Source organism: Chryseobacterium sp. RU33C (genome assembly GCF_900156015.1).
Classification (GTDB): Bacteria; Bacteroidota; Bacteroidia; order Flavobacteriales; family Weeksellaceae; genus Chryseobacterium; species Chryseobacterium candidae.
On record NZ_FTMT01000015.1, the window covers coordinates 1 to 57,671 of the forward strand.

At 36.3% G+C, this 57,671-nt stretch carries 53 protein-coding genes and 14 tRNA genes; 58 read left to right on the forward strand and 9 right to left on the reverse strand.

The features are described from left to right. Positions 1-232: 232 nt before the first annotated feature. Entirely contained in the window at positions 233-529 is a 297-nt protein-coding gene (locus tag BW946_RS21905) for a lantibiotic dehydratase C-terminal domain-containing protein (RefSeq protein WP_369073661.1), read from the reverse strand. A gap of 98 nt (positions 530-627) precedes the next feature. Continuing rightward, positions 628-765, reverse strand: coding sequence for a lantibiotic dehydratase C-terminal domain-containing protein (locus BW946_RS21910; RefSeq protein ID WP_369073662.1), 138 nt, complete (start codon positions 763-765; stop codon positions 628-630). Positions 766-1,704: 939 nt separating this feature from the next. Between BW946_RS21910 and BW946_RS13085 the strand changes: the two genes are divergently transcribed. From BW946_RS13085 to BW946_RS13105, 5 genes are all read left to right on the forward strand, one after another. Continuing rightward, positions 1,705-3,456 (forward strand): alkaline phosphatase D family protein, encoded by a 1,752-nt coding sequence (locus BW946_RS13085; RefSeq protein ID WP_083688870.1) that lies wholly within the window; start codon positions 1,705-1,707, stop codon positions 3,454-3,456. 349 nt (positions 3,457-3,805) lie between these two features. Then, positions 3,806-4,855 carry an MBL fold metallo-hydrolase gene (locus tag BW946_RS13090; RefSeq protein ID WP_076596621.1) on the forward strand — a complete coding sequence of 350 codons (1,050 nt, stop codon included), beginning with the start codon at positions 3,806-3,808 and terminating at the stop codon, positions 4,853-4,855. 125 nt (positions 4,856-4,980) lie between these two features. Next, positions 4,981-5,694: a DUF434 domain-containing protein gene (locus BW946_RS13095; protein ID WP_076596622.1), complete on the forward strand. Its 714-nt coding sequence runs from the start codon at positions 4,981-4,983 to the stop codon at positions 5,692-5,694. A gap of 2 nt (positions 5,695-5,696) precedes the next feature. Beyond that, on the forward strand, positions 5,697-6,347 hold the full coding sequence (locus BW946_RS13100; RefSeq protein WP_076596623.1) for a hypothetical protein: 651 nt from the start codon (positions 5,697-5,699) through the stop codon (positions 6,345-6,347). A 218-nt stretch (positions 6,348-6,565) separates the two neighbouring features. After that, positions 6,566-7,351 (forward strand): TatD family hydrolase, encoded by a 786-nt coding sequence (locus tag BW946_RS13105; protein ID WP_076596624.1) that lies wholly within the window; start codon positions 6,566-6,568, stop codon positions 7,349-7,351. Between the two features lie 60 nt (positions 7,352-7,411). On the opposite strand, the gene deoD is transcribed toward BW946_RS13105, so the two are convergent. Then, complete coding sequence (deoD, locus tag BW946_RS13110; protein WP_076596625.1) at positions 7,412-8,122, reverse strand: purine-nucleoside phosphorylase; 711 nt, start codon at positions 8,120-8,122, stop codon at positions 7,412-7,414. A gap of 283 nt (positions 8,123-8,405) precedes the next feature. On the opposite strand from deoD, the gene BW946_RS13115 reads away from it, so the two are divergent. The 31 genes from BW946_RS13115 (at position 8,406) to BW946_RS13260 (ending at position 29,117) form a co-directional block, all read left to right on the forward strand. Further along, the gene (locus BW946_RS13115; RefSeq protein ID WP_076596626.1) at positions 8,406-9,062 is read left to right on the forward strand and encodes a hypothetical protein; all 657 of its coding nucleotides are present in this window, start codon (positions 8,406-8,408) and stop codon (positions 9,060-9,062) included. After that, positions 9,049-9,618 carry a DUF4919 domain-containing protein gene (locus BW946_RS13120; protein ID WP_076596627.1) on the forward strand — a complete coding sequence of 190 codons (570 nt, stop codon included), beginning with the start codon at positions 9,049-9,051 and terminating at the stop codon, positions 9,616-9,618. The genes BW946_RS13115 and BW946_RS13120 overlap by 14 nt, the downstream gene beginning before the upstream one ends. A gap of 12 nt (positions 9,619-9,630) precedes the next feature. Next, on the forward strand, positions 9,631-10,764 hold the full coding sequence (locus tag BW946_RS13125; RefSeq protein ID WP_076596628.1) for an AAA family ATPase: 1,134 nt from the start codon (positions 9,631-9,633) through the stop codon (positions 10,762-10,764). Next, positions 10,737-11,480 carry a hypothetical protein gene (locus BW946_RS13130; protein ID WP_076596629.1) on the forward strand — a complete coding sequence of 248 codons (744 nt, stop codon included), beginning with the start codon at positions 10,737-10,739 and terminating at the stop codon, positions 11,478-11,480. The genes BW946_RS13125 and BW946_RS13130 overlap by 28 nt, the downstream gene beginning before the upstream one ends. Further along, a complete protein-coding gene (locus BW946_RS13135) occupies positions 11,471-13,849 on the forward strand; it encodes a hypothetical protein (RefSeq protein ID WP_076596630.1) in 2,379 nt (792 codons plus the stop codon). The genes BW946_RS13130 and BW946_RS13135 overlap by 10 nt, the downstream gene beginning before the upstream one ends. Then, complete coding sequence (locus BW946_RS13140) at positions 13,839-15,536, forward strand: hypothetical protein (protein WP_076596631.1); 1,698 nt, start codon at positions 13,839-13,841, stop codon at positions 15,534-15,536. Before BW946_RS13135 ends, BW946_RS13140 begins: the two co-directional genes overlap by 11 nt. Further along, a complete protein-coding gene (locus BW946_RS13145; protein WP_076596721.1) occupies positions 15,529-16,551 on the forward strand; it encodes a soluble NSF attachment family protein in 1,023 nt (340 codons plus the stop codon). Before BW946_RS13140 ends, BW946_RS13145 begins: the two co-directional genes overlap by 8 nt. A gap of 196 nt (positions 16,552-16,747) precedes the next feature. Next, positions 16,748-16,876 (forward strand): penicillin-binding protein, encoded by a 129-nt coding sequence (locus BW946_RS13150; RefSeq protein ID WP_076596632.1) that lies wholly within the window; start codon positions 16,748-16,750, stop codon positions 16,874-16,876. A 575-nt stretch (positions 16,877-17,451) separates the two neighbouring features. Further along, a tRNA-His gene (locus BW946_RS13160) sits at positions 17,452-17,519 on the forward strand. A gap of 8 nt (positions 17,520-17,527) precedes the next feature. After that, positions 17,528-17,601: transfer RNA gene (locus BW946_RS13165), tRNA-Arg, on the forward strand. A gap of 66 nt (positions 17,602-17,667) precedes the next feature. Next, positions 17,668-17,741: transfer RNA gene (locus BW946_RS13170), tRNA-Lys, on the forward strand. Positions 17,742-17,749: 8 nt separating this feature from the next. After that, a tRNA-Arg gene (locus BW946_RS13175) sits at positions 17,750-17,823 on the forward strand. A gap of 68 nt (positions 17,824-17,891) precedes the next feature. Continuing rightward, a tRNA-Pro gene (locus BW946_RS21435) sits at positions 17,892-17,963 on the forward strand. 6 nt (positions 17,964-17,969) lie between these two features. Continuing rightward, a tRNA-Glu gene (locus tag BW946_RS13180) sits at positions 17,970-18,044 on the forward strand. Between the two features lie 2 nt (positions 18,045-18,046). After that, positions 18,047-18,120 (forward strand) — tRNA-Ile (locus tag BW946_RS13185). A 4-nt stretch (positions 18,121-18,124) separates the two neighbouring features. Continuing rightward, a tRNA-Asn gene (locus tag BW946_RS13190) sits at positions 18,125-18,196 on the forward strand. Between the two features lie 497 nt (positions 18,197-18,693). After that, positions 18,694-18,780, forward strand: a tRNA-Tyr gene (locus BW946_RS13195). Positions 18,781-18,857: 77 nt separating this feature from the next. Continuing rightward, positions 18,858-18,929, forward strand: a tRNA-Glu gene (locus tag BW946_RS13200). A 353-nt stretch (positions 18,930-19,282) separates the two neighbouring features. Then, positions 19,283-19,356, forward strand: a tRNA-Leu gene (locus BW946_RS13205). A gap of 78 nt (positions 19,357-19,434) precedes the next feature. After that, positions 19,435-19,507, forward strand: a tRNA-Leu gene (locus tag BW946_RS13210). 85 nt (positions 19,508-19,592) lie between these two features. Further along, a tRNA-Gln gene (locus BW946_RS13215) sits at positions 19,593-19,664 on the forward strand. Between the two features lie 8 nt (positions 19,665-19,672). Further along, positions 19,673-19,743: transfer RNA gene (locus BW946_RS21440), tRNA-Trp, on the forward strand. A 101-nt stretch (positions 19,744-19,844) separates the two neighbouring features. Beyond that, positions 19,845-20,330, forward strand: a complete 486-nt coding sequence (locus BW946_RS13220) for a ribonuclease H-like YkuK family protein (protein WP_076596634.1) — start codon at positions 19,845-19,847, stop codon at positions 20,328-20,330. Between the two features lie 36 nt (positions 20,331-20,366). After that, entirely contained in the window at positions 20,367-20,738 is a 372-nt protein-coding gene (locus tag BW946_RS13225) for a cyclic-phosphate processing receiver domain-containing protein (RefSeq protein WP_076596635.1), read from the forward strand. 13 nt (positions 20,739-20,751) lie between these two features. Next, the gene (locus BW946_RS13230) at positions 20,752-21,768 is read left to right on the forward strand and encodes an RNA ligase, Rnl2 family (protein ID WP_076596636.1); all 1,017 of its coding nucleotides are present in this window, start codon (positions 20,752-20,754) and stop codon (positions 21,766-21,768) included. 193 nt (positions 21,769-21,961) lie between these two features. Next, positions 21,962-22,525 (forward strand): metallophosphoesterase family protein, encoded by a 564-nt coding sequence (locus BW946_RS13235; protein WP_076596637.1) that lies wholly within the window; start codon positions 21,962-21,964, stop codon positions 22,523-22,525. An 87-nt stretch (positions 22,526-22,612) separates the two neighbouring features. Beyond that, positions 22,613-23,155: a 3'-5' exonuclease gene (locus tag BW946_RS13240; RefSeq protein ID WP_076596638.1), complete on the forward strand. Its 543-nt coding sequence runs from the start codon at positions 22,613-22,615 to the stop codon at positions 23,153-23,155. A gap of 111 nt (positions 23,156-23,266) precedes the next feature. Further along, entirely contained in the window at positions 23,267-23,818 is a 552-nt protein-coding gene (locus BW946_RS13245) for a 3'-5' exonuclease (protein ID WP_076596639.1), read from the forward strand. A 689-nt stretch (positions 23,819-24,507) separates the two neighbouring features. Further along, a complete protein-coding gene (locus BW946_RS13250; RefSeq protein ID WP_076596640.1) occupies positions 24,508-25,068 on the forward strand; it encodes a hypothetical protein in 561 nt (186 codons plus the stop codon). A 5-nt stretch (positions 25,069-25,073) separates the two neighbouring features. Then, positions 25,074-27,770 (forward strand): DUF6493 family protein, encoded by a 2,697-nt coding sequence (locus BW946_RS13255; protein WP_076596641.1) that lies wholly within the window; start codon positions 25,074-25,076, stop codon positions 27,768-27,770. Positions 27,771-27,773: 3 nt separating this feature from the next. Beyond that, positions 27,774-29,117 (forward strand): SWIM zinc finger family protein, encoded by a 1,344-nt coding sequence (locus BW946_RS13260; protein ID WP_076596642.1) that lies wholly within the window; start codon positions 27,774-27,776, stop codon positions 29,115-29,117. Positions 29,118-29,200: 83 nt separating this feature from the next. On the opposite strand, the gene BW946_RS13265 is transcribed toward BW946_RS13260, so the two are convergent. Beyond that, positions 29,201-29,653 (reverse strand): VOC family protein, encoded by a 453-nt coding sequence (locus tag BW946_RS13265; RefSeq protein WP_076596643.1) that lies wholly within the window; start codon positions 29,651-29,653, stop codon positions 29,201-29,203. 368 nt (positions 29,654-30,021) lie between these two features. Here BW946_RS13265 and BW946_RS13270 point away from each other — a divergent pair, with 368 nt between their 5' ends. From BW946_RS13270 to BW946_RS13280, 3 genes are all read left to right on the forward strand, one after another. Continuing rightward, positions 30,022-31,539: a TROVE domain-containing protein gene (locus BW946_RS13270; RefSeq protein WP_076596644.1), complete on the forward strand. Its 1,518-nt coding sequence runs from the start codon at positions 30,022-30,024 to the stop codon at positions 31,537-31,539. A 511-nt stretch (positions 31,540-32,050) separates the two neighbouring features. Continuing rightward, positions 32,051-32,578, forward strand: a complete 528-nt coding sequence (locus BW946_RS13275; RefSeq protein WP_076596645.1) for a DUF6584 family protein — start codon at positions 32,051-32,053, stop codon at positions 32,576-32,578. Positions 32,579-32,922: 344 nt separating this feature from the next. Then, complete coding sequence (locus tag BW946_RS13280) at positions 32,923-33,144, forward strand: phosphate ABC transporter substrate-binding protein (RefSeq protein WP_076596646.1); 222 nt, start codon at positions 32,923-32,925, stop codon at positions 33,142-33,144. A 1,298-nt stretch (positions 33,145-34,442) separates the two neighbouring features. On the opposite strand, the gene BW946_RS13285 is transcribed toward BW946_RS13280, so the two are convergent. After that, positions 34,443-34,781: a helix-turn-helix domain-containing protein gene (locus BW946_RS13285; RefSeq protein ID WP_076596647.1), complete on the reverse strand. Its 339-nt coding sequence runs from the start codon at positions 34,779-34,781 to the stop codon at positions 34,443-34,445. A gap of 11 nt (positions 34,782-34,792) precedes the next feature. Further along, positions 34,793-35,221, reverse strand: coding sequence for a transposase (locus BW946_RS13290; RefSeq protein ID WP_076596648.1), 429 nt, complete (start codon positions 35,219-35,221; stop codon positions 34,793-34,795). A 622-nt stretch (positions 35,222-35,843) separates the two neighbouring features. On the opposite strand from BW946_RS13290, the gene BW946_RS13295 reads away from it, so the two are divergent. Next, entirely contained in the window at positions 35,844-37,382 is a 1,539-nt protein-coding gene (locus BW946_RS13295; protein ID WP_076596649.1) for a SulP family inorganic anion transporter, read from the forward strand. Positions 37,383-37,543: 161 nt separating this feature from the next. Here the strand turns inward: BW946_RS13295 and fusA are convergent, their stop codons facing one another. Further along, on the reverse strand, positions 37,544-39,610 hold the full coding sequence (gene fusA / locus BW946_RS13300; RefSeq protein WP_076596650.1) for an elongation factor G: 2,067 nt from the start codon (positions 39,608-39,610) through the stop codon (positions 37,544-37,546). A gap of 625 nt (positions 39,611-40,235) precedes the next feature. Here fusA and BW946_RS13305 point away from each other — a divergent pair. From BW946_RS13305 to BW946_RS13345, 9 genes are all read left to right on the forward strand, one after another. Beyond that, positions 40,236-40,904: an HAD family hydrolase gene (locus BW946_RS13305; protein ID WP_076596651.1), complete on the forward strand. Its 669-nt coding sequence runs from the start codon at positions 40,236-40,238 to the stop codon at positions 40,902-40,904. 8 nt (positions 40,905-40,912) lie between these two features. Continuing rightward, on the forward strand, positions 40,913-41,737 hold the full coding sequence (locus BW946_RS13310; RefSeq protein WP_076596652.1) for a phosphoribosyltransferase family protein: 825 nt from the start codon (positions 40,913-40,915) through the stop codon (positions 41,735-41,737). Beyond that, positions 41,727-42,284: a TerD family protein gene (locus BW946_RS13315; protein ID WP_047428250.1), complete on the forward strand. Its 558-nt coding sequence runs from the start codon at positions 41,727-41,729 to the stop codon at positions 42,282-42,284. Before BW946_RS13310 ends, BW946_RS13315 begins: the two co-directional genes overlap by 11 nt. 2 nt (positions 42,285-42,286) lie before the next feature. Next, complete coding sequence (locus BW946_RS13320; protein ID WP_170872086.1) at positions 42,287-43,462, forward strand: toxic anion resistance protein; 1,176 nt, start codon at positions 42,287-42,289, stop codon at positions 43,460-43,462. A 16-nt stretch (positions 43,463-43,478) separates the two neighbouring features. Next, positions 43,479-44,426, forward strand: a complete 948-nt coding sequence (locus BW946_RS13325; protein WP_083688872.1) for a hypothetical protein — start codon at positions 43,479-43,481, stop codon at positions 44,424-44,426. 68 nt (positions 44,427-44,494) lie between these two features. Beyond that, a complete protein-coding gene (locus BW946_RS13330; protein WP_076596653.1) occupies positions 44,495-45,103 on the forward strand; it encodes a TerD family protein in 609 nt (202 codons plus the stop codon). An 86-nt stretch (positions 45,104-45,189) separates the two neighbouring features. Continuing rightward, a complete protein-coding gene (locus tag BW946_RS13335) occupies positions 45,190-46,230 on the forward strand; it encodes a TerC/Alx family metal homeostasis membrane protein (RefSeq protein ID WP_076596654.1) in 1,041 nt (346 codons plus the stop codon). Positions 46,231-46,394: 164 nt separating this feature from the next. Beyond that, positions 46,395-46,922 carry a TetR/AcrR family transcriptional regulator gene (locus BW946_RS13340; protein WP_076596655.1) on the forward strand — a complete coding sequence of 176 codons (528 nt, stop codon included), beginning with the start codon at positions 46,395-46,397 and terminating at the stop codon, positions 46,920-46,922. 3 nt (positions 46,923-46,925) lie between these two features. After that, entirely contained in the window at positions 46,926-47,336 is a 411-nt protein-coding gene (locus BW946_RS13345) for a nuclear transport factor 2 family protein (RefSeq protein ID WP_076596656.1), read from the forward strand. A 48-nt stretch (positions 47,337-47,384) separates the two neighbouring features. Here the strand turns inward: BW946_RS13345 and BW946_RS13350 are convergent, their stop codons facing one another. After that, positions 47,385-48,386: a catalase family protein gene (locus BW946_RS13350; RefSeq protein ID WP_076596657.1), complete on the reverse strand. Its 1,002-nt coding sequence runs from the start codon at positions 48,384-48,386 to the stop codon at positions 47,385-47,387. Between the two features lie 297 nt (positions 48,387-48,683). Here BW946_RS13350 and BW946_RS13355 point away from each other — a divergent pair, with 297 nt between their 5' ends. From BW946_RS13355 to BW946_RS13375, 5 genes are all read left to right on the forward strand, one after another. Next, positions 48,684-49,118: an FKBP-type peptidyl-prolyl cis-trans isomerase gene (locus BW946_RS13355; protein WP_076596658.1), complete on the forward strand. Its 435-nt coding sequence runs from the start codon at positions 48,684-48,686 to the stop codon at positions 49,116-49,118. Positions 49,119-49,257: 139 nt separating this feature from the next. Next, positions 49,258-50,208 (forward strand): hypothetical protein, encoded by a 951-nt coding sequence (locus tag BW946_RS13360; RefSeq protein ID WP_076596659.1) that lies wholly within the window; start codon positions 49,258-49,260, stop codon positions 50,206-50,208. A gap of 65 nt (positions 50,209-50,273) precedes the next feature. After that, the gene (locus tag BW946_RS13365; RefSeq protein WP_076596660.1) at positions 50,274-50,684 is read left to right on the forward strand and encodes an Rrf2 family transcriptional regulator; all 411 of its coding nucleotides are present in this window, start codon (positions 50,274-50,276) and stop codon (positions 50,682-50,684) included. Positions 50,685-50,746: 62 nt separating this feature from the next. After that, entirely contained in the window at positions 50,747-51,400 is a 654-nt protein-coding gene (locus BW946_RS13370; RefSeq protein WP_076596661.1) for an NAD(P)-dependent oxidoreductase, read from the forward strand. Positions 51,401-51,415: 15 nt separating this feature from the next. After that, positions 51,416-52,588 carry an MBL fold metallo-hydrolase gene (locus BW946_RS13375; protein WP_076596662.1) on the forward strand — a complete coding sequence of 391 codons (1,173 nt, stop codon included), beginning with the start codon at positions 51,416-51,418 and terminating at the stop codon, positions 52,586-52,588. Between the two features lie 305 nt (positions 52,589-52,893). On the opposite strand, the gene BW946_RS13380 is transcribed toward BW946_RS13375, so the two are convergent. After that, positions 52,894-53,925: a M23 family metallopeptidase gene (locus tag BW946_RS13380; RefSeq protein ID WP_083688873.1), complete on the reverse strand. Its 1,032-nt coding sequence runs from the start codon at positions 53,923-53,925 to the stop codon at positions 52,894-52,896. A gap of 224 nt (positions 53,926-54,149) precedes the next feature. On the opposite strand from BW946_RS13380, the gene BW946_RS13385 reads away from it, so the two are divergent. From BW946_RS13385 to BW946_RS21915, 4 genes are all read left to right on the forward strand, one after another. Continuing rightward, positions 54,150-55,190, forward strand: coding sequence for an NAD(P)H-dependent glycerol-3-phosphate dehydrogenase (locus BW946_RS13385; protein ID WP_076596663.1), 1,041 nt, complete (start codon positions 54,150-54,152; stop codon positions 55,188-55,190). A gap of 267 nt (positions 55,191-55,457) precedes the next feature. Then, complete coding sequence (mqo, locus tag BW946_RS13390; RefSeq protein ID WP_076596664.1) at positions 55,458-56,963, forward strand: malate dehydrogenase (quinone); 1,506 nt, start codon at positions 55,458-55,460, stop codon at positions 56,961-56,963. A 68-nt stretch (positions 56,964-57,031) separates the two neighbouring features. After that, positions 57,032-57,433: a hypothetical protein gene (locus BW946_RS13395; RefSeq protein ID WP_034693615.1), complete on the forward strand. Its 402-nt coding sequence runs from the start codon at positions 57,032-57,034 to the stop codon at positions 57,431-57,433. Between the two features lie 62 nt (positions 57,434-57,495). Then, positions 57,496-57,582 carry a hypothetical protein gene (locus BW946_RS21915; protein WP_410493461.1) on the forward strand — a complete coding sequence of 29 codons (87 nt, stop codon included), beginning with the start codon at positions 57,496-57,498 and terminating at the stop codon, positions 57,580-57,582. Positions 57,583-57,671: the final 89 nt, after the last annotated feature.

Consider the following 57,671-nt stretch of genomic DNA (forward strand, 5'->3'; position numbering starts at 1 on the left):
AATAAAAAGTTATTTCCGTAAAATTTTTTGAGCTATGAGGGCTCAAAATTTTCCAGAATAACTTTTTAACTTACACAGTTAGTGAGACACTACCCACAGAAAATCACCGCTTATATAATGTGAGCGGTTTTTTATTGTCTTTATTTGTTTATTGTGAATCTGTGTGATAATTTTTGTTTGCCTTATAAAAATGAAGTAAGTGGTCATATACTACTATTTCAAATAATCGCTGTTAAGAAACAAATAATCTGTTAATATGCATATAAAAAATACTTTGAAAGAAATCTTTTATAGGGACTTTTAACATATCGTCTTTTCGAAATTTTAGAATTTCGCCAAGCTTTACATTACTTTCAGAAATATTATTGATTATTAAATCCCTTATTTCTTCATATTCACTGGAAGTAACGAATTCAAAAAACTCATTATATTTTCTCTTCAATTGATTATTTAAGTGCTTATCCGCCTTGAATTCTATTTTAAAAGCATTTTCATAACTTTTTATATACTGCGTTTTTCTTCTGTAGATAGTTTCAGTACTGTATAAATTTGATCAATATAAAACAGAGATACAATTATTTTTTCTTCATCATTATATTCTGAGAAATTTAAAATCAATTCGCTGCTTTAAAAAAATAGCTCTTCTGCACATTCTATAGTATTATCACCATAGCACTCAAGTTCTCTGGAGTACGTTTCCATGATGAAGGCAGACAATTCTCCCGATTTCAGATAATCTTTAGATATTGAATTGAGGATTTCCAGAACATAGCTCTAGTAACTAAGGTTTTTAAGAGCTAATCTAGTCCGTAAATGCGGTTTAGGATCATTATACCGTATAAAACAACTCTTATACTTATTTAATTATTAATCGCTAAGCTGTCCATTACTACAAAATTCTCCGAGTCAAGCTCTTTTATCTTTTCAATATCGTATTCATTAAATTGTTTAATGATTATTTTTTGAAAAAAAATGATAGTAATCGATAAAAGAAAAGGTACGTATTACCCGAGAAGGTATACAGAGAAGAAAACCTTATTCGGTTTCCTTTTAATTTTCAGTTTTTTTATGTGGGTAATATACAAATGTCTCTGATAAAAAACACTGAAAATTGAAGCCAGACATCCATTTGCAGATTCAATTATCATAGAAAATAATCAGACGTCCTCTTCTTCATATAAAATAACTCAATTAAAGACAAATGTAATAACACCCTTATTAACAGTGTGTTGAAATATTATTTTATCGAAATTTATCAATTTCGGCACATATATTTTCTTTATCTGCAAGATTAGAACTTTATTTGCATATCAATTTTAAAGGCTTAAGAAAATAGAAAGAAAAATTATCGTTAAACAAACTTAAAATGTCCAAGATAACATGCATACTAATTCCATCAGAGGTATTTTGGCTGTAAAGGATCCAACTTTTTAATAGATAATAAAGCTAATGATATAGTTGTAAACAAAACACCAGACACTATCAATATCCAACCAGGAACAAAACTAAAAAACTAATAACCATTTTATCAGTAATTTTTTTTCAAAATTACTGATTTTTTCATTTTATGAAACACATATTAATCCTACCATTATTACTTTTCCTATGTATAACATTAAACATTTGTTTAAAAAATAATAAAATATATTTAAAATACAGTTAACAGCCTTCTTCTCCGGATACCGTTGCTTTGCAAAAAAAGTAATGATGGAAAACAACAACCCATTCAACAGAAGAAGATTTCTTAAAAATTCACTATTGGCAGCCGGAGGAATTTTTCTTGCTCCTCTCATTGAAAGCTGCAGCGACGATTTTACTGAAAATAGCAGTGCTCCTGACGATCTTAAGAACGGAGGTTTTGAATCCGGAGTAGCAAGCTTTGACCCAAGCGCAACAGGAATTATTATCTGGACCCGGTATTCAAAAGGAACTGATGCAGAGATTACATGGGAAATCAGTAAAAACAGCAATTTTTCAGAAGTAGTGAGAAGAGGTCAGGCGAATGCTGCACTGGTCAATGATTTTACTATAGCGGTAGATGTACAGAATATCTCTTCCAATACAAAATATTACTACAGATTCTATAACAGTACAAGTAAGGAAGTCAGCGTAACAGGAGAAACGCTTACTTTACCGTCAAAATCAGATGCTGTAAATGAAGTGAAAATGGCTGTGGTGTCTTGTTCTAACTTTCCTGCAGGACTTTTCAATGTGTATGGAGCGATTGCAACATCTGAAGCTGATGTTGTAGTACACCTTGGAGACTATATTTATGAATATGCTCCTGGAGAATATGGCACGAACCCTTACACCAATCAGTTAGGAAGAACCCATCAGCCAGCAAAAGAAATTCTTACCCTCAGTGATTACAGGGAACGATACAGACAGTACAGAGGAGATAAAAATCTTCAGCTTCTTCACCAGAAAAAACCATTTATCTGTGTTTGGGATGATCATGAGTTTGCCAACGATACCTATAAATCGGGAGCAGAAAATCACCAGCCGAATGAAGGGGATTTTCAGGCAAGAAAAATGGCCGCTTTCCAGGCATACAGCGAATATATTCCCCTTAAAACGGGGAAGGACATGAGAATTTACAGAAGTTTCAGCTTTGGAAATATAGTTTCCCTTTATATGATGGATACAAGGGTAATTGCAAGGGATAAACAGATGGAATATTCGGATTATCTTGATAATACAGGAAATTTTAATCAGGTACAGTTTAAAACAGATTTTTTAAGCACCAGCAGAAGACTTATCGGAAGCGAGCAGATGTCATGGCTGGGTTCTCAGATCAATAGCGATACAGCAAAATGGAAAGTACTGGGACAGCAGATTTTAATGACTAAAATGATGGTTCCTGCAGAACTTCTGATGTTACTGAATCAGATTTTAGCAGAAATAAAACAGCATGGAAGCGCACAGCCGGCTACTATGCAGGCACTTCAGAATACCATCACTCAGCTGATTATTCTTAAGACAAGATATCAGCAGCAGGATCCTACATTAACGCCGCAGGAAATTGCAAGAATTACAACTACGTTACCATACAACCTGGATGCGTGGGATGGATATTTCATGGAAAGAGAACAGCTTTACTCTATTCTTGCAGGAAAGAATGTAGTGGTACTGGCAGGAGATACCCACAATGCATGGTTAGGAAAACTGACCGATGCACAAGGTAAATTCATCGGAACAGAGCTTGCCTGTAGTTCCGTTTCTTCTCCAGGGTTAGAAGGATATCTTGGAATTACCTCTGATCCTGCAAAAGCAATAGAACTGGCCCAGGCATTTTCATTGCTGATTGATGACCTGGATTATGCGAATCTTTATAAAAGAGGATATCTGCATGTGAAATTTACCACTGGAAGTTCTACTGCAGAATGGAGGTTTGTAGACAACGTTATTTCAGATACCTACAATATCACCACAGAAAAGACCTATACCATTTCATAGTTTCAATAATCATATCTTATTTTCAATTTGCTAAAAAGAGTCATGTTGCTGCTATGGCTCTTTTATATTATTCTTTTTTGTATCTTAAACAAATGTGAGAAAATACAAGAAAAGATTTACAATAATGATACTCTTCTGTTTAGTATTAAGGAGTATTATGCTTGGGTTGGTTAAATGGCTTATTTAAGAATTTCTCATTGATTAATGGAGAATTTAAATTTCATATCCTTTTCAATTTATTTTTATATCTCAGAATCTTATGCTTATATTTATTTTATATTAAGGTTTGCCGGTCAATAAAATAGAGTGTATTTATCTAGAAACCATGGCTGGATTTAAAATTAAATAAATGAAAGGTTTAAAAAAACAGCTCGGACAGTTTCCCGATGAAAAAAGAAAAGAATATTTCAGTACACTGCCCAATTATCTCAACGGACGATTTCAGAATATATTAACAACACCAGCATTGTTAGAAGGAGAAAGTATGACTAAACTGCTTCTTCAAAGCCTGTGTAAAATAGAAAATACATCACCCAAAACCGCTCTCCCGTTTGTAGAGACTGATCTTAAAAATCTTCAGCCCGATGAAAATGTATTGGTATGGTTTGGACACAGCTCCTATTTCATTCAGGCTGATGGAAAGAAATTCCTGATAGATCCTGTTTTCAGTGGTAATGCTTCCCCCATGCCAGGTTCCATAAAAGCTTTTCAGGGAGCAGATTATTACAAACCGGAACATATGCCGGATATAGATTTCCTGCTTATTTCCCATGATCATTGGGATCATTTGGATTATAAAACTGTTCATGAATTAAAAGATAAGGTCGGTAAAGTTATTTGTGGTCTGGGAACCGGACAACATTTCGAATACTGGGGCTGGAGCTTTGATAAAATTATCGAAAAAAACTGGTGGGAAAGTATAGACATTGCAGAAGACTTCAGAGTCACACTCACTCCGGCAAGGCACTTTTCCGGGAGATTGCTGAACCGTAATATCTCATTGTGGACATCTTTTGTTTTAAAAACTCCTACTAAAAATCTTTTTCTAGGCGGTGACAGCGGCTATGGAAATCATTTTACAGAAATTGGAGAGAAATATGGACCATTTGATCTGGCCGTAATGGAAGCCGGGCAGTATAATGAAAAGTGGCCTTATATTCATACATTGCCGAATCAATTGATCACGGAAATAAAAGAACTGAAAGCCCAAAACTTTATCCCGGTACACAATTCCAAATTCAAGCTGGCACAGCATGCCTGGTACGAACCTCTGGAGCTGGCTTCAAAATATGCAGAAGAAAGTAATATGCCGATAAGTCTCCCTATGATCGGGGAAAAAGTAAACCTGGACAGTCTGGGAACGGTAAGCTGGAAAAATTGGTGGGAAGAATACAGGTAAATAATTACAGGCAATACATCATTTGTAAAATATAAAAACCTATCTATCACTTGTCAGGGGCCTGATATTCATCAGCTGAATCAATTTCCTGCCAGAAAAATTCGGTAAAAATTTTATTTTTGAACATGAATAACAGAAACCGCGGAAAAAATACTGGCGATGATGCCCTGTTCGGCTCAGAGAAACAGATCGGCAAGCTGAAACTGGCAGTTGAAGACATGCATTATCTGCTGAGCAGAGAATACCCGGAAAAAGCAGCTTCCGATCTTGTGGGAAACAGGTACCGATTGAAAACCCGCCAGATACAGGCTCTTCGTGGAGCATCAGCCTCGGCTGCCCAGCTTCAGAACAGACAGTTAAAACAGATAGAAGCCTCAGATTTAAAAGGGAAAACTATTTATCTCGATGGTTTTAATGTTTTGATCCTGTTGGAAAGTCTGCTTTCCGAGGCTTATATTTTTGAAGGACTGGATGGCTGTATCCGTGATCTTTCAGGGGTGCATGGAACCTATAAAAGAGTTAATCAAACCTTAAGAGCTGTGGAGCTAGTGGCTTTTTTTTACCGGAAAAATCAGATTCATCAGCTTGTTTGGATCTTTGATAAGCCAGTCTCCAACAGTGGAAGAATTAAACAGAATATCCTGGAGTTTGCAGAAGAGCACCAGCTCAATTGGGAATTCGACCTGCAATACAATCCTGATAAATTTTTGGCGGAAAGTTCAGAAATCATTATTTCCTCAGATGCCTGGATTCTGGATCACTGTAAAGCATGGTTTAATCTGATCGGTTATCTGATCAAAGAAGAAGATATTCCCGTTAACCTGATCAGAACAAAATAAGTATGAATCTGTTTGAACCCTATATTTACCTGTTTTCCGACACATGGAAAGACCAATACAAAGCCCTTTTAGCCAAAGAACATCTGGAAAACATGGAGAAAAATATCTATAGGTTTAAAAAAAATACTTTAGACTGGGGTTTTCCCTATTTTAATGAAGAAATAAAGATCAACAGACAGGAAAGCTTTGAAAAATTCATTACTGTTCTTGAAAGCAGCGATTCAGATGAGGTAAAAGCAGATTTTCTGGAAGCAATTCCGTTCGAGCATTGGCTGAATGTTTTGGGACAAAGATTAACCTCAGCAAGCATCCGTAATGAAAATGCCGTCCCTCCTTTGAAAACTATACTGATCAACGCCTGCAAAGAACCCTTCAACAGTGAAATAACCATGGCGCAGAGAGCCTGGGAAAAACATATTGGAAGAATAGATGATGATTTTTGGGGAGAAATCAAAGGGAACAATCAGCAGAAGCAGGAAAAAGTAATGGCAAAAATCCACGATATCCTTGAAAATAAAACCTGGTGGAATGTATTTTTTCATTATAAACATGAACAGGTTTTCGAAGTCCGGGAAAAAGAAGGGCATGGAATACGATGGAGCCACGGAGGAACAAAGCTGATCGGCTTTCTGGAAAAATTTCTCAATGAATAAATACCACACAGACATCTGTGTCATCAGCGAAATCTGGGGGAAATAAAGTCTTTCAGACGATTAAGACTCATATATCTATCCTTTAGTCCTTTTCTATTATTTTTACTGCGTAAAAACACTGCGCAGCAGACTTCTATTTTTGCCAAATAAGTCACTCGGATCAAAAAATCAACCGGGTACAGAAAATAGTAATAATGTATAATAAAAAGTAAAAACAAATGAATACTTACATTGATATTGGCATTAATCTGACCAATAAACAGTTCTATAATGAACACGAAGAAATAATCAACCGTGCTTTGGACAACGGAGTTGAACATATGATTCTCACGGGAACCAACGTAAGAGGAAGCAAAGAATCTGCGGAAATTGCAGAAGAATATCCTGAAATTTTATTTTCAACAGCCGGAATTCATCCCCACGATGCCAAATCTTTTAATGGGCAAAGTATTGATGAGCTTAGGAAATTATTAAAACAGGATCATGTGATTTCAGTAGGAGAGTGCGGACTGGATTTTGACCGTGATTTCTCTCCAAGACCGATGCAGGAAAAATGTTACCAGGCACAGCTTGAACTCGCCATTGAAGTAAACAAACCCCTTTTTCTTCATGAAAGATCCGCATTTAAAAGATTTAATGAAATCACAGATGACTATCTTTCAAAGTTACCTGAAGCCGTAGTACACTGCTTTACCGGAACATTGAACGAAGCAAAAACCTATCTGGATAAAGGGTTTTATTTAGGGTTTACAGGAGCTGTCAGTGATGAAAAAAGGTTTAAACATCTCGAAGAAGTTATAAAATACGTACCTCTTGACAGAATGATGATTGAAACAGACGCACCATTTATGCTTCCGAAAAATATGCCCAGAATGCAGAACAGAAGAAACGAACCTTCATTTTTACCTTATGTAGCACAAACCATTGCACATCTGAAGAAGATCAGAATTTCTGAAGTGGCAGATGAGACTACAGAAACTGCCAGAAATTTTTTCAGACTATAAAAAAGAGCTCTACTGATAAAGTATAGCTCTTTTTTATAATTAATTTTGTCTTATCACTTCTTACAAACTCTTAATGGCAGACTCCAGAGCCAGTTCCATCATCGGATTCAAAGCTTTTTCTCTCTCATCAGCAGAAATTTTCTCATGCGTTGGGATAATATCCGTTACCGTAAGAATAGTCGCTGCATTTTTTCCTAAATGCTGAGCATTGGCAAATAAACCGAAAGCTTCCATTTCTACTGCCGGGCAGTTGTATTTTGTAGCAATTTCAGGAGTTGCAGGATCTTTTCTATAGAAAATATCACTACTGTGGATATTGATAGCTTTAGCAGTTAAAGATAAATCTTTAGCGGTTTCATTAATCGTGTTAAAGATATTCCCCTGGTGAGAAAGGATTTCTTCTTCAATTCCCCATGCATATTTAGCGTACGTACTTTCGCTGGCAGCTTTATCAATATTTAAGATATCAAAAAGTTTAAGATCGGTATTGTAGGCTCCACAAGTCCCGATTCTGATAATCGTATCTACTTCATATTCTGTAAACAGTTCAAAAGAATAGATTCCAATACTTGGGAAACCCATTCCACTAGCTCCTACAGTGATTTCTTTACCTTTATAAAGTCCCGTATAATAAAAAATACCTCTGGTTTTGCTTACCAGTTTAGCATTTTCTAAATAATTTTCAGCAATATACTGTGCACGAAGTGGATCCCCCGGCTGCAATACTACTTTAGCAATTTCTCCTTTTTTTGCACTGATGTGAATACTCATAATGTTATTTTGAATGGGACAAAGATAATAACTTTTAGTTTGTATCAGTTATTACGAAAATGGAAATAATGCAGCCAGATCTCGTCAAAAGAATTTATAAGATCTTACTAATAAAAGTTTTAAATAAAATCTTAAATAACGTCTTTTAGGTAAATCAAAAATTCAATCTGGTAAATACAGAACAATAAAAGAATATTGCAGAGCAGGTATCATTCAATATTTAACATGAATCTTCTCTACAAAAATTTTATTCTCAACGAAATAATTTTATTTTTGTTAGATCATGGAAACCAAGTCACCGTTTTTAGACACGATCTTTTTGCTTCGTAAGGAAGAATGTATTACTCTTTTTTCTAGCTTACAGCAAATTTCCCCTCAGGAAGAGGCGGAAGCAGGAGACTATTTTGAAACAGAATTCGAAAAAGAACGGCTTGAGTTTTTGTCTCACCAACTGATCTGCAATAAAGAAGCTGCAGTATGGGCTGCAAAAGTTCTTTACCATAGCGCACAGCTTTATCTCATCAGAGAAAATACAGAGAAAAATATTGAAAATCTTATTCCCGGATTCAAAGGAACACGGGATATTTCTTCTATCTTATCCGCAGACTTATCACTGAGATTTTTACCACAGGTAGTGGCTGCTCTAAACACGGCTGATCCTGAAGATCCTGTAATTGCTATGCTGGAAAATATACTGACACAGTTTCACTATTCCGGAATAGGGTATGATCTTGAGCTGAAGAATGTGAACTGGAAGGAAGAACTGAAAGACTCTACCTACAGAAAACTCTATTTGGAAAGAATTGTAGAAAAAAGAGATTATAAACTGGCAGAAATTCCGTTGATCAATAAACTGCTAACTGCCGAATTCGGAATGCACAAAGAAGCATTCTGGCGAGAACTAAAAACTATAACCGAAGATAACAATGAAAATGTATGAGAAAGTATTTGAATTTTTAACCGATCCTACAAAAGAAACATTCCTGAAATGCCGTGAGCGGGTGATTAATGATCCGGAATATGATCCCTATTCCGAAGATATCGAAAACATACAGGATTTACTCAATAAAGGAAAATTTGAAGAGGTAATACGATATAATAATGTCAATATTCTGCTGAGTCCCAGGGCACATATTTATAAATATTTTGCTTACAAAGAACTGGGCGATGAAAAAGGAAGAAGTATTGAGATGACAATAGCACAGCTTATTTTTGAATGCCTTGAAAAAACAGGAAACGGAACAGAAGATTCTCCTTATATTATCACCAGGATTTCTGATGAAAGGGATTTAGTAAGACATCATCTCAATAAACATGATGTTTCACAAAACCTGATCAGGGACGGAGATAAAATCATGGATGCACTCACACTGGAGGACGGAACGCAATTGTATTTCGATATCAAAGTGCCTTATCAGAGACTGGCTTTTTCATTCAGCAAAAGAAATGAAAAAGAAGAAGAGAAACCTCAGAAGAAAAAGTGGTGGAAATTTTAATTTTTTTAATCAATGAACCAGAATATCAATCAGCTTAATACAGTCCTTCACTACGTAAAAGATACTTTTGTAGGTAAAAATGATGTCGTAGATCTGTTAGGAATATGCCTGTTGGCAAGAGAAAATGCATTTTTATACGGACCTCCGGGAACAGCAAAATCAGCCATTGTCAGAACACTGGCCAAAACAGTGAAAGACGGCAGAAATTTCGAATATTTATTAACCCGTTTTACTGAACCGAACGAAATTTTCGGTCCTTTTGATATCAGGAAACTGAAAGAAGGTGAACTTTTAACCAATACGGAAGGAATGATGCCCGAAGCATCCATGGTATTTCTGGATGAGATCTTCAATGCCAATTCAGCTATCCTGAATTCCTTATTGATGGCTCTTAACGAGAAGATTTTTAAAAGAGGAAAAGAAACCAAACACTTACCTGCGCTCATGTTTGTAGGAGCAAGTAACGTTCTTCCGGAAGATGAAGCGCTGAATGCATTATTTGATCGTTTTTTAGTGAGAATTAATGTAGATTATGTAAACCCCGAGCTCTTACAACAGGTACTTTTAGCAGGAAGAAAACTGGAAAATGAAGAAGAAACTGAAATTCCGGAAATTCATGCTGATGAGATCAGACAATTACAAAACTTATGCAGAACAATAGATCTTAAACCGATTTATGAAGTCTACCTGAATACCATTATGAGTCTCAGAAATACAGGGATTGCTATTTCAGACCGTAGAGCAGTGAAGCTTCAGAACCTGATTGCAGCAAGCGCCCTGATCTGCGGAAGAAAAGAAGCCGTACTTTCTGATCTTTGGGTATTGAAACATATCTGGGATACAGAAGAACAGATTGAAATTCTGGAAGGGATCATCAACAGAACGATTGAGAAAGATGATCACCCGGATTCCCATCCACAGGCAATGCAGAACAAAACTCCTAATCCCGAAGAGGTCATGAAAGACGTCAAAATTCTTGTGGAAAAATGGAATGGAGGAACATTGAGTTTTGAAGAACAAAATATAATAAAAGATAAACTGAGATATCTGCAGACCCGTTGTGACTGGATCAGAAATCCGGAACAGAAGCAGTATATCCAGCAGGAAATTGAAAGCTTATGGCAGAAGATTCTTCAAAGCGTTTAAAAGAATTCTGGGCGGAAATTCCCCGTGCTGATGAAGATTTTCTTGGCTCAATAAGAGACTGGAAAAATGTTCAGCTGGCAGTAGATGAAGAAACAATCTGGCTGAAAGGTTTTACTGATGAACAGGCCGCTGCTTCAGAAATACAACAGCTGCCGGATTGTATTCTGTATGAACTTCGTGATGGGCTTTTATTCAGAAAGGAAGCCTTAGTTCCGAGTAAAAAAATGCGAACAGCGTTGCTTTGGATACCTATAGACAAAGCATTACAGCTTAGTTTGCCGCCTTCAAACCAGAATTATTTTGGGATTCACGAACAGGTTCATATAAAGCTTAAAGAAAGCAATGACGAACAGCCGGTAATCGCCTTGCTCAGCAATATTGAAGATATTAAAGAAAGTATTGCCGCATTGCCCAAATTTAAACTTGAAAAAATAAAATGGACCTTGCTGGGAGATAAAGCATTATTTGTAGGAGTTCCTCTACTCAGCTTTCCCGGAAAAACCTATTGGACCAAAGACAGACATTTACTGCCTGCCGGTCTGGATTTTGAATTTAAAAATGTAAGCACACTGTTGCAGCAGAAATATAATAAAGAGCAGGAAGGATGGCTTTTATGGGACGAAAGCGGAAATTGTCTTTTAATGAAAGAGACCGATTTCCGGCTATTGTCCGTAAGTTCATTCCGTCTCACCGAAAAATCTAGAAAATGGAATTAAAGTCCTATTTCCAGTCCTACGAAAATTACTTTTGGGAATGGAAAACTGATGAAGATGTTCCTGGTGATTCCGGTTACCATGACAACAATCTCCTCTCGGTTCCCGGAGTGGGAGCCATTGCTTACAGACCTTATATAATGGAAATTCTGAACTATCTTCAGCCTGTGGGATGGCCTCCTTTCGGAGCATTGCTTATGGTTTTATATGCCATGCAGGATGGTTATACAGATTTTGCCAGCCCATTAAGACGTACAGCAGAGTTTTATAGCGGAGAGGATTTTGAATTCAGTGTGGAAAAACAAATTGAATTTCTTGAAAAAATAAAATCACTTCCTAAAGCCTGTAAACAAAGACAGAACAGGATTGTACTGCTGCAGACCCTTTTTGAAAACGGGCACAACAGATTATCTCCCAGTCTTTCCGATGGTTTATTAAGATTCTACTATAAAAGACCTCAGGAACTTGCTGTAAGTGCAGAAAAACAACACGCAGGTCCAGCCGTTTTAAACAAAGATTTAAGCGCTTTAAACCTAAATGAAAAATTTCCTACTGTACAATCCATCATTGACGCCATGAAAGGCCTGAGTCATGAGCCTGAGCTGGATGATGAGGTCACAGAGGAAGAAACTACGGCAGATAACAGTAAAGATTTTATTAAAGAATTAATTGAAGAACCAAAGACCTTTCAGATAGGAAGCCTGATCAAAAGAATCTGGAGTGGACTGAAAATTCCGATGAGACATCTTTCTCCCGGAGAGCAGCCTGTAGGAGGGATTTCTGATATAACCAACAAAGGCGATTTCCACAGGATGCTGCTCTCAGAATTTGCTAATGAAGAGGATGTTTTCATGAATCGTGTAGCCAATAACGAAGCGCTTTATATTCAGAGAGAAATTCCGCCTGAAGAAAATATTTTTGAAAGAATTATCCTGATTGATACTTCCCTTAGAAACTGGGGAACTCCAAAAGTATTGGCCTATGCCTCGGCAATAGCCGTTATCAAACATCCCAAAGCCCATTCTGAATGTAAAGTTCTTGCTTTAGGGCAGGCAGCAATTTCGATTTCGCTGAACAAAGTGGAAGAAGTGGTGGAGAATCTTAATCAGGTAAGTCCGGTTCTGGAGGTTTCAGAAGCTTTGGAGAAATTTTTTGACGGACATCATTCAGAAAAAGATATGGAGGTTTTCTTTATTACCCATCAGGATAATATGGCTGATGAGAAAATTCAGCGGGTGGTCTATCAGAACAGAGATCAACTGAAATTTTTAGTGACTACAGCTTCAGATGGTGAAATAAATTTTTATAAACACCACAAAGGAGCAAGAAAACATATTCAGAAAATAAAACTTCCATTGCAGGAGCTTTGGGCCAATCCGCCACAGCAAAAACAATCCACTCAGAACTTCAACGGAAAGAAAACTGATCTTCCACAAAACTATCCGATTTTATTCCCAACTCCTGTTAATAAGATTGCTAAGTTCTTATATGACGGAGAATTTTTCATTCTGAGTTCAAAAAAGCAATTGCTGAAAACTTATCTTTCCGATAACTATTACGACAGACATTCCTACGATTATTATAAAACGCATCATGGCTGTGAAGTATTATTTGATAAAATTTCCATAAAACCCAAAGGACAGTTTGCGCTCGCGAAAAACAGGCAGCAGCATTTTATTTTGTGTCAGTATCAGCCTGAGCAGAAATTACTATCAAAGCTTAACCTTAATACCGGAGAATATTCTGAACAGAATCTTACAGGAATGCATATTCCCGAATCTTACAGGCTGATTTATTTTGGGCGTAACTTTTATCTGCATGAGAAATATAATCCTACCCATTACAAAATCAATATTGACGGGAATATTTCCGTAGAACCTATTACCGGAAAAGAAAAAGAATTTGAAAAAAATAATATAAAAGCCGAAGCCGAAGTCGCCAAGTTGAAAGGAAGCGGATTGAAGATTATCAATAATTTCAATAAAATCGGAATTAATCAGTATGAAAACCTGGTGGTTTCAGGAAATGAATTATACAGTGCTTCTGAAAATACGTTGAATTTTTCTAGAAATAAATATGATATCAGAATTTTTGCTGAGCAGAATAAAAATAAATTTACATTCCCTGACGGCAGTGAAATCATAACCGATTCAAGGGGAATGCTTACTTTCAGAAGCAGTAACAAAAGTATCGAAGAATTCTTCATTCCGTCAACATTGGGTGGTTTTCTCTCATTAACTACCTATACGGAATTTGGCGGATCAGAATATTATCTTCCCGAAAATGCCCTGCTGAAAGTAAGAACAATGGATGATATGTGTGACAGGTTTTTAAAACCGTTTATAGAACAGATTGTGGATTATGGAGCTTAGAATAAAACCTTTTCCCAAAAACAGCTATCCTAAAAAAGGACTTCTGATCAGAGGTTCTTCACCTGTGGTGTGGCTTCAGGAAATGGACACGCTTGGGATCAATTTAAGCCAGATCCAATCTTTTGCTATTCCGGCAGATCGTCCCAATGTGCTGTATGGGTGTTTTCTTATTTTTAATGATCATATTCCGCAGGAAATAGGCAGGAATGCATATTTTCAAAAGGTGGATGACAGGCTTTTTATTCCTGAAAACAACACCTTTTATCCCAAAATAAATCCGGAAGACTGGGCACAGCTCGATTGCCGTTTTCTGATTATGCATCCCGAATTCGGATTGGTAAAACTGTCTGAAGAAATTGACTGGATTTCATTAATTCAACAGCCCGGTGCAATAAATGAAATCATCAGAAAACCACAGAACGGAGTTTCAATCCCTCAAAAAATAGAAAGCTATACCGTAGAAATAGAGGATGAAAAAGTAATGGAAGCATTACAGCCAAAGCAAACAGAAGAAGAATGGATGAACAGCCTGCCGTTCGACCTTAAGAAAGTAATGGCCGGAAATAAAAAAGAAATAGAGAAATATTTAAAATACATTGAAAAATACCCTGAAAGAGCTGTAGAATTGGGTGTTTCACTGGATGTAATGGGTACCTCCAGAGGAGATGGTTTTGGTAAATTTACCTGGCTGGAAGGATTATTTGGCGGAGGCTCTGCAGGGAAAACCGAAAGTGCCGGAACAAGAAATTTCCGCAGAGTTTTCTGGGCACTCATTATTGCAGCTATCGTTTTAAAGATTGCATTACCTTCTGATAAAAACAGTTCAGAGCTGGAAGAAAACAGCAATTCATCAGGAACTATTGTAAGCAATGCGGTAAAGGCACCTTCCGATATGATAGCTTTTCAATCCGGAACTTCAGAAATTGATCTGAAGATAGATTCAATATATCACCAGCAGAGAAAAGGATTATCCAAAGAACTTATTCATGCAGGAATCATAGAATCCAAAACGAAAGAAGATAAAGAAAATTATAAAAAAAACGGAGGAAGAGATGTAAGCGAAATAGGAAGTGATATCGAAAAGCTTGTTCATAAAGAAAAACAGAGCCGAGATTCTCTTAAAATCATTTACACCAAAAAAATTACAAAACATTTAGAACAGAAAACAGAAAACCTGAAACGTAAAATTTCAGATTCTTTAAAGCAATACACCAAAGGAAAACCAGTAAATGGTGATGTTGTAAAATATCTTCTGAAAAAGAGGAAGGCATTGATGGCCGATTCATTAGGAAAACTTTATGGTACATTGGATATCGTGGATCCTTCTTCTGCTTCAATTGACAAATCGAAAGTAAAAGGAGTGGGTACAGAAGGAACTCCTTTAGAAAAAAAAGCTCCCGTTTCAGATATTCTGTATATGGTGATCCTGATGATTGCGGGAGTAGGATTGTATTCTTTCCTGTTTAAAAACAAATCTTTGAATCTGGGTGGAGATAATGTACCTGCCTGGGTGAAATTTATTTTAATTGGTATCCTTGTAGCCATGCTTGTGTACTTATTTTATCCGCTGGTAAAAATGTTTGGATACAACTGGTTTGTATGGGTTTTGGTGATTTGTGTGCTGTTACTTCTTTACCGCCTGTTTAGAGAAGATAAAACTATTTTAAACTCCGATGATTATGAATAGACAGAAATTTATAGATAAATTTATGGCGGCATTCGTCCTGCTGGCCATGTTTAAGGTTGTCGGAATTGTAGCTCAGCTATTCCATGAAAGTTTCTGGAGTGTGGTAGGAACATTGGGGATTTTCTTAATTGTAGCCTTTATCATTCTTCTTGTGATCACTTCTTTAAAAGACAAAGAACAGAACAACAGGAATTCTGCAGGAAGAAAAGGCAGCGGAAGCAGCAGTTTCTATCTGGAAAATTCACTTTTCGACAGAATCCGGAGTAAATATGAAGAACTGGCCGAAAAATACATCGCCGAAAAAGATTATAAAAAAGCAGCAAGAGTCTATATGAACCTACTGCAGGATAATTACAGAGGTGCAAAAACACTGGAAAACGGAGGACTTTATAATGAAGCAGCTGTAGTATATCTTAAAAAACTCAATAATAAATTCGATGCTGCAGTCTGCTATGAAAAAGCAAAACAATACAAAAAAGCCATTGAGCTTTACAAAGAAATGGAGCAGAAAGAAAAAGTAGGAGATCTTTATAAAGAAATCAACGATCTTAAAAATGCCCATTATTATTACCAGATGGTAGCAGACGATTATACAGGAAATAATCAGATGGTGAAAGCTTCCCTGATTTATCGTAAAAAGATGGAAAAGCCTGATGAGGCACAGAAAATATTGTTGAAAGGATGGGAAGAAGATAAAGATGCTTTCAACTGCCTGAATAACTATTTTTCCAATATTTTTGATGTTAAAAAGCTGGAATCTGAAATTCTGAATTTATATGAAAAGACTCCAGCCTATAAAAAAATCACCTATCTGGAAGCGATGAAACATGAATTCAGGAAAGATCCTGAATTACATGCGGTAACAAAGAATATAGCGTATGAAATCATTGCCGAGAAAGTAACTACCCGTTCTGAAATTGTAAACGAACTTAAATTTTTCAACCCTGATGATTCAGTGATTCTGAAAGACATCTCAAGATTCAAAACAGGAAGAAATAAAATGTTCAAGAATTAATTATTAAATAAGAGTCCTGCTTCATTAAATCAATTTTTAATTGATTCTTCATAGCTCCCTAAAAATAAATAAAATCCCTACACTTTATAGTAATTTTCTTGGGATCGTTTTGTGGCTTTGTGTATTCGAAACCTTCCCGAAATTGTGAATATTATAAAATAATATCAAAAAAGATTTATCTTTGCACCAGAAAATTATGACAATACAAAGAGCACATATCAATGCAGAACTATTCGAAAGTCCTTCTAATAAAGGATTATTCGGATATGATGAGATGATATGGAATGAGGCGAAATGTGCTGACTTTGGAAATTATTTACTGTAAACCCGTAAAAAATTAATCAAAATACAACAGAAACGTCTCGGAAAACCGAGGCGTTTTTTGTTTTTTAGGTCAGAAATTATTTAGAATGAAAAAAAATAACCATCAACATGAAAATTTTTTAATCAACAATGAAACTTTAATACGATAAAATAGAGTGATAAGCAACCCGGTGAGAGACAGTCATTTAGGTAATTAAAATATCTGCAAAATATTGCGGACGGAAATTCTCTATTCTAAAATTAATATATAATTAATTGATTGTCAATAATTTAGATTGAAAATTTATTTGTGAATTCCAAAAATTCATATTTACTTTGCAACCGAAAATTGAAAGCAACAGGTTTTCAGGATTCAATTAAAAATAATTTAGAAACAAACAAAAATAAAATGAAACAGTTACACAACATATTCAATCAATATTCAAGACTATTCGGACAGAAGCCGACAGGTGTTGCGTGTCTTCTTGAAAGTGGAATTGTGGATAAAAGGTGCTTATATACGTGGGTCAGCTAATGATCTCTTACGTTTAAATAGATGAAGCGCCTCCCGAAAAGAGGCGCTTTTTTTATGGTTTCTTTAGCTTATTTGGTAAAGCGCCGGTCTGTGGAACCGGAGAACAGGGTTCGATCCCCGGAGATACCCAAAGGAGAAAATCTCATGGCTCAATTGGATAGAGCGTCGGTTTACGACACCGAAGGTTGAAGGTTCGAGTCCTTCTGAGATTACAAAAAAGTGAATTTTAAATTGACAAGCGAAGCGAATTGATTATTGACTATTCACGACTTTAAAACAATCTCATAGCTCAAATGGTTAGAGCACCGGTCTTTTAAACCGGGGGTTGAAAGTTCAAATCTTTCTGGGATTACAAAAAACGGTTCCGTAGCTCAACCGGATAGAGCATGGGTTTTCTAAACCCAGGGTTAGAGGTTCGAGTCCTCTCGGAATCACAAAAAGGTTCATGGAAGTTTTCCCATCCGGCTGTCTCCCGGAAAAGAAACAGAAGTGAACCCCAAAGCTGGAAAGATAACGGTGGTTGTTTACCCGTCTTGGACGCGGGAGGCCGCAAGTTCGAATCTTGCTTTCCAGACTATTTGTTCCATTAGCATAGAGGTAAGTGCATTCGGCTTTCTACCGAACGACAAGGGTTCGATTCCCTTATGGAATACCAATGATTTCGTAGCTCAAGTGGTTAGAGTGTCGGTCTGATACACCGAAGGTTGAAGGTTCGAGTCCTTCCGGAATTACAATGATTTTGTAGCTCAATGGCAGAGCACCGGTTTGTTAAACCGGAAGTTGAAAGTTCGAGTCTTTCCAGAATCGCAGGTAACTAATTGTTAATTGTTTCAGGAGAAAAAGTAAAAGTTTGTCGAGAGCAAAAGATCTTTACGCCAAACACGAAAAATAGAGACAGGCTTTTCTTCTCTCCGGATTAATTAAAAGTTAAAGAATATCATTTATAAATTTTTAGGTAAAATAAAGTTGGTCAGGCGCAGAAGTTCTTTATCAAATAAATGAAGACAGACTTTATTTTTTAATCTGATGGTTCGCCGAAGTAGAAGAGTCGGGACGGTCTGCAAAACCGTTGTGTAAACTGAGTGGGTTTCAATCCCATAGCCATCTCAAAGTAAAAACTATAGGAAATATAAGAATGTTTTATCAATGATCTTTTATCATCTATAGCAAAGAATATCCTTTATTAATAAAAGGAAAAGGCTGTCGAGCGCAGAAGATCTTTAATTAAACATTCAATATAAAGACAGACCTTTTCTTTTTTGAAAGTAAAAAATTTAGGAATTATTTATTACTCATAAAAATCCGGAAGTACGCCGAAGTTGGAGAGTCGGGGCAGACTGTAAATCTGTTGCTTCATTGCTGAGTAGGTTCGAATCCTACTACTTCCACCAACTACTGATAATGTAATGGCAGCATGCAGGAAATGTACTCTTGTTGTTCAGGTTCGATTCCTGATCAGTGGCTCAATGCTCTATTCGTCTAACGGTGAGGACGCCTGCCTTTCGAGCAGAAAACAAGGGTTCGATTCCCTTATAGAGTACTGGATGTGAATAACTGGTCAATATTGAATTGATAATAATACCATGAAAGTTCAGATTTTTTAAAAATTGGCCAGTTACCATTCACACAAAAATGAAGAAAAGAGAAAAAAGGACTGTCAAGAGCAGAAGATCTTTAGTCAATAAAAACAGACAGCCTTTTACTTTTTTAAAATAAAATAGAATTAGGAAATGAGAAAGGTTTGTCAGGCGCAGAAGATCTTTACAAACACTAACAGGCATAGTTTATCAACAGACAGAACTTTCTCAAACCTAGACATAATATGAGTAATAAGTAATGAGCAATAAATAATACCCATGGATTTTCATTACTAGATAATTACCAATAAGATACGCCTCTCTATTCCAATTGGCAGAGAAAACGGCTTTAAACCCCGTAAAGTCCCAGTTCGAATCTGGGGAGAGGTACAGAATATAAGTAATAAGTAAAGAGCAATGAGTAATAATGAAAATAGAAAATATTACTCATTACTCATAAAAAAGCCTGCGGGAATGGTGGAATGGCAGACACTCTTGATTTAGGATCAAGCTTTTGGGGGTTCGAATCCCTCTTTCCGTACAAAAACATAAACGATAAGAGATTAATGATCAATGATTGCTGAGCACTTCATCAATTATCAATCAACATTTATCGATTATAAAATTGATTCATAGTGTAATTGGCAGCACACAGGATTTTGATTCCTGGAGTTTAGGTTCGAGTCCTAATGAATCAACAGCAGTTACTCTGATAGTGTAATGGCAGCATCTCAGTCTCCAAAACTGATGGTATCTGTTCGAGTCCGGTTCAGAGTGCAAAAAAATAGAAATTAGAAACTAGAAGTTAGAAAATAGAACTGCTAGTTATCATTTATCAATTATCAACAATCATTTATGAATTAAAATAGGTAGAAAAAATGGAAACGCAACAACAAACATGGCAGAATATGAATGGAAAAATTTTCCAACACTCTATCACACAGCTGGTAGAAGAAGCCATCATTCGCGAACAGGCTAACGGACACCGTCTGAAAGTATGTGTGGGATCAGACTCTCATGTATACGGAGATGCCATCAGCTATGCTACGGCAGTAGTATTTATTCGTGAGGGAAAAGGAGCGTTTACCTTTATCAGAAAAGAAAGAGAAATACAGAGTATCAGTATCAAGGAGCGAATGCTGAATGAAGTCAACAAATCCGTTGAAATTGCTTACGCGATCTGTTCTGTATTGGATACTTATGGTGTGGAAATGGAGGTACACGCAGACATTAATACCGACCCGGATTTTAAATCCAACGTAGCATTGAAAGATGCCATGGGATATATTCTGGGAATGGGATATGTGTTTAAAGCAAAACCCTTTGCTTTCGCAAGTTCCAACTGTGCTGATATGATGGTGTAATAAATCTGGAAGCTTAAAAATCATAAAAATTAAATCATGGAAAAAGCAAAAAGACTATTATTTCTGGATGATATAAGATATCCTATTGAGGTCTATCATTATACCCAACAGAATATTTTCCTCAGAAGCGACTGGCATATCGTTCGTAATTACGAGCAGTTTGTCAACAGGATTTTGGAAAAAGGACTTCCGGAAATGATTTCTTTTGACCATGACCTTGCAGACGAGCACTATTTAAAACAGGATTCCCGGGAATTTGTTGAAAAAACAGGATACGACTGTGCCAAATGGCTGATAGAATATTGCATGGACAATTATCTGGACCTTCCAGAATTCTATTGCCACTCCATGAATCCGGTAGGAAAGGAAAATATCTTAAGCCTTTTAAAAAAATTTAAGAACGATTAAAAACTAAAACAAAATGATTTTTAAAACATATAACGCTATAGAAAATGCTTACCAGGCCCGCGTGATCGAACAGATCAGGATGCAGGGTTTTGGGGATGAGGTTTTCATCGTACAGGAAAAAGTTCACGGAGCTAATTTCTCTTTCTTTACCGACGGAAAGGAAATTAAAATTGCGAAGAGAACTGCTTTCATCGAAAAAGATGAGAAATTTTTCAATGCCCATCAGATGTTGGAACGCTACAGAAAAAATGTAATAGAAGTGTTTCAAAAAGTGAAAGCCATTTACCCGAATGTAGAAACTGTAGTGATCTACGGTGAATTGTTCGGTGGCGGATACAAACATCAAGATGTAGAACCTGTAAAAGATGCTGTGAAGGTACAGAAAGGCATTGAGTATGCCCCTCACAACGAATTTTACGCTTTCGATATTAAACTAAATGGGATTACCTATTTGGATACAGAAGTGGTCAATCAGATTTTTGAAGAGACAGGATTTTTCTATGCTAAAATTTTGTTTCAGGGAACTCTGGAAGAAGCTTTGAAATTCCCCAATGTTTTCAATTCAAAAATTCCGGCCTTGCTGGGATTACCCGAATTGGAAGACAATAGGTGTGAAGGAACCATCGTAAAAACTTTGAAAACCAGATACTTTGGAAACGGAGCCAGAATTATTCTGAAAAATAAGAATGAAAAATGGGTAGAAAAGTCCAAAATGGTTAAAAAAGAAGGTAAAACTGTTCATAAACAGGTTCATTTCAGTGAAAAAGCGTATGAAATCTGGGAAGAAATCCAAAAATATGCTACAGCCAACAGATTGAATAATGTGGTAAGTAAAATAGGCGAATTCGAACCTAAAATGATAGGTAAGGTGATTGGTCTTTTTTCACAGGATATTTTAGAAGACTTTCAAAAGGACTTCCCGGCAGCTTTCACAGCTATTGAAAAAGAAGAGCAGAAAAGGATCAACAAAAAGTTGAATTCTTTAGTCATTGATTTTATAAAAGAAGAGTTGATGACTATTAAAGTATAGTTTCGGTAATTTTTTACCGAAACTTTTTTATGTATAATAAGTATCCATCACAGTCAGAAGAACGAAAACACTTCATTGTATTAAAGAGAAACGGGACTCATGAAAGTGTGACAATTCCCATCCTTTGGAGGGGTGGCGAAAATTCAAAGAATTTTTGACGGGGTGGTTTTAAAAAGAAAAAACAATTAAAAAAATGAAACCCAATATATTTTTTACAGCAGACCATCATTTTGGTCACGAGAATATTATAAAGTTTTCAGAAAGACCTTTTGAATCACTGGACCATATGAATGAAGAGCTCATTAAAAGATGGAATGAGAAAATTGAACCTGGCGACACAGTCTACCATCTAGGAGATATGAGTTTAGGAAAACCGGATTTTACAAAAGAAATTTTAGACCGTTTACATGGCGATATTCATCTGATCAAAGGCAATCATGAAGGAGCAGCATTAACTTATCCCAAACGTTTTGCGTCCATCAGAGATTACCACGAACTGAAAATTGATGACCCGGACCAAAATAACGGTAAACAGAAAATCATTCTTTTCCATTACGCCATGCGTACCTGGAATGGCTCACACCGCGGAGTCTGGCAATTATACGGCCATTCGCACGGAACTTTGCCGGATGATGAAATGGCACTCAGTTTTGACGTTGGAGTAGACTGCCACAATTTTTATCCGGTTTCCTACGAGGAAGTCAAAGAATTAATGAAGAGGAAAAAATGGACACCACCATTTGCTCCAAGAAATTAATAATTAATAATGGAAAGGAAGCAGAAGGCTAGGAGAAGTGGAAACCTAACCAACTTCTAACCTCTGACTCCTGATTTCAAAAAAATCATGAAAACAACCAATGAGATCATCATCATTGATCTGGAGGCTACATGCTGGGAAAACGACAGAATTCCCACCGGGCAAAAGGTCGATATTATAGAAATAGGAATTTGCAAATTAAACTTAACATCTAAAGCAATTTCCCAAAAACAAAGCATTTACATCATTCCGGAACGGTCAGAAATCAATAGATTCTGTACAAAACTGACAGGAATTACTCCGCAGCTGATAGAACAAAAAGGGATCTATTTCGAAGAGGCCTGTGAAATGATCAGAGATCAATACCATACTGCAACACTTACATGGGCAGGATATGGAAACTTTGATGGAGAGCAGATCACAGAACAGTGTGACTGGCTCGGAATAACCAGTCCTTTTTCGGAAAACTATATGAATGTGATGCATGAATTTAAAAGACATTTCAATCTCCACAAACAGATAGGTCTTAAAAGGGCTTTGAGTTATTTAAATATGGATTTTGAAGGCACTCATCACAGCGGAGCAGACGATGCTTACAATACAGCCAGAATTTTAAGTGAAATTCTGTAAACCGTAATTAGTCTGGAAGATAGAAGCTGGAGGTTGGAAGTAAATCAACACTGTAAAACGTTCCTCTTCCCGCATCCATCTTCCAATCTTTAACAATTAAATTTTAAACAAGTGAAAACAACAGAAAATATATTAATAGTAGATCTTGAAGCAACGTGTTGGGAAAACCGGCCGCCAAGAGGTCAGGAAAGTGAGATCATCGAAATCGGGGTATGCATTATGAATGCAAAAACGGGTAGGATCTCAAAAAATGAAGGGATTTTAATAAAACCCCAATATTCAAAAGTAAGTCCTTTCTGTACGGAATTGACCACTCTTACCCAAAATATGCTGGATCATGAAGGCATCATGCTGGATGATGCTTTCGATATCCTGAGAGCAGAATATGATTCCGAAGAATTGACATGGGCAAGTTATGGTAACTATGACCTGAATATGCTGAAGGATCAGGCAAGAAGATTCTACACAGATTATCCCATGAGTGATGATCACATCAATGTGAAGACCTTATTTGGTGAAATCCATCCTACCATCAGGAAAAGTGTCGGAATGAACAGAGCTTTGGGGGAATTGGGTATGACTTTAGAAGGTACCCACCACAGAGGAGTAGATGACGCAAAGAACATTGCAAAGATTCTACATTGGTGTTTGCAGAATTACTAAATAATCTGAAATAAACAGATAAAAAAGAAGAGTTGTCTCAAATGTCGAATAATTTGGCTTGAGACAGCTTTTTTTGTAAAATGGGGTATTGTTGGAGATCAATTATAAAAGTTATATTGCCCATTCCTTTCCTACAATCCGTTACAATATTGCAGAAACCCTAAATCTTCTGCGGCATTGTAACGGATTGCAGTTCTTTTGTTATTATTTTAAAAAAAATTAACGTATCGGCAGGGTAGGATAATTTTGTTGTAAAACTTTATCAATACTTAAAATAAGACACCAAATGTTGTGTAAATGTCATTATATGGTGCTTTTAGCTGTTTTTTAATTTTATATCTTTAAACAGGGAATTATTTTTATCTTGCTAAAGGCTTTGTCAGGCATTGTTTTATTAACTTAATATTTGTTAAAAAAATCACTTTTATGGGATAATTTACTGTCTGTCAGCCATTTTTTTTTATTTTAGCCAATGAGAATAAATGGATGTTTATTAAGGAAGGTTTTGAGGCAAAATAATTAAACTGTTGATTAATTGCAAAGGAGATCATGAATATAAAGAAAAAATTCCGGTGAGATATTTATCAGATCATTTTGACACCGGATTCTTTAAATATTACAGTCCTGAAAATCCCTCTTTTATAAATGATTTATTCAATTTTTAGAAAGGTGTTTATGATAATGTTCTGATGAGAATTTTATATAGCAGACCTGTTTTTCAGACTCTGTTTTCTGAGGAAAGAAATAGTAGATTATTGTTAAGTTCTGTATATCAGTATTGTATTGAAGGGTATGTAATGGTTTTAAATGTTGAAATGAAGATGAATTTACTTTCCATAACGAGGCTTTATTTATTTCTGTCTCTGGGACAGTTTGAAAAATATGAAGCTTGCGGTGGTAAAGCTTTTGACCCCCTGTTGGATACAGTGTTTTCAGGTTGTTATAAAGAAAAGGAACGGAAAACAGTAATCCACAAAAAGTCCAGCTTTGAATGTAAGCCTGTACAGACACCTGCATATGGGATTTTTAAACTTATTCATTTGAAAATCAGATGTAATGCTGCCTTAAGTAAACTGCTGTTCTCCATTCTTTCAGCAGTTGAGAGAAAGGTTTTTAATAGTAAAAAGTTCCTTTCGCTCTATAATAAACTGGTAGAGCAAAATTGGTTTGAACCGGAGAAAATTTTTGTCAGACCGCCTGAAGAATGGAAAAAAATAAATAACCTGAAACAAATTTATACATCAAATTAAAGCACATGAAAGAAAGACTTTATGAGATCCTTAATGAGGAAAAAGTACATGAGATTATCCCCTTTCTAAAAGAGCTTAGTATTGAAGAAAGGAAAACACTGATACCATCTATCAAGAAAATGGACCGTGAGATCAGTAAAATTGTAATGACTAAAAACTCCTACCACACGGCGGGATCTGTGAGCCAGCATTCCATTATAGATATTGCTTCATTTGTCTGCATGGACAAAAAGAATTTTGGTAAAAACTATTGGAGCCTTTTCCGTAATGCGGAACAGACCGAGCAGATACTGGAATGGGGATGCCCGGATTGGTTTTCAGATTTTATCAATGAATCAGTTGAAGCTGAATTTACAGCATTTAATTATAAAGATATTTTAGGATGGACGGAGAAAGGATATGTGCAGCCCAAACCCGAATTATTGGGACATCATCTTAGCAATTACCCGGCAGATCTTGACCATTACCCCGAAACACTTGCTACTCATTTTTGGTATTTGTGTGAATTCCCTTCCCGATCTTTGCCTTTCCGTAAAGAATGGTTTCCTATTGTTCAAAAGCTTATTGCTGATAAGAAGATTGAAAGAAAAAGATTTCTGAGAGAGTGCCTTCTGGCCTCCAACAGAAACTTTAATAAAAATGTCACGGGCTGGTTTATGGATTCATTTACCTCATTAAAGCCAACGGAAGAAGAATTGTCTGATCTGCAGGATGACCTGCTTGCAGGGCTTGTTTCTTCACAGTCAAAAGCGGTGAATACAATATTATCACATCTGAAAAAAATTGTTGGAACATCTGAATTTAAGAGTGAGGAATTTTCACATTACCTGCCCAATTTACTCAGTTCAGAGGTAAAAACAGTAGTGGTTTCCAGTCTGGTACTTACAGAAAAAATATTTCAGAGAAAGAAGGTGGATCCGGACATGCTTGGAATGGCATTAAGTACAGCATTTGTTAGTAAAGATGATGGTATACAGTCAAAAGCAGCAAAGATTATCCTTAAATATATTCCGGCTTCAGAAAATATGATAGAGGCTCTTTCTCATTATTCAGATAATATACTGACGAATGTGCGTCCTCTCTTGATAAAATATATTGAAGAGAAACAGCCGGAACTTGAGGTAATAGACTCCGAAAAGAGACTGCTGGCTGCAGATGAAAATGCAGTGCAGGTACTTCAGAATTTTGAAGATCTGATGTTCTATCTGCCTGTGGCAATGGATGATCCATACAGTTATCATTGTGATATTGCTTTGACGGGATTTATCCAATTTGCAGGAGATGTAGATGCTGAATCTGTGAAACTGATAGAACCTGTATTTTTGAAAGCCTGTAAAACTATAGCAAAATGGGAAGTTCCTTATCTGAATGTTTTATTATGCAATGCAATCATCAATTATGGGTTGGCTTTAATGGAAAAATATCCGATTCAGCTAAAGAATCTGGAAAAAATATATCAGAAAACCAAAGAGGAGGAAGCGGCAAGAGAATCTTATTCCAATTATCAGAAAAAATTAGGTCCGATAGAAGATGTTGGTGCAGATTGTCCCGCAAGACAGGCTTTTAAGGATATTGCGATATATGCTGTTGACAAAATAAAATCCGGGGATAAGATTCCTTTGTTGTTTCCCGTTACCCATTCCCCATGCTGGATTTCTCCTGTAACCCTTGTTGAGAGATTGGAGAATTATCAGAATAATAATACAGAGCCTCATCATCTGGATATTCAGCTTGCCCTGCAGCGTTGTGCTTTAGATGATACCTCAAAAGCAATTGAAGAAGTTGAGAAAAGATTAAAAGGGGAATATAAAGAATTACTGCTTTTCTTCTTTGGTAAAAATGTACAGCCCGAAGGGACGTTTATACATCCCTCATGGTGGATAACAGCTGGGATTACACGTTCCCCCGAGACCTTTTTTGAGCAGTTCAAAACTCTCGGATATAATAGTATTCCTGCAGAATTCTTCTCAGGCGCTTATAAGTGGAAAACTATTGACAATAAGAAAAACTCTTATTATCCGGTGGAGCTGAATATTACGATTCCAAAATATCATCTCGAAAAAAGAAAAGAACCTTTGTTCATGGAATATTTCGTTGCCGAACAGAAAGAGCTTAATGAAATTCCAGCGCTGATGCTTTGTTTCCCCAATACACCTGCAAATGCTCTGGCGAAAGTAATTAAATACTGCCTTTTCTATTCAGGAATTGCAGAAGTATATGAAAGAAGTCTTGTTTTGAATACTGCGAATACGCTTTATCAGATCAAAAAACCTCTGGATGAAATTGGCTATTTGTTTCTTGGAACTATTTTCCTGGACAGTGATAAGACGATCCGGGGAACGGCGGCTGAAATATGGCTTGAACATGTTTCTTGCCAGATGATGGATAATGCAAGGCTGGGAAGAGTGATTGGTTTACACGAAAAATTAGAATGGGCCCCGGTGAAAAGATTAACCGATCTTATGCAGCACCACATGCTTAATGTAAGTAAAAACCATAATATTGCTCTTGAGGAATTGATTTCCAGTATTTTGCTTCAAATGGAAGAACCGGTTACCAACCTGAAAAGAATTCTGGAAATCTACCATGAAGTATTGGCTTTAAACCATTCATCGGTTCATAAAGAAGTCATGAAAAAATTAAACCACTGGAAAGAAAGCTCAAGTCTAAAAAAAATAGGGAATCTTCTTCTGAAAAAATAGATTATGGAAGATACGCTTTTTTACAACTATCCAGGAGCATCCGCTTTAGTTAAGAAAGGTGCTCTTGAAGAATTATTTCTCGCCAAGTACAGTGAGATACATAAAAACACTGATGCTCCCTGTTTTTTCTGGGGAAATGTAGGGCAGCCCTTTATTTTGGCCCGATGTCTGATCACGCTTTCCAATATTGTAAAATCCAGCTTTAACCTGTCTCCGTTTCAGATGGTACTTCTTAAAGATCCCATAGTGACGGCAGGAAATGAAAGATTAAGGTTGGAAGGTTTTTCTCATTGTGCGGGAGTGTATGCAAGAGTAGATATGCTGCCAGAGGGATTGGATGGAGAGTTTCTTGAAAACGGAACAACGAATGTGGATTTCAATCAGCCCATGATAACTGCATTAGGAAGCATCCGTCCTAATGAAAAAATTATACTTTCTGTAGGACAAAAAGAAGTGGGCCTATACAAAGAGGAAAGTAAAATAACAGAAAGAAAAGTGCCATTGCCTGTAAAATGGATCAAAGGACTGGGAACCGTTCAGGTGTATTTATCAGAATCAGAAAAGCTTCATACCTTCAATAAAATCCAGACACAGCAATTGTTTAGAGGAATGCCGAAAGGAGTGGTGAAGTCAGACTATTATTTAATTGTGAGAGGAAATAAACCTGTTTTCTCTCCGGTACAATCTGCGGATTCTGTTTGCATAGGAGGACTTCACAGGCTTCGTCTTTTAGAACCCCTTCTTCCTTATATTGATGGTATGCAGGTTTTTGCACATGTTAATATGCAGTCTACTACATGGCAACTCAGTATGGGAAATATCCGGTTTAGTTTTTCTTTATCGAGAGAATGCTGGAGAGGTTTTTCAGGTGAAGGAGCAGTGTTGGATAGTCTGATTTCAGATGTTCCTGATGAATGGATTGATGCATTGGATAAATATGCCTATGCCAATCAGTCTTTTAATCCCCGCAGACTTGCCTTGGAAGAGCATATCAGTTTTGATAAAGTTGAAAATATTACAGGCAGGCTTGCCGCAATGGGATTACTAGGTTATGATCTTGATGACAGAGAATTTTTCTATCGTAGACTTCCTTTTAAATTAAACCGTATTATTGGACTCAATCCTCGTATAAAAAATGCTCAGAAATTGATAGAGGACGGAAAAGTAGAAATCTTAAATAATAATAAAGAAAGAACAGAAGCCAGAGTAAAAGGAACCGGGGTACATCATATAGTAATCATTCAAGAAGAAAAAGAGCGTTGCACCTGCGAATGGTTCAGTAAATATCAGGGAGAAAGAGGTCCCTGTAAACATGTATTGGCGGTAAAAAGACTGGTTAATGTTTAAATACTGCTGATGCTCATTTTATCATTTTGTTGAGCAGCACAAAGGCGCAACATCTTGCGCCACTGTGTTGTATTAGTGTCTTATTAATTACCAGTCTGCTTCATCCATTCCTCATAGCTCAGTACTCCCAGTTCCGGTCTGCCTTCACCCTCCAGAATAGAAATAAACTCAAGCTGGTTTCCATCAGGATCATTAAAATAAATAGCCAGTGCAGGCATCCATGCAAATACCATAGGCTCTGTACTTCCGTTTTTCAGAAAATTGTAAGGTTTTAAATTCTTTTTTTCTAGAAACTCCACAGAATAATTCAAAATATCCTCCTTACTGCTGGAAAAAGCAAAATGTCTGGTCTGAAGATTTTCCTTTTGCTCCCATAATCCCAGCATAAATTCCTTTTCTTCTCCCACCCATAAAAAAGCAATAGGCCTGGTTTTATCCCTATGAGCTAGCTTTAGCCCTAATACTTCCGTATAAAACAGTATCGCATTTTCCAGATTGCTTACCTGAACATGGGTTTCATATATTCCTTTAATCATAGTTCAATTTTAATAAAAGCAAAGCTAGAAAACCTTTGCCGGAAAACGTAGTATAGACGATTTCTTTCTTGAAAATGAATAATAGAAGGAGTTTATAATTAAGAATTAGATTCTTGTTGAATATCAATATTTTTTTAATGTTAATTCAATAGAGGTGGGCTTTAGAGCCAAAACTTAAAATCTGCTACAGTTATTCAATTATTATATCGAATTTAAATCTCCTTTCAATCACCTTTCAAAAATAAAAATTAAAAAAACAAAGAAAAAATTACTACGCAAAAAGGTTGCGTAATATCGTTTTTACTTTGCATCAGAAATCAGAGAGGAAGTATTAATCCCTTCCATGTTTAACAATAAAAACAGTAACCATGAAATTTAATTTTTTAAGAAAAGAAAATAAAGTAGTACAGAACTATGAAGGTGCAAAAGCATATGCCATGACACCTGCAGAAGAGTTGTATAGTGCTGTTGTTACAACAGGACTGTCCGATGCCAATTATGAAAAAGGAAATGACAGATTGGTGAGAATCCAGTCTCTGGTCAAAAAAAATGATCCTGAATTTGTGGCAAAACTTGCCGTATATGCTAGAAAAAATATGTACTTAAGATCCATTCCATTGGTTTTAACAACCGAATTGGCAAAGCGGACTTCCGGTACAGACCTTGTAAGCAAAACAGTAGACGGAGTTGTTCAGAGAGCAGATGAAATCACAGAATTGCTGGCATATTACCAGCTTGCCAACAAAAGAACAGATACCAAAAAACTGAACAAGCTTTCAAAGCAGATTCAGAAAGGTCTGGTGAAATCATTCAATAAATTTGATGAATACCAGTTCGCAAAATATAACAGAAAAGCGGAAGTAACCCTGAAAGACGCATTATTCCTGGTACACCCGAAAGCTAAAGATGAAAATCAGCAAACAGTTTTCAATAAAATTGCCAACAATACACTGGAAACACCTTATACCTGGGAAGTGGAGCTTTCCGTTCTGGGCCAAGCGAAATTTACAGATGATGCAGAAAGAAAACTGGCTTTCAGCAACAAATGGGAAGAATTGATCTTCAGCAACAAATTGGGTTATATGGCAACTATGAGAAACCTGAGGAATATCCTGGAAGCTGGAGTGTCTTCTGATGCTATGCAAAAAGTATGCGCCTATCTTTCCGATGAAAGAGCAGTATCCAATTCAAAACAGCTCCCATTCCGGTTTCTTGCTGCTTACAGAGAATTAAAAAATATCGATTCTCCATACCTGTCCTCAGTATTGGAAGCATTGGAAAATGCTGTTGTAGTGAGTGCCAGAAATATCAAAGGTTTTGGTTTTGAAACTTCGGTAGTGATTGCTGCCGACGTATCAGGCTCTATGCAGAAAGCAGTTTCCGGTAAAAGTAAAATTTTGCTGTATGATATCGGATTGCTGATGTCCATGATCCTCCAGTCACAGTGTAAAAATGTGGTAACAGGTATCTTCGGCGACCGCTGGTTAAGAGTTCCAATGCCGAAAAATGGTATTTTAAGGAATGTAGATGCATTCTACAAACGTGAAGGTGAAGTAGGATACTCTACCAATGGTTATCTGGTCATTGAAGATCTCATCAAAAGAGGAGAACAGGTAGATAAAGTCATGCTGTTCACGGATACTCAGCTATGGGATAGCACAGGAAACAGAAACTCCTTTGAAGACATGTGGAAAAAGTACAAAGCCATCGCGCCTCATGCAAAGCTGTATATTTTTGACCTGGCAGGTTATGGTACACAGCCGCTTGATATCAGGAAGGATGATGTACACCTAATTGCAGGTTGGTCAGACAAAATTTTCGATGTACTGAATGCTTTGGAAGACAAAAAATCGGCAGTGAAAATGATTCAGAAAGTAGTGCTGTAACAGGCACTGCTTTTAACATATAGAATAAAATAATCAATATATTCAGGAGCTTAATCCCGCTTTCCACTCTATCTTTTTCGCCAAAGCTTTCTTCAAGCCATTCAGAAAAAGGATGCCGTTGCAATCGGGGCTAGGAATGAAAAAATTATAAATTAAAAATGGTGAATTCTTCTTGATCATGAAGTAATAGTTCTTTGTAAAATTTAACAGAATGTATATGAAGAATAATAATAAAAAGTTGAAATCTCCAGCGATGAGAACTATGGAAATGTGAAATAGAAAACGGAAGGGTTAAGAAAATAAGCTATACGAATGGTAAGAAAATTCTATTGTTTGAAGCGCGACACAGAAGGTGAAACGAAGAACTAATATAACATTCGCGCAAGTTTTAGAATTTTTAGAGCGTGTAGGTTATTTTTAGCCGGAGTTTCCAGGTCTTGAACCTTTGGTTCTTTTGCTTCAAGGCAAAATGAACCAATAGGTAAATAAAAAATGAAACGGCAAAACAACAATGGGAAATTTATTGTACAGAATTGAACAGGATCTTAAAGAAGGCAGAAAGAAAAAGGCATGCGACAGATTGAGAAATATGATCAATCAGTTTCCTGATGATCTTTCCCTGAGAAAAAAGTTAGGGTATATTTACTTTGAAGCAGGATTTCTTGATGAAGCAGGTAAATTCTGGATTCTGTCTGCACCGGAGAATAATGAAATGGAAAATGCAGTACAGATTTACATAAAGTCTTTAAGCAATTCAGGAAATGCCATTTTAAAAGACATTGTTTTCAGAGGAGATAAAAATCTGCTTGATGAATATGCATTGAAGGTAATCACAGAACTTGAACAGAATAGTCTTACAATCACAAAACAGATTCCTGTTTTCAAAACCAAAACAAGAGAGAAAGGAAACTATTCAGAAGATAAAACAGATTTTTTAAGTAAAATCGGAATCTTTTTATTGATCGGATTTATTATTTTACTTCCGATTTTAGGGGTTTTAAAACTTTTCGAAGTGATTTCATCATTATTTTATTATTAAAAATAAAACTGCGTAAAAAGATTGCGTACTTACAATATAATTTTGCAGTGTTAATATTACCGGTGCCGTTAGAAAGACTTACTTCGATTCCAAACTGACAAAGTCTTTCACCAGATTGCCCGGTAGCTGACCAATGTCGTTCATAAGAGTTCCATCATCAAACTTTTAATTTGAATCGAATCAAAAACTCTTATACATTGTTACTTGGTTTTTAATAAAAAAACAAATGCGTAAAAAGAATGCGCACTAAGAATATAAATTTGTAAAGAATAAAACGAATAACCATGAATAATCATAAACCAGATCTAAAAGAAGCACTGTATTGAGGTTAATACTCAATACTTATGAAAAAAGCTAAAGCGTTAAGAAAGAAATTCGGATTCAATGAATATGAATTGATTGACTTCCCAAAGAAAATTTCCGGTGTACAGATTTCCAGAATCTTATATGGAAATGAAATGGGTTGTTCGCGATGTTTTCCACACGGTTTTGAAGTGGTGAATGCAACGTATACAAAGTTCCAGAGATGTTGGAAGAAATACAGAAAAACCCAATGGAAAAATTAAAATCAGGTGTCGTTTTGGAATCATACTTCGAGTTAGGTCTTCAGATGTAGGTTCAATTCCTGCCATTCCTGTTGTAAACGGAACGTAGCTCAAAAGATAGAGCAGAAGAAAAAGAAAAGATTCCACCGTTTTTGCCCTGATATTATTAAAAGAGTGCCGTAGAAAAGATCTACTTCGGTTTAATTTGGTTCGATTCCAGAAAGGTCATGAAAGTGATCTTGTATAAGTCTTTTCGAACTTAGCCTCTTTTGTTTAAATCATATCAATGAAAAAAAGTAATAAAAGTCGAAATTTCCAGCGATGAGAACTATGGAAATATGACATAGGAAATGGAGGCGTTAAGAAAATAAACTATACGAATGGTAAGAAAATTCTATTGTTTGAAGCGCGACACAGAAGGTGAAGCGAAGAACTGATATAACATTCGCGCAAGTTTTAGAATTTTTAGAGAGTATAGGTTATTTTTAGCCGGAGTTTCCAGGTCTTGAATTTCTGGTTCTTTTGCTTCAAGGCAAAACGAACCAATAGGTAAATAAAAATTTACACTACGTAAATAGATTGCGCAGTATCAATATAATTTTGTAAAAAGAAAACTAATAACTAAAAATAAAAAATCGAGTGTCGTCTTAGAATCATACTTCGAGATTGAGTAAACATTGGGTCGCAGGTTCGAATCCTGTCTTTTCCCTCGAAAAGGAGAAGTAGCTCAGCAGGTAGAGCAAATGCACGGAAGATTCTGAAAAATATTACCTTGATTTGTAAAAGAGTTCTGTAGAAAAGGCCTGCTTCGGTTTAATTTGGTTCGACTTCAGAAGGTCATGAAAGTGATCTTGTATAAGTCTTTTCGAACTTAGCCTCTTTTTTATTTTAAAAACAAACAAGTGCCGTAGAAAAATGTTACTTCGCTCATCACGACGGGGTCACGGGTTCGAGTCCCGTCTCTTTCACAATAAAAAAACACAGTCTATATAGGAAGAGTAGCTCAGCTGGTTAGAGCACGACTGCATTATTCGCATATCGCCTTGTCTTATCATACAAGAAGCCGGAAGTGGGACGTTGAAGATCTTTGTATATAATTTTCTATAAAGTCAGATAGATCATCAGGCTTTAATCCCTTTCTTCTGGCCACTTCCAGCTTCTTTATATTCCATTTTGAAGTGTCGTCAGGAAAAATTCATCGTAACACAATTAGGGGAGGAATAGCGAAGCCGGTCACTCCGGCAAGGTTATCCGGTTCGACTCCGGCAAACGTTAGCCCGTTTTTTTCCTTACTATTACCTTTAAAAAAAGCCGGTAGTTTACTTACCGGCAATTTTCATTGTATCTTCAAGCTCTTCTTCAAACATCACTTTCCACTTAGAAAGAGTAGTTCTGCTTATTTTATATTTTCTGGACATATAACTTATGGAATGACCATGCTTTTTCTGATACTGCAGTAATTTTAGCATAGTCTGTTTGTCATAGGTTTTGAGTTTTTGATTTTCTCTGGACTGCTTGAAGAGTTTTTCATTGAATTTAAGCACATCCTCACTGGTATGAAGCTTTTCAAGAAGTTCTTTGATTTTCGGATCTTTCAGCTTTTCAGGATATTCCGTTTTAAGCATATCCAGGTAAATTTTTTTATAATTGGGACGCATGTCTTATCTGTTTATCCGTTTGCATTATCACTCTTCTGAAGCCATCTGTGAAGGGTACTTTTCGGAATAGAATATTCTTTAATCACTTCACTATGGGTCATCTCACCGGAAAGAATTCTTTTCATGATAAAGTCTTTGATTTCCTGAGTATAAATATTTTTCCTGAAATAAGGCGTTTTTTCGGACTTCTGCTGGTTTTTGTTAATGGCGGAAGGAGGGGCGTATAAAATCAAATGTGAGCTGTAAAGTCTGAAAAAATCATATTCCAGTAACTTGCTCCATCTTAAAAGAAGATCCGTATCCATTGATTTGCTGTCATACATCATTTCAACAGTCTCTTCATCTTTACTTAAAAATTTGCATATCCTCTCTACTGTAATTTCATTTTCATCAACTCTTTCCTTTATAAATTTCCCAATATGGATTTCTTTATATAACATTTTTACTGAATATTGTTCTTTTGTTTAAATTTATATATAAAAAAACGAGAATAGGTGCTGAATATATTATGCTTTGCAGGGAATAATTCACAGAAATTTGAAATTGATTAACAATAGAAACAATGATTTAAGAATACTAAAATAGGTTTTATAAGACTACTATTTATCTTATAAAAGTGGATATGTATTTTGCTAAATATCTTAATAACAGGCGGGTAGGGGTCGCCTTAATGTACTTGCAATATATTCTTTATTTTCAATGGTTTTCTCTTCTTCTCTTTCAAACTTCTTTTCCTGCCATTTGTGTCAAATAATATATAACCTATTAAGGTTTTATGCAATTCTATGAGTTAAAGCTGCAGATAAACTGATAAACAGCTTTTTACACATTGAATTTTAAATTAGTACCGAATAATTGCTTATTCTTTTTCAAATGTAGACAAAAATAAGAAGTAAAAAGAATCATAAATATAAAAATTATAGATTATATATTTATTTTAATTAAAATTAACATATTATAAGAACTGATGTGGGAATTATTTAAATGGCGGATTTGTTTCTCAAAAAATCATAAAAAGAAAAAATTGTGTACCATCGGGACAGTCCATACCTTTGCCTATCAATGAAAAATACTATAAGCTTATTCGATTTTTCGAAAAAAATCAATTATAAAAATGAATTGCTGGCTGGTTTTACTGTAGCGATGACGATGATTCCTGAATCTCTTTCATTTGCTATCCTGGCCGGTTTGTCTCCTCTTACAGGACTTTATGCAGCTTTTATGATGGGATTGGTAACAGCTGTTTTAGGAGGGCGTCCGGGGATGGTTTCCGGTGGAGCAGGAGCAACTATTGTTGTGCTGATTGCTTTAATACAATCTCATGGGATAGAATATCTTTTTGCCACCGTAGCACTTGCCGGAATCCTTCAGATGATGGTAGGAATTTTTAAACTGGGGAAATTTGTAAGGCTGATTCCACAACCCGTTATGTACGGATTCCTGAACGGTTTGGCTATTATTATTTTCATGGCACAGGTAGAACAGTTCAAAATCACGGATAGTAATGGTGGGATAAGCTGGCTGCAGGGAATGCCTTTGTATATCATGGCAGGCTTAACGGCTCTTACAATCGCAATTGTTTATTTTTTTCCGAAAATCACAAAAGTTGTCCCAGCCTCTCTTGTGGCTATTATCATTGTCTTTGCTGTGGTTCTCGGATTTAATATTCCAACAAAAACGGTAGCAGATATCGCCCATATCAGTGGAAATCTTCCGAGTTTCCATATCCCACAGATTCCTTTTTCTCTGGAAACGTTACAGATTATTTTTCCTTATGCCTTAATTATGGCTGGAGTAGGTCTTATAGAATCTCTTCTGACATTATCTATGGTGGATGAAATTACAAATACAAAAGGAAGTGCCAATAAAGAATCCGTAGCTCAGGGATTGGCTAATATTACCAATGGCTTCTTTGGCGGAATGGGTGGATGTGCAATGGTAGCGCAAACGCTGGTGAATCTTAACGCCGGTTCCAGAGCCAGATTATCCGGGATTATTGCATCATTGTTAATTTTAATCATTATTCTGTGCGGAGCATCAGTCATAGAGAAAATTCCTATGGCAGCTTTGGTTGGAGTGATGATGATGGTCGCTATCAGTACTTTTCAGTGGGTATCGATCAGGATTGTGAATAAAATGCCGAAGTCTGATATCTTCGTCGGAGTTACTGTGGCATTGGTTACGGTGATTTTACATAACCTGGCTTTAGCAGTCTTGATTGGAGTGATCATTTCAGCATTGGTTTTTGCCTGGGATAATGCTAAAAGAATCAGAGCCAGAAAATATGAGGATGAAAATGGAGTGAAGTATTACGAAATATACGGACCTTTATTTTTCGGTTCAGTAACAGCGTTTACAGATAAATTTGATCCTATGAATGATCCTGATCAGGTGGTGGTTGATTTTAAAGAAAGCCGCATTGTAGACATGAGTGCAATAGATGCGCTGGACAAATTATCCAAACGGTATAAGCAATATCATAAAACCTTACACCTGCGTCATCTCAGCGAAGACTGCCGGAAAATACTTAAAAATGCAGAGGCCGTAGTGGAAGTTGATATCTTGGAAGATCCAACGTATAAAGTAATGCCGGAAAAATAGCGAAGAGGGCAATAAGTAAATTTTGCTTCGCAAGTGAATGATGAATTTTTGTAGTTTAGAAAAAATTAACAGGCGCAGCGGATTGACGATTGACTTTTCACTATAAAAACTCCCCATAACCAGACAAGGACTGTAAGAAAAAATCTACAGTCCTTGCTTGGTTAGGTGATTAATGTATTGGCAATAAAATCAGGCACTAAAGCATAGTGAGATAATTTCATGCTGATAGAAGCGCGTCCGCTTGTCAGTGTTCTCAGGTCAGAGATGTACCCGAAAGTGGAAGCTAACGGAACTTCTGCCGCAAAAATTTTTCTTCCTGATCTTTCATCAATAGAAGTGATCATTCCTCTTCTTCTGTTAATATCCGCAGTGACAGCACCTGTGTATTCCTCTATACTTTGGACCTCTACCTGCATGACAGGTTCCATCAGTTTAGGACTACATCCTTTTGCTGCCGTTTTGAATCCTTCTCGTGCAACAATTTCGAAATCAAATGCTGCAGAATCCTGAGCGTGGAAAGAGCCGTCAAGAAGAGTGACTTTCATATTTTCCAGAGGATATCCTTTCAATGGTCCATGATTCATAGCTTCCTTGAATCCTTTTTCAATAGAAGGAATAAATTCAGTAGGAATAACGCCTCCTTTGATCAGGTTAACAAACTCCAATCCGTGTTCATGGTCATTTCCTGGTCCGATTTCAAAAGTGATATCAGCAAACTGACCGCTTCCTCCGTTTTGTTTGGAAAGCTTTTCTCTGTGAACTTTAGTTTCCGTTAAGATCTCACGATAAGAAACTTTAGGTTTTCCCTGATTGATTTCAATACCATGATTCAGGCGGATTTTTTCCAAAGTGACTTCAAGATGAAGTTCACCCAATCCACTCAATAAAGTCTCTCCGGTCTGCGGATCTCTTTCAACCACCAAAGAAGGATCTTCTTCCTGAATTTTTGCCAGCACCAAACCGAAAGATTTCTCATCACCATTGGTTTTTGGTTCAATAGCCACCCTGATCACAGGAGCCGGGATCGTAATCGATTCCAGTAATACCGGCTTGTGTACAGAAGATAAAGAATCTCCGGTTTTGGCATCTTTTATTCCTGTTAAGGCAACAATATCTCCAGCTTTAGCTTCTTCAAGAGATAACGTTTTGTCTGACTGCATTTGTAAAATCCTGGAAATCCTGAAACTTTCATCCGTTCTTACATTCAGTATCGTATCTCCGGATTGTATCCTTCCGGAATACACACGAAGCATAGCCAGTCTTCCCATGTGTTTGTCAATCAATACTTTGAAGACAAGTCCTGAAAAGGCAGTTTCCTCATTTCTTTTCAGTACTACCGTTTCTTCTGTATGAGGATCTTTTCCCTGCAGGTCAGCAAGCTGGTCCGGAGCCGGAAGATAAGTGACTATAGCATCAAGAAGAGGCTGGATTCCTTTATTCTTAAAAGCAGAACCACACAGAACAGGTACGGCTGCTCCGGATCTGCAGACTCTTTGTATAGCTTCCGAAATCATTTCAACAGTGACTGTTTGTTCAGTATCCATAAAAATTTCAAAAAACATCTCATCATTTTCTGCCAGAGTTTCCATTAATTTTATCCTGTATTCATCGGCTTCAGCAATATAATGGTCGGGAATTTCCTTTTCCACAATGGTTTCTCCGTTTTCATCATTCCAGTATAATGCTTTCATTCTGACAAGATCAATAACGCCTTCAAAATGTACTTCAGCACCCATCGGAATCTGAAGTGCCAGAGGAAGAGCATTCAGTTTGGTTTTTATCTCATTGAGAACCGCAAAGAAATCTGCACCAATCCTGTCCATTTTATTGATAAAACAGATTTTGGATGTTCCGTGTTTTTCAGCCTGGAACCAGACATTTTCAGTCTGTGGCTGAACTCCTGAAGAAGCACAGAAAACGGCGACAACACTATCTAAAACTCTTAAGGAACGTTCTACTTCCACTGCAAAATCAATGTGTCCTGGCGTATCAATAATATTGATGTTATAAACTTTTTCGTCCTTTTTCCATTGGGTAGAAACTGCAGCGGATGAAATGGTAATCCCTCTGTTTCTTTCCTGTATGTCTTTATCCATGGTGGTATTTCCGTCATCTACATTACCAATTTTATGAATAAGTCCTGTATAATACAAAAGCCTTTCTGATAAAGTTGTTTTCCCTGCATCTACGTGTGCTATGACCCCTATATTTCGTGTGTTATATTTCATTTTGTTTGATTTAAATTGTTGATTTTTAGCTCTGTATTTAGAAAAGGTTCTGAAAAAATGAACACAAAATACACCCCGGTCTTATAAAGCCGGTAAAACATTTTTTGTATTTCGTATCAAAGGGAAATTTTCAGAGATCTTAACAAATAACAGAAGTTTTTTGAATTGTTAAAGTCTGAAATCAGGGCAGCAAAAAAGACCTATCCGAATAGACAGGTCTTCAATATATTTTTTAGTATAAAAGATCTGTAGAACTATTCAGATAAATATTCAGTGCTGCCAAAGAACACAGCTCTGACAGGATTGCTTAACGTTATAATATGTATCATTTTTGTTGACATTGTTGATTGTTAATCGGTTGCGAAATTATAATTTTTTTTTGATTTCCAAACAATTTTTGAAAATATTTTTTTGTAAAAGGATATTAAACACTTTGTAAACCACTTTCTGTAAGTCTGCCAAATTCATAGAATTTCATAAAAATATCTTAAAACAGATAACGGACGTAATGCTTTTATGATAAATATTTTATCTTTGGGAAGAATAGTATTATAGACACTTTTTGATGATAAAATAATTACATCTTTTTCAAGAAGCTAAATAAAAACTTTTAACTTAAAACCTATTGAAAACAGATATCGACATCCATAACCACCGTCATTTTTCCTTTGACCTGTGGCTCACCTTAATCAAATCTCACCCTGAATTTAAAACAAAAAGAGTTGAGCTGTTCTCCTCATTTTTTAATGTAGATAAACCGATAGAGCGGGTTGCGAAAACCGTAAAATATTACGATAATCTTTGCAATACTATTAATGAAGTGACGGGAGGAAATATAAACACTTTTGAGATCTACCTGATGATTCTCGGTGCTCTGGATGTAGATGTAAAGGAATTGAATAAAGAAAAACTCAATGCGTTTTACGCTAAAAGTGAAGACTTGTTTCTGGAATACAGACCCGTTGTTATTTTTGAAAATATTCATGATTTTTTTGAGGATATCAAAAACCAGGGAAAGACCATTAATATTCTGAGCAATACAGGCTTTATCAAAGGGAAAACCATGAGAAAATTTCTGATTCATGAAAATCTGGATCAGTACATCGATTTTCATATCTATTCTGATGAAATCAACTGTTCCAAACCGAACCCGCTTATTTTTCAGGAAGTGAAGAATAAGATCAAAGATCAGGACTTGCCACTCAATCAGATTCTGCACATCGGAGATAATCCTGTAGCAGATTATAAGGGAGCAAAAGACTTCGGTTTCAGTGCCCACTTACTTAAACACTAAAAATAAACATGAATACAAGGTATAGCTTACACCACATTCATTCGGCGGATGAGTTTAGTTTCTCACCTGCGGAATACAGCTATTTCAAGTATGGCGATAAGTCGTATGCTGAAAAATTTGCAAGAGAATTATTTGACGGATTTATTTCCGAAAATGGAGAACTTTTAAATACGGATAAAGAAATTGTTGTACTTCCAAGTCCGTACATGGCGATTCCTACAGCATCCAATTTTTTATGTTTTTACTTTAAAAAGCATCTTGATTTTTACTTGTTTCAAAAAGGAAAAAAGTCAAGCATTTTATCTAAAATCAATCGTAATCATACATACATCACAGATTACGGGAATCTTAATTTTGAAGACCGAAAAAATCTGATCGCCAATGACACTTATTATATCGATAAAGATTTTTTGAGAGGAAAACTTTGTATTTTTATAGACGATATAAAAATCACGGGAAGTCATGAATATACAATCAACAGAATCCTGGACGAATATAACGTGGAGGCTGACTTTATGTTCCTGTATTATGCAGAGCTGATGAATTTTGACCTTGACCCGAAAATTGAAAACTTTTTCAACTATTACGCTGTGAAAAATGTAAATCATGTTGCAGAAGTGATGAATAAAGAAAGCTTTCAGTTCAATACAAGGATTGTAAAATATATTTTAGGGTTGGATTCAGGTAATTTTGATTATCTTACGTCTAAAGTAAAAAAGGAACAGATGGACCTGCTTTTGGAGCTGGCGATCAGTAACAATTATCATTTAATAAAAGAATACGAAAACAATATCAATACTTTAACACAAACGGAATTATATTATGGCTATTAACTTACAAAAAGGACAAAGAGAAAACATTAACGCACCTAAATTTACTGTAGGTTTAGGATGGGATATCAATAATACTTCTACAGGAACGGCTTTCGACCTTGATGCTTCTTTATTTTTGCTTGGGGACGACAAAAAATTAGTTTCAGATAATCACTTTATTTTCTATAACAACCTTGAGTCTCCGGACAAATCTGTAATTCATACAGGAGATAACCTTACAGGAGAAGGATCAGGTGATGATGAGCAGATCAAAATTGATCTTACAAAGATTGATGATGCTATCAAAGAAATTACAGTAGTAGTAACCATTCACGAAGCTGATTCAAGAAAACAAAACTTTGGACAGGTAAGAAATTCTTTCATCAGAATTTTCAATACAGATACGAATGAAGAGATCTTAAAATATGAATTAGACGAAGATTTCTCCATCGAAACCGCTGTAGAATTCGGAAGAATCTACAACAGAAACGGAGAATGGAAATTTGAGGCTGTAGGAGCAGGACAGAGAGACGGCCTTGAGAAATTTGTATCAATTTATCAGAAGTAATTATGGACAATCAGGAAAATCAACCCATAGATCCGCTAGGATCAATAGAACCTCTTAAAACCTTTGAGCCGACTCCAATGGTTCCGCCAACTCCGGCTCAGCCTGTTCAGAATGCAGCGCCGGCAGTTCTTGTGGATAGAGAAGGAAATGTAAACCTTACTCAGCTGCAGTCAGAAGAACGTCAGAAATATGAAGTTCTTGCCAACTCCATTGATGAGGCCAACCCAGGTTCCATCGTGAATTTCGGGGCGGAACTTCAGAAAACTCTTACCAATCAGAGTGACAGCTTCTTAGGGAATGTAAGAAGGTCCAACTCCGGAGAAGTAGGAGGACTTATCAATGATCTTTTGGTAGAGCTTAATTATGTAGATGTAGAGGAGCTTCAAGGAAATAAAGTAAAAAGCTTCCTGAGCAAATTACCATTCATGAAAAAGGTAATGACTCAGGTAGAGAACTTATTTGCAAAATACGATAAGATCATCAATAATATTGAGCAGATCTCTTATAAAGTAAATGCCGGAATTATCACCTCTACAAAAGATAACGCTGTACTTCAGACTATTTTTGAGAGCAATGTGAATTCTATCAAACAGATTGAAGATCTTGTGATTGCAGGAAATATCAGAATGGAAAGAGCGGCAGGCGAGCTTGCTCAGATGGAAGCGAATCCGCAGATTTATCAGGATTATCAGATTGCAGATAAAAGAGATTTCATTGCAAGGCTAGACAGGAGAATGGCTGATCTTAAAGTGGTGCGTGTAATCATGATGCAGTCGCTTCCTCAGATCAGACTGGTACAGAATAATAACGTTTCTATTGCTGAAAAAGCACAGACAATTCTTACCACCACACTTCCTGTATGGAAAAATCAGCTTTCATTAGCTGTAGCGATGTACAGACAGCAGCAGAATATTGAAATCCAGCAGAAAGTCTCTTCTACTACAGAAGAAATTTTAAGAAAGAATGCTGAACGTCTTGGCCAGAATTCAGTGAATGTTGCCAGAGCCAACGAACAGACTATTGTGTCTGTAGAAACATTGAGAGAAACAACATCAATGCTGATCAATACATTGAATGAAGTGAAACAAATCCAGAAACAGGGAGCAGATAACAGAAGAAAGCTGGATCAGGATCTTCAGACATTGGAGCATGAACTTAAAGCGAATGTCAGAGGTTAATTTATAGGATACCAAGGTGGGGGATGATGCAGCAACCATATTGTCGCAAAGCAAAAGAAGGTTAACAAAGCTTAAGCTTCTCGCTAATTTTTTTGAACATATTGATATTATATCTATTTACATCAAAACGGATATTATTCACAATCTGTTCCAGGAAAATACGGCTTTAGATTATAATAAACTGGAACTTTTCCACCTGCAGTATACCGACAGCCTTATAGAACTTCTGACTAAAATTAAAAAACAGAAGGAAAATGACATGCTGGCGGTCATCAATGAAATTAACATCAACAGTAAATATATTTCAGGTTTTGAAGAAAGGCGCGTAGACAGTTTTGAGACCGACAGGAAAATGTACAGCGGAGTATTTTCCCAGCATCTGAAAACGGTATATAAAGACCTTACGGAAGATAGCTTTACAGCCAACTGGGAAAATGTACTGTACTTTCATAAAAAATATGCTCAGGAATTTTACAGAACGGAAGCAGATGAAACGCTGCTGAAATCTGATTCTTTCCCGGCCTATCAGTATAAAGACTATTCCATTGAAAGAAAGCTGTTGGGAAGACTTAATATACAGGGATTTAAAGTCCGTTTCGTATGTGGTTACCTTATAGGAACCCATGATTATGAACTTTTTAAAATCTTTCAGTCTGATGATCATTTTATTTTCAGTGTAGACGAAAAGAAATTGTATCTTTTTGACAAAGAAATGGATAAACTGGATATTTCTGAAAATCAGTCTAACCAAAGTTCTATTATTGATCAGCTGAGAAGCAAAAATGAACAGCTTGAACATAGTATGAACGAAAGAAAACGTACGTTACCGGCAGAAGTAGAAGCAGTTTTAAAAGATTATATCAAAAACCTGGAAAATATGGATATAATGAGCAAAATATTTGACTTCGACGAAGAAACCAATATCTTGCGGGCAATGCTTAATCTGAATTTGAATAATAACTAAACGAAATTTGTAAAGCAAAGAAGATTCGCTTTTTTGCAGAAAAGTAAATAACAACTAAAGATAAAAAGATGGCTATCAACTTACAAAAAGGTCAGAGAATCAACCTTAAAAAAGAAAATGGAGCTGAGCTTTCCCAGGCTTGCGTAGGAATTAACTGGGGAGCAATTGAAAAGAAAGGATTTTTTGGAACTAAAAAAGAAGCAGTAGACTTAGACGGAAGCTGTATTTTATATGATTCAAACAAAAACGTTACAGAAGTAATCTATTTCGGAAATCTTAAATCCAGAAACGGATCTGTAAGACACAGTGGAGACGATCTTACCGGTGACGTAAACGGAGATGACGGATTGGATAACGAAGTGATCACTGTAGATTTCAGCCAGCTGGAACCTAATGTAGAGCATGTAGCAATGGTGCTGAACAGCTACAGAGGTCAGGATTTCGGAACCATTCCTTTTGCTTCTATCCGTATTTATGAAGGAACTCCTACCAATGTGAGAGAAGTTTTTGCAAAATATGATATTGCGAATGATGCTTCTTTCAGCGGACACGTAGCAATGGTAATGGGTGTTTTCTACAAGAGAAACGGAGAATGGAAATTCAACGCAATCGGAGATCCTACAGCAGATAAAAAGCTGGAGCAGACGATCCAAACGGTACAAATGAATTATCTATAATCAATTGTAAATCAAAAGGTAAATAAATTAGCAATAGTTGTACTCTGTACATCTGTTGCTTTTATCATATAATAACATAACTCAAAGTGGAACATCAAAGTATTTTAGAACTGCACCCTGGTCTGGTGTGGGGATTTGCAGTAACGGTCGTTATCATGCTGCTCCTGGACTTAGGGGTATTTAACAAAAAAAGTCATGAAGTATCTTCCAAAGAAGCTACCATCTGGTCTGTCGTATGGATTTCATTATCCATGGTATTTTCAGGAGTGGTTTATTGGGTATTCAATACCGATGGAAGCCCTGAAAGCCACGCTTTGGCAGTAGAGAAATTTACACAGTATCAGGCTGCCTATTGGATTGAAAAAGCCTTGTCTGTGGATAACTTATTTGTATTTATCCTGGTTTTCGGCTTCTTTAAAGTTCCGAAATTTCTTCATCACAAAGTCCTTTTCTGGGGAATCATTGGAGCATTGATCTTCAGGGCTATATTCATCTTTGCAGGAGTAGGGTTAATTAACCTGACTTACCTTCCTGAAATGAATATCTTTGGTGAAGCGGTTAAAATCAACGTTGTGATGACCTTATTCGGATTATTCCTTGTCTATGCAGGGATCAAGTCATGGGGAGACGGTGATGATGATGATGACGAAGATTACAGCAATACGGCAGGAGCAAAACTGATCAAGAGTTTCTGGAAAGTTTCAGATAACTACGATGGAGATAAGTTCTTCACCATCCAGAACGGAATCAAAATGGCAACTCCTCTTTTAGTAGTAGTGGGTGTTATCGAGTTTACGGACGTTCTTTTTGCTGTAGACTCCATCCCGGCGATCTTTGCAATCTCAAATGACCCTTTTATCCTTTATACATCGAATATCTTTGCTATTTTAGGATTAAGATCATTATACTTCCTGCTGGCAAACTTTATTCATATGTTCAGCAAGCTTCCATACGGATTGGCAATTATCCTGTCCTTCATTGGAGTTAAAATGCTTATTGCGCCATGGATTCATATTCCGTCTCCGATTTCATTAGGAATCGTAGGAGGTGTATTGGTGATCTCTGTTCTTTTATCCGTTATCTTCCCTGAAAAGGAAGAAGAGAAGAAAGAAGAACTGGAAGAATAATCCTATTTAAAATATACTATCAAGCCTCTGGAATTTTTTTCCGGAGGCTTTTTTATTTGCGTTTTCCAATCTTATTCCCCCAAAAATATTTTAAAAATAAACAATAGACAGACTGGTCTGTATATTGTTTTTTTTCATACATTTGTTACAGAAAAGAAAAGCATATGAAATCTTCAAGAGAAAGAATTGTAGAAACAACCTTTGAATTGTTTGCAAAACAAGGGTATAATTCTACAGGAATCAACCAGATTATTTCCGAAGCAGAAGTTGCCAAGGCGAGCTTTTATCAGCATTTTAAATCCAAAGAAGATCTGTGTGTAGAATTTCTGAACGTGAGACATGAATATTGGTTTGGTGAACTCAATATTTTTTTAGCCAAAGAAAAAGATTCAAAATCTAAAATCATCAAAGCTTTTGATTTTTTAGTTTATATGAATGAAAAGGAAAACTTCCGAGGATGCAGCTTCCTGAATATTCTATCGGAAATTCCAATGGATAATACTAAAATACTGAGCGTTATTCAGTCACATAAATCAGATCTGAGAAATCTTTTTTCAGAATTGATTAATGATGAAGAACTTTCTGATCATATCTATCTGCTTTTTGAAAGCAGTATTATAGAAAGCCAGCTTTTTAAATCCAATGAACTCCTTGAAAAGTCAAAAAAAATAATTACCAATTTAATACAATAAGTTATGGAACAAAAACATCCGCTTCCGCCTTTCACTCTTGAAACGGCACTGGAAAAAATTCAAATGGCAGAAGATGCATGGAACAGTCAGGATCCTGAAAAGGTTTCCAAAGCTTATACCATCAACAGTGAATGGAGAAACAGGGATACCTTCGTGAATGGAAGAGAAGAAATAATAGTATTCCTTCAGAAGAAATGGGAAAAAGAACTGAATTATAAGCTTAAAAAAGAATATTGGGCACATACTGATAACCGTATTGCCGTTCGTTTCGAATATGAATATCAGACCAAGGATGGAAAATGGTTCAGAGCCTATGGAAATGAAAACTGGGAGTTTGATGAGAATGGACTGATGGCCAAAAGGTACGCAAGCATCAATGATCTTGCTATCCAAGAAAAAGACCGGAAATTATAAATAAAAGACTGTTATAACGACAGTCTTTTATTTATAATTATTCTTTCCTTATTTCCCATGCAGCAGCTTATTAATCTTTCTTCTGGTTTGCAAAGAAATTTTATAAGCTTCATCCCTCAGTTTCTGTATTTTTCCTACAGGCTGGAAGAATATTTTACTTTCAAAAGGATTGAATGAAAGAAGTTCATTCGTACAATTACGGGAGTCCAATAAGGAATCTTTATTGATTCTTACCTTACCAATTTTAATAAAAGGAGAGTTTTTCCATTCAACATTCAGTTTGTTGATAGGCTGATCTTTCAGATCATAACAGATCTGTATCAAAACATCTGCTGCAAAATCATTTGTCTGAAGATAGTTTTTTAACGAATCTTTGACCTTTTGCTTCCTGCCAATATTTTTATCTACAGACTTTGGACATAATTTTATTTTAATGACCTGGTCTCCCAGACGGTAAGCGCCTACAGAATAATAATCAAACGACAGCATAAAATCATTTCTCTTTCCAATATGCTTTAGCATATTGCGGAGCATATCTCCAGTGAACAAAGAAGGAATCATTTTAATCATCTGAATACATATAGGGAATACTTTTCTCCATTGCTTCATATAAAGCTGATTAATTGCTGTAAAAAACTTCAAAAACGTAGAAACAGAATTAATAGGAAACAAAGGGAAATTAACCAACGGATAATTGGCAAGCAATACTCCGTTTTCATCCTTGATCTGCACAGCAAAGCCATAGGCCGGAATATCTTTTTTTGAATTTTTGATTTTCAGCTGAGCATTAGAAAAACGTATGGTCAAATCAAATTTTTCCTTATCAAAATAGGGTTGTAATGATTCAGGGATATCAGGTTCTATCCAGAAAGTACCTTTTGCTACCGCATAGGTTTTGGCATGAGCATTCCGGGTAGCATAATTGACATCACTGATGGAAGAGGACTGCTCAACAAAATCTGCTATTGTTTTTTTATTGATTTCCAGAAGCTTTTTTTCCTCCTCATTCAGTTCATCAAACTTCTTATTATATTTTAATGGATTTGGCATTTAGTTTTTAAAATTCAATTATAACGCCAAGTTTTGGAATCTGTGTTAAATAAGTATTACAATTATTTGAATTTTGTTGAAAATATCTTTGAAAATAAGGAAATGTAAGATAATATGATTAATGAATATTAAAAAAAATACTGTTTAACTTGTTGATTTTTAGTGTTTAGTTTTTTTTAATAAGAATGCTTTAAGAACATATCGATTAGAAAGGAAATGCTTTGGTGTTTTAAACTTCCCCCACTGAGCTTCCACCTTCCAACCCTAAAAAGCCTTATCTTTGTAAAAAATTATAATATGGGAGTAGCAGATATGTTATTTAAACGTAAAAAAGAATTAGCAGAAAAAAACCTGAAAGACGGTAAAGAATATATGGAAGAGTATGGTAAAAGAGAAAGCGTTGTGCAGTTACCAAGCGGCTTGCAGTATGAAATTATTACAGAAGGTGAAGGCCCGAAACCTGGCCCAAAATCTACTGTAAAATGTCACTACCACGGAACTACCATTTCCGGTAAAGTATTCGACAGCTCTGTGAAAAGAGGTACACCTGCATCTTTCCCTTTAAACAGAGTTATTTCAGGATGGACGGAAGCTCTTCAGCTAATGCCTGTAGGAAGCAAATGGAGACTGATTATTCCTCCGCACTTAGCGTATGGGGATCAGGAGATCAGTAAAGAAATCGGACCTAACAGTACTCTTGTTTTCGAAGTTGAATTGCTGGATATTAAATAAGACTACTTAAAAATAGATTAAAATTTACCTGATTTCAGGTAAATTTTTTTATTTGTATTATATTCGTATTGACAATTGTATGGGTGAAGAAAATTATGAACCGGGTACAATTCATCAATCCTGCACAAAAAATGACTGAATGAAAAAACTTTTTTATCTTTTGATTGTTTTCGGGCTTCTTACATCCTGTGTTTCCAGGAAGAATCAGGCTATTCAGCAGAATATTCTCACACTGAAAGACAGCTACTGCAAAGCTCCGTTCAAATATAATTACAGCAATAAACTTCCCTCTTACAATGCTGATTCTATTTTGGCAGCCAATAAAGAATTAAAAGAAATTTTTTCCGATCAGAGTATCCTGATATTAAATGCACTGGATAACTTAGACGAAGTTCATAAAATTATTGATCTTAAAAAAGACTCATCCCTTGCTTCCCAAATTAAAGTTTTACAGCTAAAGACAAAAATAAATAGTAAAATAACGATTGCTCTTACAGAATTGGATGCGGTAGCTGCGGAGTTTGACTGTGAAGGAGAAAGAGTAGCACAGATAGGAAACTATGTGGATAACCTGAATTCGTCAAGAAATAATAAACTTATTTTATATTCAATCGTTGCAGGAGCAGCAGCTTCCATCGCAGGAGGAATTGTACAAGATCAGGGCTGGAGTAATGCTATCGATATAGGCGGAGGGGTTCTGGGAGCTGGTTTTGGTTTGGCAACCCTTAATCCTAAAGGTAAAAAAGTAGAATTTATCCATCAGAGAAATCTTTTAAGAGATATATGGAGAGAAAAATTAGAATCTCCCAATTTTCCGCCTTTTATATGGTATATGTATACTGAGAAAAAGTTTTCCAATAAAGAAGAGCATTCCATTATTGGAAATATGAAAATGAGATGGCTGCATTATCAGTTTGATGACAGTAAGGAGGCAGCAGATAAATCTGTGATCTTCAGTGATGGCGGGTTTTACAGGGCTGATGATCTTCATAACCGCGCTGCTATGCTTAATCAGATGCAGTCGGCAACCCGTACCATTAATCAGAACATCAATTATCTGTTGCTGGATCTGGATAAATTAATCCTTTAAGAAAAATTTAACTGTAATAAATTTTGTTACATTTAAAAAATGTGTATCTTTGCCCTGTAATTACAATGAACAATACAAGATTTGCTACGGCAGTACATATTATGACACTATTGGCGAAAAGTCCTCAGGAGTGGCTTACTTCTGACTGGATGGCCGGCAGTATCAATGTAAATCCGGTGATTATCCGAAAGGAGATCAGCGTATTGAGAGAAGCAGGTCTGATTATCAGCAGACAAGGAAAAGAAGGAGGAAGCCAGCTTGCGAAGAATGCTGAAATGATCACTATTTCTGAGATCTATAAAGCAGTAAAAAATACCGAAGTATTAGGCAAAAAAAATCAGAATCCCAATCCGGCATGCAGTGTTGGAAAGGAGATCAACAATCATTTAAATACATTATTTGAAGAAACAGATCAATTGGTGGTAAACTTTTTAGGAGACAAGTCATTACAGGAATTCACTGACCAGTTCGAATAAAAATTTTTTAACCTTAAATGTAACAAAATTTATTACAATTTAATTAAAAAAAATAAAACATTATGAAAAAAGTAGCAGTAATTGGTGCAACAGGATTTGTAGGAGCACACGTAGTATCAGAATTAGCAGAAAGAGGATATGCGGTGGAAGCATTGGTAAGAGATGCATCAAAAGTGAAAATACAGGAAAATGTAACCGCAAAAAGTGTTGACGTAAACAATGTTGATGAATTAGCAGAAGCATTGAAAGGAAGTGATGCGGTAATCAGCACATTCAATGCAGGATGGACGAATCCTAATCTTTACAACGATTTTTTAAATGGTTCAGAGAACATTGAAAAAGCAGTAGAACAGTCTGGAGTAAAAAGACTGATTGTAGTAGGCGGAGCAGGCAGCCTTTATACTCCGGATAATGTACAAATCGTAGATACACCAGATTTTCCTGAAGCTTACAAACCAGGTGCAACAGCAGCAAGAGACTATTTAAACAAAATCAAAGAAAATAATACTCTCGATTGGACATTCTTCAGCCCTGCTATTGAAATGAACCAGGCCAACGTAGGAGAAAGAACAGGAAAATACAGAACATCACTGGAAACTCCGGTATTTGATGAAAACGGAAGAAGCCGTCTGTCTGTAGAAGATGTAGCCGTAGTTTTAGTAGATGAATTAGAGCAGAACAACCATATCCGTGAACGTTTTACAGCTGCTTACTAACATAAAAGAACAGAGATGATACAAAAAAAATTATGGTCGTTATTAGCACTGTTGGGATTTGTCAGCATATTCGCGGGAAATCTCAAAGTAAAAGTATATAATCCGGGAACCAAAGCTATATTTCCCATTACGTCTACCATTATTTATGGAGATAAAGATGCCATACTTGTGGATGCTCAGTTTCAGAAACAATATGCAGAACAGCTCGTTAAAGAAATAAAGGCAACAGGAAAAAAACTGAAAACAGTCTTCATTTCTCACAGTGATCCTGATTTTTATTTTGGATTGGATGTGATTAAAAAAGCTTTTCCTGATGTAAAAATTATTTCAACAGCTCAGACCGCTTATCTGATATCAGCTTCCAAAGATGATAAACTGTCAGTATGGAAACCACAGTTGAAAACAGATGCGCCTTCAGAAATTATAGTTCCTGAAGCAGCTGTTTCAATTCCTGATCTAGAAGGAAATAAAATTGAGATCAGACAAAATCCGGAAGATCCGACGCATAGTTTTCTTTGGATTCCTTCCATCAAAACCATTGCAGGCGGGATTTCAGTTTCTGTTGGCTCACATCTTTGGATGGCGGATACTCAGAATGTTAAAGCAATCGATCAATGGATAGAACAGATTGATGCTATGAAAGGTTTGAAACCGGAAAAAGTTATTCCTTCTCATTTTGCAGAACTTTCCACATCAGCACAATCTCTTGATTTTGTAAAAAGCTATCTGGAAAATTATAAACAGGCAGTTAATGAAAACAAAACTTCATCTGCTATTGTAGATTTCATGGTTAAAAAATACCCTGATCTGCCAGGAAAGGAAGAACTTGAAATTGGAGTAAAGGTTTATCTTAAAGAAATGGACTGGGATCTTAAATCACCATATCCGGCAATCGGGCATAAAGTGGAAGTGGATTTTGGAGCAGTAAAATTCATCCTGGATTTTAAAGATAACAAAACCATGACATTCACAGGAACAGCCGGAAGTTCAAAAAACAGTACAGACACTGTGGAATATACCGCTGTAGAAGTGGCGAAAAATATTTTTATGGTCTATTGGCATGAGCCACACCTTGGTTTCAATGTAACCCATATTCAGGATTATAATAAAAATATCATCTACTCGAATATTGCAGGTCCCGACGGTACATTTACCCATCTGAAAGGAACACTTAAAATTTTAAACTAAAAAGCAGCTGCATTGGCAGCTGTTTTTTTATATCATAAGAATTAACAATCAACAATAAAAATATCCTTAAAGCTTCGTCACATCAGCTTGCTGATTCCAACTTTACCAAAAGATGGGAAATTAAAAACTTTGTGTTAAAATAATCTCTCGCAGATTTTTCAGATTATGCAGATGTAAAATCATGAGAATTATATTCGTGATATTGGTGAATTTATTAGTGTCCTTCGTGTTTAAAAAGAATCCCTTACATGAATTATCCATCTTTTGAAGCTAAAAAAACTGCCTCTCATGAGACAGTTTTCTTTTTATAAATTCATAAACAATTTCGGGTTAACCGGAGTATTGTTTTTGTGTACTTCATAATGAAGATGAGGACCTGTGGAACGCCCGGAATTTCCGGATTTGGCAATTACCTGGCCTACTTTCACTTTATCGTTCACCTTAGCAACCAGTTCAGATAAATGTCCGTATAGTGTGGCCAGTCCGTTTCCGTGAGAAACAATTACACAGTTTCCATAACCTCCTTTCTGTCCGGAAAAAATGACTGTTCCGGCAGCGGCGGCTCTTACATCAGAACCATAGGCAACAGCAATATCCAGTCCTTTATGAAACTGCATTTGGTCAGCTTCAGCGGGTGGATTGTTTTTTTCAGTAACAGCCGTTTTAGTTGCAGGAGTTCCGGAAGCTGCTTTTGTTGTCGTTGCAGGAGCAGAAGTTGCAGCTACAGGAGCCGCTTTTGGTGTAACCATCACTTTTACCTCTCTTTTATTTCCATAGCTGTCTGTAAGTTCTATAATTTTCTCAACAGGTTCAGCTTTTACTTCAGGCTTAGCTGCTGCCACTACTGTTGGTTTTGCCTCTGTTGCGGCACTTGATCTTACCGAAGCAAAAACCGTTTTGAACGGAATAGGATTTTTTCTTATCCCGAAATTAGATGAAATATATCCGTCAGTAGGAATTCCTAATGGAACCTGCATCAGTTTTTTCTGAAGATCCATCAGATATTGGCTGTATCGGTTAGCCTGCCTGGAAAGATAAATAGAATTTGAAATACTGTCCTGATTGAGCATCATTAGTTTTTCATTAGTGATGTCTTTGGCCTTCAGGAAGGAGTTGAGCTGAGCAACGGTCTGATCTACAAGAGTAAGATCACTTTTCATTTTTAAATAATCTACACTGTCTTTTTCAGTGTTTATTTTTACAAGGTTCACTTCGTAGGTTTTGTCATCTCTTTCAGAAAAGAGCTTCGCAATGAATACACCTTGTGCAAAAACTACTAGTAAAAGTCCTCCCAGGAGAATGTTTACGTTCTTCTTGCTGCTTAGAAATTTTTTCATATTTCTTCTCTTAGTAAGTTAAAACGGTTTTGAAGATGCAAATTTAAATAAAAATAAGTTTTGTGAGTTATTTTTATTTAAAATTCAGTTTTTTCTGTATTTAACGGTTAATTAGCTGTTTAATTGTGTGGAAGTGTTAATTTTTTCAGAAAATGGCTTTTATCATAGTTTCAAAGCCTGCGTTACGTCTTTGTTTTAATATCTTTGCATTTCACATTCCAATTATGGCTAAAAAGAAAATTATTTCAGAATCTTCGAATCCAAAAAAGAATAAAAAGGATATTTCTGTAGGAGTTGTAGGAAGCGGAAGTTTTGCAACCGCTATCGTAAAAATGCTTGTTGAAAACTGCAAAGTAGTACACTGGTGTGTAAGAAATGAATTTGTAAAAGGAGCTATTGAGCTTCGTGGACATAACCCCACTTATCTTACGGCTGCCCATTTTAATCTTAAAAGTTTAAAACTGACCACAGATATCAACGAACTGGTTGTTGCCTGTGATGTTATTGTTCTGGCAACACCGTCTATCTACCTGTCTGATACGTTGGATAAGATGACGTGTGATTATTCGGATAAGATTTTTATCTCTGCAATTAAAGGGATTATTCCTAAAGTAAATGACGTAGTAGCGCATTACCTGCGCGATGAATTTAAAATCGGTTTCAGAAACCAGGCTGTTATTGCAGGACCTTGCCATGCGGAAGAGGTGGCTATGGAAAGACTTTCCTATCTTACGATTGCGACAGTAGAAGATGAAACTGCAGAAAAACTTGAAGGAATCTTCAGTTCAGACTTTATCAAAGTTCATACAAGCAAAGATATTTTAGGAAATGAATACAGTGCCATTCTTAAAAACATTTTTGCAATAGGTGCGGGAATTGCCAGTGGATTAGGATATGGAGACAACTTTACAGCCGTATTTGTTTCCAATGCGATCCGTGAAATGGAAACATTTCTTGAAGCGATTTATGAAGCACCAAGAGACGTGAATGAAAGTGCCTATCTGGGTGACCTTCTGGTAACAGCATATTCACTTTTCTCAAGAAACAGAAACCTTGGAAACCTGATCGGGAAAGGGTATACGGTAAAATCTGCAATTCAGTCTATGAACATGGTGGCAGAAGGATATTACGCTGCAGATTCCATCTATAAAACAGCGAAACAGAAAAATCTTAAACTCCCGATTATCGATACAGTATATGCTATTTTGTATGAAGGTAAAAATGCTGAAAAACAGTTTAAAAAACTGACTGCAAAATTGAATTAAAAAACAAAGGCGTATTACTAAAACCTTGTTTGTGAAATAAAATTAATTGAACTTAAGCATTTCAATGCTTAAGTTTTTTTATGTTCATTTTGATGATCGTGGAGATAATAATGATATTACATTATCAATCCTTTCAATAATGTTTTATTGAAATTTTCCATGGTTTTTTGTTGCGTTCCCAATAAGTGTTTTGAACGAAAAAATAACGTGTAAAATCGTTCCGGTTTTTAAAACTTTTCCCGAAATTTGAAGTAAAATTTTAAAATTATGTCACAATCGCTTACAAGCAGAACACCGAAACCTAAATACGACGTTGTACTGATAGGCGGCGGAATCATGAGCGCCACTTTAGCAACGCTGCTTCATGAATTTGATCCAACTCTTGAAATCGCGATCTTCGAAAGACTCGGAAGATTTGCCAAAGAAAGTACAGCTGCATGGAACAATGCCGGAACAGGACATTCCGCTTTTTGTGAGCTAAATTATACCCCTGAAAAGCCAGACGGATCTATTGATATTACCAAAGCTGAAAGTATTGCGGAGCAGTTTGAAATTTCAAAACAATTCTGGTCTTATCTGATTACCAAAGGATATATTCATGAACCCAAAGAATTTATCAATTCCTGTGCACACATGAGTCTGGTATTCGGAGAAAAGGATGCTGAATACCTTAGAAAACGCCACGATAAAATGGCTGAATCTGTCCTTTTTTCAGGAATGGAATTTTCTACAGATCACGAGAAACTGAAAGAATGGATTCCTTTGGTGATGAGCAAAAGAAATCAGTCTGAAGTAATGGCTGCAACAAAGATGGATATGGGAACCGATGTAAACTTCGGAACCCTGACGAGAAAGATGGGAAGACACCTTCTGGAAGATTCCAATGTTGAGGTTTTCTTATACCATGAAGTGAAAGATATCAGCCCGAGAGAAAGCGGTAAATGGGCAATGAAAGTGAAAGACAGAATCCATAGCCACAAACAGGAAGTGGTAGCAGATTTTGTATTCATCGGGGCAGGAGGCTACGCGCTTCCGTTACTGGACAGTTCAGATATTAAAGAAAGTGAAGGCTACGGAGGCTTCCCGGTTTCCGGCCAGTGGCTGGTAAGCCATAATCAGGAATTGGTAGAAAAACACCATGCTAAAGTATATACTCAGGCTACGGTAGATGCTCCGCCAATGTCTGTTCCACACCTGGATCTTAGAATTATTGATGGGAAAAAAGCACTTCTTTTCGGACCTTTTGCAGGATTTTCAACCAAATTTTTAAGAGAAGGAAGTTACCTTGATCTTCCTGAAAGTGTAAATACCAAAAACCTGAAATCCCTTTTCGGCGCATGGTGGCACAATATTCCATTAACGAAATATCTGATCCAGCAGGTTGCCATGACGAAGTCTCAGAGAATGCAGCATTTGAGGGAATTTATCAAAGATGCCAAAGAAGAAGACTGGGAACTGAAAGTAGCAGGACAAAGAGTTCAGATCATCAAAAAAGATGAAAAAGAAGGCGGTAAGCTGGAATTCGGAACTGAAGTAGTAGTGAACAAGAGCGGAACAATCGCTTCCCTGCTGGGAGCTTCCCCAGGCGCATCCACAGCAGTTTATGCCATGTTGAATGTACTGGAAAAATGTTTCCCTGAAAAGTTACACGGAGAATGGAAAGGAAAACTGCTGGAAATGGTTCCTTCTTATGGACAAAAACTGGCAGAAAACCCTGAGCTGACCCATGAAGTAAGAAATTACACCAAAGAAAAATTAGAATTAGAATATTAACATCCATAATGAGCAATGAGTAATAGTCTTTATTACTCATTGCTCATTATTTATTACACATAAAAAAGGTGGAAGAAGTAATTGTAAAACCAGTTATTGCAAAAGAAATCCTGGAATCTCTTCAGGCGAAAACAGAAGAGGAGAGGCAGGTTATTGTACACTGCTGTTTTCCGGCATCACCGTTTCTGGGAAACCTGATCAGGATCTGGCATTCGACCTATCTTTTTGACAACCAGTCTGAGCATAGAAGCAAAATGATTCATGCGGAAAACATTTCAATTTCCCCGTATTGGACGCCGGTTCCTTTTATGAAAGACTTTTGGTTTACCCTGATATTTTCCGGGCTTCCGAAAGACTGTAAAAGTTTTGATCTGAAAGAAGTCATTCCTGAAGAAGGCGGTTTTTTTGTAGAATCAATCAAAAGAAACTCTTCTGACGTGTATCGTGTGAAAATATCAGAGTCTTATTAATATGAAAGTGAGGGAATAAAAGCTGAAAACAGATTATTCAATGGGCTGATAACAATCCTGATATTCGTGCTCTTGTTCTTACCAGTTCATTGGTAAACCCTTACGCTCCCGTAGATGATTTTAGTGACCTTGATATCGAACTTGTTTGAAAACAGAACATCTTATGAATCCGGAAATGAATGGATCAGACTCTTTGGTGAACCCATTTCCATGATTGAAAAAAATGATTATAGAGAAC

Coding starts and splice junctions, on each gene's coding strand:
- BW946_RS13085 (WP_083688870.1), top strand. CDS start 1,705: ATGATGGAAAACAACAACCCATTCAACAGAAGAAGATTTCTTAAAAAT.
- BW946_RS13250 (WP_076596640.1), top strand. CDS start 24,508: ATGAGAATTTTATATAGCAGACCTGTTTTTCAGACTCTGTTTTCTGAG.
- BW946_RS13365 (WP_076596660.1), top strand. CDS start 50,274: ATGAACAATACAAGATTTGCTACGGCAGTACATATTATGACACTATTG.
- BW946_RS13285 (WP_076596647.1), bottom strand. CDS start 34,781: ATGCGTCCCAATTATAAAAAAATTTACCTGGATATGCTTAAAACGGAA.
- BW946_RS13095 (WP_076596622.1), top strand. CDS start 4,981: ATGAATAACAGAAACCGCGGAAAAAATACTGGCGATGATGCCCTGTTC.
- BW946_RS13230 (WP_076596636.1), top strand. CDS start 20,752: ATGATTTTTAAAACATATAACGCTATAGAAAATGCTTACCAGGCCCGC.
- BW946_RS13375 (WP_076596662.1), top strand. CDS start 51,416: ATGATACAAAAAAAATTATGGTCGTTATTAGCACTGTTGGGATTTGTC.
- BW946_RS13150 (WP_076596632.1), top strand. CDS start 16,748: ATGACAATACAAAGAGCACATATCAATGCAGAACTATTCGAAAGTCCT.
- BW946_RS13290 (WP_076596648.1), bottom strand. CDS start 35,221: ATGTTATATAAAGAAATCCATATTGGGAAATTTATAAAGGAAAGAGTT.
- fusA (WP_076596650.1), bottom strand. CDS start 39,610: ATGAAATATAACACACGAAATATAGGGGTCATAGCACACGTAGATGCA.
- BW946_RS13120 (WP_076596627.1), top strand. CDS start 9,049: ATGAAAATGTATGAGAAAGTATTTGAATTTTTAACCGATCCTACAAAA.
- BW946_RS13350 (WP_076596657.1), bottom strand. CDS start 48,386: ATGCCAAATCCATTAAAATATAATAAGAAGTTTGATGAACTGAATGAG.
- BW946_RS13345 (WP_076596656.1), top strand. CDS start 46,926: ATGGAACAAAAACATCCGCTTCCGCCTTTCACTCTTGAAACGGCACTG.
- BW946_RS13125 (WP_076596628.1), top strand. CDS start 9,631: ATGAACCAGAATATCAATCAGCTTAATACAGTCCTTCACTACGTAAAA.
- BW946_RS13270 (WP_076596644.1), top strand. CDS start 30,022: ATGAAATTTAATTTTTTAAGAAAAGAAAATAAAGTAGTACAGAACTAT.
- BW946_RS13260 (WP_076596642.1), top strand. CDS start 27,774: ATGGAAGATACGCTTTTTTACAACTATCCAGGAGCATCCGCTTTAGTT.
- BW946_RS13295 (WP_076596649.1), top strand. CDS start 35,844: ATGAAAAATACTATAAGCTTATTCGATTTTTCGAAAAAAATCAATTAT.
- BW946_RS13145 (WP_076596721.1), top strand. CDS start 15,529: ATGAATAGACAGAAATTTATAGATAAATTTATGGCGGCATTCGTCCTG.
- BW946_RS13315 (WP_047428250.1), top strand. CDS start 41,727: ATGGCTATTAACTTACAAAAAGGACAAAGAGAAAACATTAACGCACCT.
- BW946_RS13255 (WP_076596641.1), top strand. CDS start 25,074: ATGAAAGAAAGACTTTATGAGATCCTTAATGAGGAAAAAGTACATGAG.
- BW946_RS13220 (WP_076596634.1), top strand. CDS start 19,845: ATGGAAACGCAACAACAAACATGGCAGAATATGAATGGAAAAATTTTC.
- BW946_RS13225 (WP_076596635.1), top strand. CDS start 20,367: ATGGAAAAAGCAAAAAGACTATTATTTCTGGATGATATAAGATATCCT.
- BW946_RS13370 (WP_076596661.1), top strand. CDS start 50,747: ATGAAAAAAGTAGCAGTAATTGGTGCAACAGGATTTGTAGGAGCACAC.
- deoD (WP_076596625.1), bottom strand. CDS start 8,122: ATGAGTATTCACATCAGTGCAAAAAAAGGAGAAATTGCTAAAGTAGTA.
- BW946_RS13135 (WP_076596630.1), top strand. CDS start 11,471: ATGGAATTAAAGTCCTATTTCCAGTCCTACGAAAATTACTTTTGGGAA.
- BW946_RS13265 (WP_076596643.1), bottom strand. CDS start 29,653: ATGATTAAAGGAATATATGAAACCCATGTTCAGGTAAGCAATCTGGAA.
- BW946_RS13380 (WP_083688873.1), bottom strand. CDS start 53,925: ATGAAAAAATTTCTAAGCAGCAAGAAGAACGTAAACATTCTCCTGGGA.
- BW946_RS13105 (WP_076596624.1), top strand. CDS start 6,566: ATGAATACTTACATTGATATTGGCATTAATCTGACCAATAAACAGTTC.
- BW946_RS13235 (WP_076596637.1), top strand. CDS start 21,962: ATGAAACCCAATATATTTTTTACAGCAGACCATCATTTTGGTCACGAG.
- BW946_RS13280 (WP_076596646.1), top strand. CDS start 32,923: ATGAAAAAAGCTAAAGCGTTAAGAAAGAAATTCGGATTCAATGAATAT.
- BW946_RS13140 (WP_076596631.1), top strand. CDS start 13,839: ATGGAGCTTAGAATAAAACCTTTTCCCAAAAACAGCTATCCTAAAAAA.
- BW946_RS13385 (WP_076596663.1), top strand. CDS start 54,150: ATGGCTAAAAAGAAAATTATTTCAGAATCTTCGAATCCAAAAAAGAAT.
- mqo (WP_076596664.1), top strand. CDS start 55,458: ATGTCACAATCGCTTACAAGCAGAACACCGAAACCTAAATACGACGTT.
- BW946_RS13310 (WP_076596652.1), top strand. CDS start 40,913: ATGAATACAAGGTATAGCTTACACCACATTCATTCGGCGGATGAGTTT.
- BW946_RS13115 (WP_076596626.1), top strand. CDS start 8,406: ATGGAAACCAAGTCACCGTTTTTAGACACGATCTTTTTGCTTCGTAAG.
- BW946_RS13330 (WP_076596653.1), top strand. CDS start 44,495: ATGGCTATCAACTTACAAAAAGGTCAGAGAATCAACCTTAAAAAAGAA.
- BW946_RS13100 (WP_076596623.1), top strand. CDS start 5,697: ATGAATCTGTTTGAACCCTATATTTACCTGTTTTCCGACACATGGAAA.
- BW946_RS13090 (WP_076596621.1), top strand. CDS start 3,806: ATGAAAGGTTTAAAAAAACAGCTCGGACAGTTTCCCGATGAAAAAAGA.
- BW946_RS13320 (WP_170872086.1), top strand. CDS start 42,287: ATGGACAATCAGGAAAATCAACCCATAGATCCGCTAGGATCAATAGAA.
- BW946_RS13275 (WP_076596645.1), top strand. CDS start 32,051: ATGGGAAATTTATTGTACAGAATTGAACAGGATCTTAAAGAAGGCAGA.
- BW946_RS13355 (WP_076596658.1), top strand. CDS start 48,684: ATGGGAGTAGCAGATATGTTATTTAAACGTAAAAAAGAATTAGCAGAA.
- BW946_RS13360 (WP_076596659.1), top strand. CDS start 49,258: ATGAAAAAACTTTTTTATCTTTTGATTGTTTTCGGGCTTCTTACATCC.
- BW946_RS13340 (WP_076596655.1), top strand. CDS start 46,395: ATGAAATCTTCAAGAGAAAGAATTGTAGAAACAACCTTTGAATTGTTT.
- BW946_RS13130 (WP_076596629.1), top strand. CDS start 10,737: ATGGCAGAAGATTCTTCAAAGCGTTTAAAAGAATTCTGGGCGGAAATT.
- BW946_RS13240 (WP_076596638.1), top strand. CDS start 22,613: ATGAAAACAACCAATGAGATCATCATCATTGATCTGGAGGCTACATGC.